This window comes from Planococcus wigleyi (assembly GCF_014836985.1).
GTDB lineage: Bacteria > Bacillota > Bacilli > Bacillales_A > Planococcaceae > Planococcus > Planococcus notacanthi.
Window position 1 is genome coordinate 171,050 of record NZ_JACSPU010000003.1, and the last position, 57,671, is coordinate 228,720.

Sequence of the window (57,671 nt, forward strand, 5' to 3'; positions counted from 1 at the left end):
GAAGATTTCGAGTCCTTTTTTAATGATTTATTATTATCAAGAGAGTTTGGATAATTTATAGATAATAAAATCAACGGTATTTAATACAGAAAGAGGGGTAACATTGGCTAAAAAAGATAACTTACAGTTTGGAAGTTGGCATATCGGCGGAACGGGTCTTATTTTAAACGGCATTTTGAATTTAGATGAAGAAACTGGCGAATTAGACTTATTTAGTGATGAACCCCTATCTCTTCCTTATAATACTGATGTTGTTTATGGTAAGACTTATCAGGGAGCAGCATTTACTTTATATGGATGCAGCATTCAAGGAGGTAGAACTTCTTCTTTTGTTCATGATTATGAATCGAAATATACGTATAAAATTTCTTGTAACTATATTTTAGAAGGAGCAAATTTTACTGCTGAACAAGAAATTTTAGTGAAGGAAGTCTATTTTAGTGTTACGAATTTAAACAAATGGGCATTTCAAAATGCTGTAGATATAAAATTAGATGATTCATCCGAATATATAATAACTACTAATCCAATAGATGACATAACCCATAAGAATGAAGAATTTGAATTTACTATTAGATATATTACGCTGGCTGACTATAACTATCGCTTTACGAGTTCGTTAAAAATTTCCACAAACGTTCAGTTAATCCTTAAATTTAAAAATCCGACAAGTTTAAAAAGAGCTCATATTCTTATCTATAAAGTTAGAGATTTCTTTTCGCTGTGTATTAATTCAAACACGTATATTGATTATATTTCTGCAGCTCCACATTATATAACACCTCAACAAGTTGAAATGCCTATAAAAGTTTATGGACAAGCAATAGAATTTGGCAAGAATGAGAAGGTTGAGGAGTTAAAAAATTATCACTCCTACATCAGCTTAGAACACATAAAAAAAGATTTTAATACATGCATGAAAAATTGGTTCGAAAAAAGTGAAAAATTGAAACCTGTAATAGATTTGTATTTATCCCTAAACTATCATCGTACATCATATGAACGTCATTTTCTTAATCTAGTTCAAGCGCTAGAGGCTTACCATAGATTAACGAGAAAGAATCAGGTGTTGCCCAAAGATGAGCATGTTAAAAAAATGGAAAGTATTATTGCTAATGTACCAGAGGAACATCAAGAATGGGTGAAAGGAAAACTAGCTTTTTCCGATGAACCTAGTTTGCATGAAAGACTTGAAGAGTTATTAACACCTACTGGTAAGTCGGACTCACCAGATTATGAGGCTAAGTATCATCATTTATTCAGACTTAGAAATAAAAAGAAAATTGAAATCATCAGAGATATTAAAAATACTAGAAATTATAACACTCATTTTGATGAAAGACTTTTGAAAAAATCGCTTAAAGGTGAAGAACTGTATCAATTAATTTTATTGCTAAGTTTAATGATGGAATACTATTTGCTGATGGAGTTAGAGATTGAAGAAAATATTATAGTCGATTTGACTTGGAAAAAAGCAGGAGAAATTTCTACACGTAATTCATTAATAGAAGCTACTCGAGATAGTAATATTACATTTTAGAAATCATTGTGCACTGTAGTAACTTTGTAGTGGACTTATGTTGAGTAGAAATTAGATATGAGTAAGTTACAAGGTCATTTATTTTTAGTAATTATTCTATTTAAAAAATCTTCATAAAGGAAGAAGTAGAAAAAATCAAAATAAGCAATGCGTTCGAAAAAGTATAAATGCATAAAGAGGGCGTTCGTAAAGAGTTTGATCACCTTTACGAACGTCCTTTTTAGCGTTTTTGGGATGGTTTTGGAGTGTTCGTAAAAGTGTACTTTTACGAACGCTTTATTTTTAATAAATGACTATTTTAAATCTAGTTTTAGTAACTTGAATTTTATATATAAGAAGAAAGTATTGAAGTGTAGCTGTTTGACCATGTACCTAAGTACATGGTTTATACTTTCTCTGAGGTGAAGAAAGTTGAGCTATCGAATCAGTGAACTTGCAACCCTATGTGAAGTGAATAAGGAAACCATCCGGTACTATGAACGAAAAGAGCTATTGCAAGAACCGGCCCGGAATAATTCGGGGTATCGGATTTATTCAAAGGAAACGGTCAAACGGGTAGGATTTATCAGGCGACTGCAGGAACTGGGATTTTCGTTGAATGAGATTTATAAATTGTTAGGGGTGGTCGACAAAGACGATGTGCGCTGTGAAGATATGTTCGATTTTGTTTCCAGAAAAGAAGTGGAAGTCCGAAAGCAGATTGAGGATTTAAAGCGTGCGGAACGGATGCTGAGCGAGTTGAAAGAGCGGTGTCCAAATGAAAAAGAGCTGCATGAATGCCCGATTATTGATGTTTTGATGGAGGAGGAGTAGAACATGAATAAATATCGAGTGGATGTCCAAGGGATGACCTGCACAGGATGCGAAGAACACATTGCAGTCGCGCTTGAAGCGATTGGCGCAAAAGAAATCCAAGCTGATTTTCGAAAAGGTGAAGCTATATTTGAACTGCCGGAAGACATGGAGGTTGAAAAGGCAAAAAAAGCAATTGCTGATGCCAAGTATCAGCCGGGAAAAGCAGAAGAAGTTCAAAAACCAAAAGCGATGCAACCGGATGAAGAAGGCGAGTATGACTACATCATCATCGGTTCCGGGGGCGCTGCCTTTTCTTCCGCCATCGAAGCTGTAAAACACGGGGCGAAAGTGGCGATGATCGAACGGGGAACGGTAGGCGGTACCTGTGTGAACATCGGCTGTGTTCCTTCCAAAACCTTATTACGGGCGGGAGAAATCAATCACTTGGCCAGGAATAACCCGTTTATCGGGCTGCATACCTCTGCGAATGAAGTGGATTTGGCTCCGCTGGTCAAACAGAAAGAGGAATTGGTAACGGATCTCCGGAACAAGAAATATGTCGATTTGATTGAAGACTACGGTTTTGAGTTGATCAAAGGGGAAGCCAGGTTTATAGATGAACATACTATTGAAGTGGATGGCCTGAAGCTATCTGCCAAACGGTTTCTGATTGCGACGGGGGCAGCTCCTGCTGTGCCAGCCATTTCGGGTCTGGAAGAAGTGGATTACCTGACCAGCACGACCTTATTGGAGTTAAAGAAAGTGCCGAAGCGCCTGACAATCATCGGTTCCGGCTATATTGGTGTGGAACTGGGCCAGCTATTTCACCACCTCGGATCCGAAGTCACGCTGATGCAAAGAAGTTCGCGTTTGTTCAAGGAATACGATCCGGAAATCTCGGAAGCCCTTACGAAAGCGTTGACCGCGCAAGGCATTCGGTTAGTGACCGATGCCTCGTATGAGCGGATTGAACAGGTCGGAGAGGTGAAAAAAGTTTACATCGAGGTGGACGGCCAGAGGCGGATCATTGAATCCGAACAACTGCTGATTGCAGCCGGCCGAACACCCAATACGGAAAGCTTGAACCTGCAGGCGGCGGGTGTTGAAACAGGGCGCCTTGGGGAAATTCGGATTGATGATTATGCCAAGACCTCCAATGAACGGATTTATGCAGCAGGTGATGTTACGCTCGGCCCTCAGTTTGTCTATGTCGCGGCTTATCAAGGGCGAGTGGCTGCTGGAAATGCGGTCGGTGGGCAGAAGGCAAAACTGGATTTGGCCATTGTGCCGGGTGTTACGTTTTCAGCGCCGGCGGTTGCCACCGTCGGTTTGACGGAGCAACAGGCAAAAGAAAGCGGCTATGACGTCATTACTTCCGTCTTGTCGTTGGAGGCCGTTCCGCGAGCGCAAGTGAACCGGGAAACGACCGGGGTATTCAAACTGGTGGCAGATGCGAAAACACGCAAGCTGCTGGGCGGGCATATCGTAGCGGAAAATGCTGGAGATGTTATCTATGCGGTGACGCTTGCTGTGAAATTCGGTTTGACCATTGAAAATCTTAGCGACACCCTTGCGCCGTATTTGACCATGGCGGAAGGGGTGAAATTGGCTGCTCTCACGTTCGACAAGGACGTTTCTCAACTGTCTTGCTGTGCCGGTTAAAAAGGGGTATACATTCATTATCTTAAACAAGTGAATTCTAATGGAAAATAGTATTCCCTAGTTGATATGGTTATGGTTAAGTAGATTGAAATCAGAAAAGAATCTATTTGCCAATAGAACTCAAAGGTTGAAGGGAGTATTGAAGTTGATTTATACGATTTTCTTATTTGTCATCGCAGGAATAGCTGAAATTGGTGGAGGGTATTTAATTTGGTTATGGCTGCGAGAAGGGAAGCCTGTATATTTAGGGATTTTTGGCGGCATCGCATTAGCCTTATACGGAATCATCGCGACTTTCCAATCGTTCTCTTCATTTGGCCGTATTTATGCTGCCTATGGAGGAGTTTTCATTATACTTTCCGTTTTATGGGGATGGGGAATTGATAAAAAGACCCCGGATCTCTATGACTGGATCGGGGCAGGTGTTTGTTTAGTTGGTGTTTCTGTGATGTTATGGGCTCCACGTGGATAATAAAATCTAATTGGTTTGCATACCAGCAATTAATAGGAGCTACATATTTCAATAAAGAAGGAACGGAATATTTATTCTAGCATCTGTCTCATTCTTAAGGTAAAAGCTTATACTAATACATATAGAGCTACCAGAAAAAAGACGCTTGAAAATCGAGCAATTTATGGCTTAAAAGCTCTGTATGCCCTTAATGTGCCAATCACGGTTGAAAATTGTCCCGTTTCTTCAATTGCAGCGAATCCGGTTTCTTTTAGGAGACTTGGAATAATGCCTTTGACATGAGGGGAAGTGGTCTCGAATCCGTCTAACAACTGGACGGGGAAAAATGCAACACGCATTAAACCGTTTTGCGGCTTCTCAAAATCAATAATATGGAATTGGCCGCCCGGTTTGAGTGTCCGGCGAACTTCCTCAAAAGTTTCCTTCTTCTTCTCCAGCGTCAAATGATGAATGAATAAACTGGTAAAGACATGATGAAACAGGTTACTAGAAAAGGGAAGCCGGTCAGAAAATCCTTCCTTGAAGCTAATGCCGTTAGTTTGATTTCTGTTGATTTTTTCTTTCGCAATTGCCACTATTTCCGGGTCTGCATCGACTCCAATCACTTGAACATGGGAGTGTGATTGCCGTATTAAGAGGACCAAGGTTCCTGTGCCGCAAGCCAGATCCATTACCACTTCCCCAGGTTGAAGGACTGCTTGATTGACCAAATGCATTTTAAGCTTTTTTTCCTGCATCCCCCATTGGATTAACGGATCATAGAACCGGGTCATCCAGCGGTATTTGAGTGCCGGGATATACGCTTTGTTTTTATCTGCCTTCATGAAGTTCGCATCCTTTCAATTAAGTGGATTTTTGTTCCGAATAAATCCGGTTTGAAAAAATAGGGAAATCGCCAACTTATTTGATTTATCATCACTTCAGAAAGTCAGAGATACTCTTCTAAAATCCATACCCTTTATCTTGAGGAGTAATAAAAGAATGTTTCAGATTCGTCATACTATGTAGTTCAGAAAAGAGCTTTCCATTTGGCTGGAAAGCTCTTTTCGTTACTCTTTTACGCGCATCAGCCGTAAGCTGTTGAGCGCGACCAGAAGGGTAGCACCCATGTCTGACATAATGGCGATCCACAGGGTCAGCCAGCCCGGAATGACCAACAGCAACGCAATCACTTTGATGCCGATTGCGAATGCAATGTTCGCTTTGATGATGTTCAGGGATTTCCGGCTCAACTTCACCGTGAACGGCAGTTTGCTCAAATCATCGCCCATCAAGACCACATCAGCGGTCTCCATCGCGGTATCGGTTCCAGCACCGCCCATGGCAATTCCGACAGTAGAAGCAGCGAGTGCCGGAGCATCGTTCACGCCGTCTCCAATCATCGCGACGTTGCCGTATTCAGCTCGTAAACGTTTGATGAAATTCAATTTATCCTCCGGCATCAGTTCGGCCTGGATTTCGGTGACGCCGATTTGCTGGCCAATGGCCTGACCGGTACCTTTGTTGTCACCGGTCAGCATGATTGTCTTCTTGATGCCCATTTGATGCAGCTTCTGGATGACTTCCTTGCTGGATTCACGGACTTCATCTGCCACGGCAATGACCGCCAGGATATTTTGTTCCGTTCCGATGATCATCGCCGTCTTGCCCTGATTTTGAAGAGTTGTAACGTTTTGTTCCAAGTTCTTATCGGCACTTGCAGCGCCCAGCTCATTGAAGAGAATCGGGCTGCCGATGTAGTACGTAATCCCTTCGACAGTTCCCTTAATCCCTTTGCCGGTAATGGAAGAGAAGTCCTCGACCAAGACCGAAGAATAAGAAATGTTTTCTGCGTCCGCTTTTTTCATAATGGCCGAAGCAAGAGGGTGCTGTGAGCGATACTCCAGCGCTGTGACGATGGAAAGCAGTTCTTTTTCATTGAGATCCTTGTTCAATACCTCAAAGTCCGTGACGACGGGAACCCCTTTGGTCAGGGTGCCGGTCTTGTCAAACGCAATCGCTTTGATGGCGCCCATTTCTTCCAGGTACACGCCGCCTTTTACCAGAACGCCTTTTTTCGCTGCGTTGCCGATGGCGGAAACAATCGAAATTGGAGTCGAAATGACCAATGCACACGGACAACCTACGACTAGCACAGCCAGCCCTTGGTAGACCCAGGTTTCCCAGCTGGCGTCAAACAAGAGGGGAGGGACAATGGCCACGAGTGCGGCAACGGCCATGATGATCGGTGTATAATATTTGGCGAATTTATCGACAAACGCCTGTGAAGGAGCGCGTTCGCCTTGCGCTTCCTCGACCAGGTGAATGATTTTCGCAATGGTCGTGTCTTCGACCAGTTTGGTGATTTTAACTTCCAGCAGACCTTCTTCATTCAGCGTGCCGGCGAAGACTTCATCATCCACCGTTTTGGCGACGGGCACGGATTCACCGGTAATCGTTGCCTGATTGACTGCCGAGTAGCCGTTGACCACCATACCGTCCATCGCAATCTTTTGCCCGGGTTTGACGATCATGATATCCCCGACGGCAATGTCGTCCACCGAAATCAACTGTTCTTGTCCATTTCGACGAACCAGTGCCTCTTTCGGGGCAATGTCCATCAACGAACGGATGGATTGTCGGGCCCGGTCCATGGAAAAGCGTTCCAATGCTTCACTGATGGCGAAGAGAATCACCACGATGGACGCTTCCGCCCATTCGCCGATAAAAGCGGCCCCGATGACGGCAACCGTCATGAGTGTCTTCATATCGAAATCCAGGCGTATCAAGTTCTGGAAGCCGACTTTAAAGAGCGAGTATCCGCCAATGACGATGGCTGCCACGAACAGGAGGGATGTCATCAGGTTTTCTTCCCCGTTGACGAACTGGGAAATGTACCCGAAGACGATCAACAGGGTGGAGTAGAGCAAGACGCTGTACTTTTGGTAGAACGGCACTTTCTTCTCCTTTGCAGTCGTCGTTTTATCGGTTTCCGTTTTCGGACCGGCTGGCCGGCCTGTGATTTCAGGAGCGACCTTCAAATTTTCAAAGGCACCGGCTTTCTCCAATTCTTCAACCGAGGCCGTCCCGTAAACGGAAATTTTCGAAGCGCCGAAATTCACTTTCGCATCCTGGACACCGGGAATCTGCTTGACGTTGTTCTCAAACTTCCCGGCACAGTTGGCGCACGTAAAGCCTTCCACCCGGAAGACATTTTTTTCTTCGACTGCCACGTTCACTTCGGGAGCCGTCTGGCGTTTCGGTTTTTCCGGTGCCACTTTCAAGTTTTCAAATGCACCGGCTTTTTCCAATTCTTCAACCGAGGCCGTCCCGTAAACGGAAATTTTCGAAGCCCCAAAATTCACTTTCGCATCCTGGACACCGGAAATCTGCTTAACATTCTTCTCAAATTTCCCGGCACAGTTGGCACACGTAAAGCCTTCCACCCGGTAAACCGTTTTGTCTTCTGTTTCCTTTGTTTTTTCAACCAACTTCAACAACCTCCTTCTGATGGAGGAAGGCCACTTGCACCAAGTGTTTCACATGCGCGTCATCCAACGAATAATAGACCAATTTGCCTTCTTTGCGGTATTTCGCCAACCCCATATTTTTTAACAGGCGCAGGTGGTAGGAGGCGGTTGCGGTGGAAGAGCCGATGATATTCGCAACGTCGCACACACAAAGTTTGTCCTCCAGCGATAAGGCATAGGCGATCTTGATACGCGTATCATCCGACAACGCCTTGAAGATCTTCGCCACTTCCAATGGATTCTGTTCTGCCAGCTGTTGCTGGACTCGTTCCACCTTTTCTTCATCTATACAGACCACATCACAAATCTCTTTTGCCAATTTCTTTCACTCCTTTTTCTGACTCGCTGTTTTACAGCAGTCTTTCTTTTCTATAGAAAACAAAACTCGAAAACCATATCAGCTCACTAAACTCCAAAGGAAACGGAATGTCCCGTTCTCCACCATGATCAAGATGCCCAGTCCGATAAAGACGACCGGCACAATCCAGCGTTCCCATTTCTCGATTGTTTCCGAGATTGATTTAACGGAGGCCAAACGGTAGCTGAGGTAACACAAAACAGCTGTCATAATGGCAAAGACAACAAGCATCACAACGGTCTCACTCAAATTTAAGGTTGAAAAATAGGGTATGTAGACACCGATGTTGTCACCGCCAGCCGCCAGTGTAATGACTGTGACGGTTACAAAAAAACGATTGGATTTTCCGGAAGACAAGCGGGACAGGATATCCTCTTCGTCGTTCTCCTCTTCCTCTTCCTCTTTAAACCACACTTTGATTCCCAGATAAATTGGAATCAGTCCGAGCAGCCCGACCCAATGTTCCGGAACGAAGGTAAGACCGGATGCAGCCAATAGACTGACGCCAACCAATAGGGCTGTCCCCAAATACTGACCGACGACAATGGATTTTAATTGGCCGGATTTTTTGGTCTGTGAAAACAGAATCAATAAAATGATGACGTAATCAATACTTGTCGCAATATAAGCTGCAACAGCGGAAAAAATTGTCGTAATCAGCACCACCAACTCCTTTGTGAATACTAGAACCAACTAATATCCTTCTAATAGTTAAACATTCAAACGAACGTTTGATTAATGCAAGTGTACAAAGATTTCGCTAGATTGTCAATGATACATTCAAATGATTGTTTTAATATTTGAGTATGCTTGTTAGAATGAACGAAGTAATAGATTTTGCGATTATGAATAAGTGACGAATTTTAAAAAACACCTGTAATCTATGGCAAATCAGTAGTGATAGGAAAACAAGTTGAATATTAATTTAGCCATTGAGTAAGCACGACCACATGAACGATTGGCCACTTATTAATGTTATGCATATTTTGATGTTTCCGGGGAATAGATGACTAAAGGACAGATGATTCTGCTGTGCATTTAGAATCCACGTAATTTTTCTAAAATCGAAACTAAAACAGGAGTCAGGGAAAGGGGACGTATCATGGCAAAAGCTCATAAATCCACCAAGAATATCAAGTTGGCTTTCATGATCAACCTTCTATTTTCAATAGGAGAACTCATTGGCGGCTTTTTAATTAACAGTGTCGCAATCATGTCTGATGCTATTCATGATCTAGGAGACGCTATTGCTTTAGGGATTTCTTGGTTTCTACAAAACTTTTCAAATAAAGAAGGGGATGAGAAGTTTTCGTTCGGCTATAAACGTTTTTCCCTTTTGGGCGCATTAATCAATGCAGCTGTTTTGATTGCTGGCTCTATTTATATTTTTACTCAGGCTATCCCTTTGCTGTTTAATCCGGAACATTCCAATGCCCAAGGGATGATTTGGTTTGCCATTGTAGGCGTTCTTTTAAATGGTTATGCAGCTTTCAAGTTACATAAAGGAAAATCAGTAAATGAAGGAGTCCTGTCCTGGCATATGCTCGAAGATGTTTTAGGATGGGTGGCAGTACTGATTGTCGGCATTGTTCTGCTGTTCAAGGATATTCATATCCTCGACCCGATTTTATCCCTGGCAATTGCCCTGTTTATTTTAGTGAACGTTGTGCGCAATCTTACTAAAACCATGAAAATTCTGTTAGAAGGCGTGCCCGAAGGAATTGATATAGAAGAAATACAGGCGAAAATCGAGAAAATTCCAGGGGTATTGTCTGTCGGGGATTTAAATATTTGGTCGATCGACGGAGAAGAGAATGCACTGAATCTACATCTTTCTGTTGAGGGAGATAACCTTGCGGATTCAGCCGCTATAAAAGAAAAAGTAAGAAAGGCTACTTCCGACCTGAGGATTGTCCATTCCGCCATTGAATTGGAATGGAAAGACCGCTAATAACCTTCCTTTTAGTGCGTATGATTTCTAAGGGAACTCTCAATAGCTTTCTAGGAGTTGCTTAAGTAAAAGAGAGAAAAGGGCAAATTTAAAAGCCTCTTTTCTCTCTTTTGGTCTGTATAAGTTTGTAAAAAAGTACTTTTACAAACACTTTATAGTAATCCTATTTTAAAAAAGTCTGGACCAGATTATCTAGATCTTAACAAACGAAGCCCATTGAGAATTACAACCAATGTACTTCCTTCATGAATAATGACGCTGATTGCTATATCCGTTAATCCTAATAAGGTAACGATAATTAGAAATGCTACAACTGTCATTGAGAAAATAATATTTTGCCAAATAACACGATTCATTTTTAAGGAAATCTGATGAGCTTTTACTAATTTGGATAAATCGTTTTTCATTAAAACTAGATCAGATACATCTACTGCAACATCCGTACCATCTCCCATAGCAATTCCGACATCTGCTTTCACAAGAGCAGGTGCGTCATTTACACCATCGCCCACCATAGCGGTTATGCCATAGTTTTCTTTTTGTTGATCTATAATATTAGATTTGTCTTCCGGCATAACATTAGCGATAACTTCATCCAGTCCTAACTGTTCAGCAACCGCCTTCCCGGTCATTTCAGAATCACCAGTAATTAAAGTAGTGTGTATACCTAGTTTTTTAAAATACTCAATAGTTTCTTTCGCATGTTCACTTGGAATATCCATTAGCCCAATCAGACCAATCACTTCTTCATCTTCTGCTACATATACGACTGTCTTACCTTCTGACGCCCATTCACTATTTAAATGAATATATTCATCTGAAACACCGTCAAAAGAAGTCGGCTTTCCTATTCGATAATTTTTACCTTTGTAATCTCCTGTCAATCCTCTACCAATCTGATTTTCTACTTCAATAGCTAGTTTATTTTTTTGTTCAAACTTTCTTAGAATAGCATCTGCTAAGGGGTGGTTGGATTCCTTTTCAAGAGCCACTACGATATCAATAATATTTTCTTCGTTTACAGAATTAGTAAAATAATAATTGGTTACTTCAGGTTTTCCTTTCGTTAAGGTTCCCGTTTTATCAAAGGCAATTGCTTGAATCCCGGCTAATTGAGACAAATATGAACTTCCTTTTGAAAGTACGCCTCTTTTAGCTAGGTTTGAAGTGGCTGACAAAGTTACGGATACGGTAGCTGCAGCTAGAGCACACGGTGAAGCTGCGACTAGAAGAACTAATCCTCTATAAGTACTTTGTGACCAAGTCCAATCCAAAATCATAGGAGTGAGTATAATGAAGAGCGGTATTGCCATTAAAACAACTGTAACGTATTTCGGTTCAAATTTCTGGATAATACTGGCGGCTTTTGTTTGATTATTTTGATTTTGATTGACTAGTTGTAAGATTTTTGAAAAGACAGTATCTTTATTTTCTTTTGAGACTTCCATTGTGAAAGTTCCTGTTCCATTAATCGTACTCCCAAAAACCACGTCTCCTTTTGATTTTTCTTTAGGGATACTTTCTCCATTGATAGAAGATTCATCAATGGAGATATTTCCAGATAAAATGACTCCGTCAATGGGTACTTGATCTCCATTCAATACTTGGAGCCGATCTCCCACTTTTAATTCATTAACATCAACAATCTTTGTATTGCCATCAGAAATGATCAATCTGGCAGTCGTTGGATTCAGTTTAAGTAATTTTGTGATTTCTCGTTTGCTTCTACCTTCAGCATAATCTTCTAAAAAATGCGCACCAGAAAATATGAGAATCAGCAACGTTCCTTCCCAAAAATTCCCTATCAGTGAAGCACCAAGTGCAGCTAATCCCATTAAAATGTGGGAATTAGGTGTAAATTTATTTTTGGCTTTTGTATTTTCAACTGTTTCTCCAATTCCTTCAAGAAGAATGACATGATAGCCCGCACTAATTGTTGCAATTGAAAATAAAATGTTCTTAGTAATTGTATACTCTCCATTTAAAAATAAAGCAATAAGCGCTAGGGCTAAACCAATGAAGTACAAAATAATGGGCATCTTTCCGTGATCATGGTCATGGTTATGTGTTTCATGAGATTGTTGTTCTTTAACTGTCTCCATTTCTATCACCTCTTTAAATGTAGTCTCTTTGGTTTTCGTACACTTATTGTTTGTGTCCATAAATTTTGTGGACTTATTCCCTCTAAACTAAAAAAAGTGGCGTGTAATATCATCTATATAAGTTGAATTAATGTTTACTAATCTAACGCACAACCGATCAATCGTTTCTTTTTTCGGCGCATGACGTCCTGAAGAAACGCACTGATAGCCAGAATAATTTTCTGGACGTTGCCAAAGAATACATTGTTAATGACTGTTTCCTTTAACTATTTCCAGACACCTTACATTAACATTATGTTCAATATGGGACTACACGGAGGCAAAAAGACCATTTGAGGGCGACATCGATTTTCTTCCAAGAATGGCTGAATCAATTTGGCGTGGTGAATCCTAGCGTTGTCTAGAATCATGACAATTTTACCCGTTGATTAAATCGCTCAGATTCTCGAGAGGAAACGTAGAAAAGCATGGGCATTATACTATTCTTCTTCGATGCAGAAAATTGCACCGGTCTCATAATCCGCCGTACCAATCAGCTTCACGCCCTTATGCTGGCCATAGGTGGGAATGAGTCGCTGTTTTCCTTTGAGGAACCAGGTACCGGTCTTGGTAATCACGAATCATCTTCAAATACAGGTGATCAATCTCACCGTCTATCAATTTTTTTAAATGTTGGAAAGGTCTCTTAAACTAAAGTGTCTGGCTTTTTGGGATCCGATTTTTGAAGTGTATAAGTCGGTCGTGTATAACTTAATCCCATTGAATGCAGGAGATTGGAAGCATCTTTTTGTAATCGGTTATGATCATGTGCCATTTTTTTTACTCCTTTCAACGCATAGGATGTCCAGCTGTGAATCTTGTAATTAAACGTTTTTCAATGATGGATCGCGTGTTCAATGGCCTGCTTTAAAAGATTCATGACATGATTATCGTCTTCCGAATAGTAGAGTGTGGTTCCAGCTCTACGATATTTCACTAATCGCAACTGTTTCAGAAAACGCAGTTGATGCGACACCGTGGATTGCCCCAAATTCAACTTTTCTGCCAGGTCATTGACGGAGTATTCACCGGAACACAGCAGATTCAAAATGCGAATTCGAGTAGGGTCACTTAATGCTTTAAATGTTTGGGAGACGACAAAGAGGGTTTCTTCATCTAACCGGCTACTCGTGACGGAAACTTCTTTTTTTTCAAAATCCATACTCATCTTCTAAAGACCTCCAAAGATATATTTTAACCTTATAATAAATATATGAGCATATGTTCATATATTGATTATAAGGTTTTCTTTTATTAATTGTCAAGTATATTCCCAGAGTATTCTTTTTAGCTTAAAATTATCGAATTGCACCCGTATAACCAGCTGAATCTCATTGGAAAAGCCAAATCTCTATAACGAAATGTATCTTTCTGCCCAGGTGTTCCGATTAAAATGACAAAATAAAATAAAAATTAAATATAATGTCAGATGTGTATTCAAGTAGAAACAGTTTAAAGTATATTGTAGGTATAAAATAGGAGGTATTATGAGTTGAAAAAATGGATAATAATGCTTTTAATGATTTTGCTAGTCTCGATATACACGCCAAAAAGTTATGCAAATACAAATCTCACTTTCGTAGACGTAGCTAATCATCGAGCTCAAGCTGAAATCTCGTATCTCGTGACTCGTGGTTTTGTCCACGGGGTAACGGCAACAACTTTTGTGCCTAACCGACAGGTAACCCGAGGTGAAGCAGCCGCTATGCTCGGCAGAGCACTAGGGTTAAGTGGAGTTAAAAGAAATACCAAATTCTCTGACGTAAGAGTAGGCAACTTCGCTTCAGGGTATGTGGATGAATTAGTTCGGAAAGGGATAATATCAGGTTATCCCGATGGCTCGTTTCAACCATATAAAGTTCTATCTCGTGGAGAGATGGCTCTTCTGATAAATAGGAGTTTTAATTTGGGTGGAATCAGTATCTCTACTTCGGTGGACAACTTAATGCGAAAAGGAATTGCACAAGGCTTTCCTGATGGCAGTTTTCGAACGGACGAGACCATCATTCGAGCAGACTTTGCAATTTTTTTGGCAAGAAGCTTAAATGAAAATTTCAGAGTTAAACCGGAGGGTGTTTCATTTAGCAAGACAATGTATGTTAATACAGGTGCTGATGCTTTAAATATGCGTTCTGGTCCCAGCACTTCGGATAAAGTAATAAGCAGTTTGAAACATGGAACAACCGTTAATGTCGCTTCATCAAAAAATGGCTGGTCACATGTTCAGGTGAATGGTGTTATTGGTTACGTCAGTACAAATTATCTTGTAGCTTTAAAGCCAACTGTTCCAGCGCCAGTTTCCACTTCCCTAGGAACGAGTGATTTGAAAGTTATTATAGATCCCGGTCATGGAGGGACAGATCCGGGATCCGTCGCTAATGGTTTTCAAGAAAAGATGATTACTCTAAATGTCGGAAAACACATGAAAAATTATTTTGATCAAACACCGATTGCTACTACAATGACACGCAGTACCGACGTTTTCATTGAGTTAAGTGACCGTGCTAAGGCAGCAGCAAAAAATGATGGAGATGTTTTTGTTAGCATTCATACCAATAAATTTAATGGCGAAGTAAACGGACAAGAAACCTTTTACTATGCGAAAACAACAGCGACAAATCCGAACGTCCAAGAGTCACGTGCGCTTTCCATTTATCTGCAGGCACGCATGCAAGAAGCGTGGAAGTTGACCAATCGTCAAGTTAAAGTAGGGAATTTAGCCGTGCTGCGTGAAAACACAGTTCCTGCCTCCCTAACTGAAATAGGATTTATCGATAATTCGAAGGATCTTCAATTTATAAAATCGGAGTTGGAGCGTCAAAGAATGGGGAAAGCGTTATTTCTCGGTACACTGGACTATTTTTACCATTATGAAAAACGAACTGATGTATTGCCATACTACAAAAAAGCTGGAGCTTCGCTCAGCAAAAAGCTGCATTGAGCTACAACTATTTTTAAGTACTGCTTCTGTAATGAAGGAAAAGATTGAATATCTTGTATTTGAATAATTTTCAGCATTTTTCGCCAACTCTTTTTAATGGAGAAGGATGAGTTTTATATGAATTTACCGTTTGTCCTGTTCGGATTCGAAAGAAATTCTGTCATTAAGTTTTTTTAAAACTGTTTTTAGTTTCAGCAAGTTGTTTAACTAGTTGTTGGTGGTAAAACACTTTTGACCAAAGGTAAATAGCCAGTCCAATAAGCAAAATGGGCATTTGCCATCCCGTTTTATCATTCAAAACAAAATCATAAAGGGCCCAAACAAAGAGAGCCACACTATAAAAGAGGAATCCGTATGTTGAGGATCTCTCTTTTTTTTGTTTTCTTTTGTTCTCTTTTTTCGTTGCTGTCATCTTTTTCCTCCCTCACTTCTTCTGTTTAGGTATTTTTACTAACTGAACTTATCTCGTCAGGTAACTCTAACTCTAATGGATTTAGGCGATTAATCAACTAAGTAATAAGGCAATTCTATGAAAAAAGATATGTGCATTGGTACTGAACTGGATGGGGAATCAACCATGAAGCAAACATCTTTCTTCACAGTTTCGACGAAACTAAGCTAGAGATACTTGATTTTTGATAATATTGCATAGTAGCGATGCCTGCTGTTTGATAAACTAGACCGGACGTAAGGAAATCGATGAGTTTTACCGAAGGAGGAAGTTGGATTGAAAGCAAAGTGGTTTTTAGCAATTATAACTGGAATTTTATTAGTGAGCTTAGTAACTCCAGCAGCAGCAAAAGAAAAGAATTCACTGCAAGATGAAATCATATACGACCTGTTAGTCGATCGTTACTTCAATAAAGTTATACAGAATGACTATGAAGTGGATTCCCGGGATATAACCGCATTCAATGGTGGCGATTTTAAAGGATTGGCAAGCGAAATGCAGTACATCAAAGATATGGGATTTACAATGGTATCGATTGGGCCGGTATTTGCGACGGATACGTATGACGGAAAAGAAGTAATCGATTATCAACAATTTGAACGTCATTTTGGTACGGAGGAGGAGTTTCAAGAGGCCATTGATAAAATCCATGAGTTGGATATGAAAGTAATAATCGATATTCCAACTCAACGGGTCAGCAAAGAACACGTATGGAACAAAGAGAATCCGGAGTGGTTCTCTGAAAATGAAGATGGAACGATGGCACTGGATACAACAAATCCGGAAGCTCAAAGAAAATTAATTGATTGGTTCAGTGAATTTGTCGAAGAATATGAAATAGATGGAATTCGCCTACAAACCGCAGATCAATTGGATGAAGATTTTATTAGTCAATTTTCAGAAACCATGAAAAGTATTCGGGATGTCTATATCATAAGCGACTTAGAAATGGGACCTCAATCCGGACTGGATGCGGTTGTAAAGCCTGGTATAGAAGAGGATTTGCGAAGCAGTTATAAAAATTTCGATCCCCTTTCAACAACTTCTCCGGACTTTGAAGAGACGGCTGAGGGCCAATTAACTCGAGTGGATTCTCTTTTAAGCAATCGCTTTACATCTGATATAGTGGCAGTGAGAGGGTTTCCCCCAACGAGATGGAACTTATTGATGTTTCAGTTATTGACCATGCCCGGAATCCCGATTGTTCAATACGGCTCCGAGATTGCTATGAACGGAAGTGCCCCCCCTGAATCTCACTCTATTCTAAATATGGGGGTAGACGAAGAACTGATTGACCACATTACAAGTTTGACTTCGCTTCGAAATCAGTCGGAAGCACTTCGGACAGGAGAAACGGAAGTCTTGCATGAAAAGGATGGATGGCTTGTCTATAAACGGTCTAATAAGGAAGAGTCATGGATTATCGCTATTAATAATTCCTCCTCAACAAAGAGTTTGACGATACCAGCCGAAGTGATTGGTGACGACAAAGAAATGCGGGGATTATTTGAAAATGACGTGGTTCGTCAGAATGATGACGGTGATTACCAAATTACATTGGATCGTGAGTTAGGGGAAGCCTTCAATGTCATCGAACGAAAGGGATTTAATAAAGCCTATATTGCTGCCTTAATTCTTCTTTATACGTTGTTTATAAGTTTTCTTGTGTTGGCTTGGCGTAGAGGACGGAAACGGAACTTAGCTAAAGCAAATAAATCAAAGAATAGTGATGTTGAAGAATTCCCAAAGCCTAACCATGGGTAAAGCGAATTTCACATGTCAACGCCCAAAATTTGTTATAAGAGTAATGATAGTAAATAAGCATACAAGTAAGCAATCCGACTTATATTTATGAGTTGGATTTTTCTATCCCCTAATATTTTCAAGTAAAAATGTTAAATTGTTATTATTTTATACCAAAATGAAATGTGACTGTAACAAAGCAAACCGTATAGGGTGTTACAATAACAGAGCCGGAATTTGTAGGGAACTAAAAATAGTTAAACTAAACTGGGTTTTTAAACTCATGAAGTTAACTGATAGCTACTTCCTGAATGACTTTAACGGATGTACACGCATATTTTAAGTTTTTCTAAATAGAACGATATAGAGAGAAATGAATTGGGATTTGAAAGGGGAAACGAAACATGATATCGAAATGGATGTTGACTGGTTTGACTTCTGTATTGGCTTTATCACTGCTGGTACCAACAGCAAGTGCTGATACACTAAGTGAACTAGAGCAAAAGAAACAGCAAGTTGAACAGAGGCAAGGCGAATTAAACTCTGGAATCAACGAAAAGTCGAATGAAATATCTAAAAATAAGTCCACATTGGAAGAAATCATGGCACAAATTCAGGTACTTGATGCTAAAATTCAAGAAACTGGAGCGAAAATCGCTAGCGTTGAAGGCACTATTGCACAAACAAAAGAGGAAATTGAAGAATTAAAGGCTTCAATTGTTGAACTTGAGCAAAAAATTGCTGAACGTACGGAATTACTACAAGAACGGGCACGTGCCATCCAATTAAGTGGAGGCTCGGTGGATTACATAGATGTATTACTTGGCGCAAACAGCTTTGTTGATTTCATCGACCGTTTTTCAGCCGTGAATACGTTAATCGAAGCAGACCGTAACATCATGCGTGAACAGGCGGCAGACAAAGAATTGCTGGCTGAGCAAAAAGCACAAGTTGAAACAAAACTTGCTGAGCAAGAAGAACGTCGCGCAGAGTTAGAAACTCTTAAATCTTCACTTGATGGGCAAAAAGCGGAGCAAGCAGGTCTTGGGAGAGAATTACAAGCTGAACAAGAACGTTTAGCAAGTGAGAAATCCAATTTAGAGGGTCAGCGTGCTGAAGCTCTGGACATCAGTGCGGAACTGGAAACACAAATTGTGAATGAACAGAAGCGTCTTGCAGAAGTGGCAAGAAAAGCTGAAGAAGAACGTCAGCGCAAGTTGGCAGCAGAACGAAAAGCTGCGGCTGAACAGGCGGCGGCTGAACAACAAGCAGCTGAAGAAGCAGCTGCCGCGAGACAAGCTGAAGAAGAACGAAAAGCTGCGGCTGAGAGCAGTACAAAATCAGCAGCTGTAAAAACACCGAGCGTGGAAAAATCCGTAGAAGCGAATGCACCAGCCAGTGAGTATGAAGCTCCTGCAGCAGCTTCGGGGTCTCCGTTTATCCGACCAGCAGCAGGCAGAAACACCTCTAATTTTGGATGGCGTGATATTGGAGATGGACCTGAATTTACCGCAGGCATGGACATTGCTAATGTTCCAGGTACACAGGTAATGGCAGCAGCCAACGGCTACGTTTCAAGTGCTGGTACGATGGGCGGACTAGGTAATGCCGTTGTCATTACACATTCAGTCAATGGGCAAACGATGACGACGGTATATGGCCATTTGAACTCGATTGACGTTTCTACTGGTCAGGCAGTATCTCAGGGACAACGAATTGGTGGCATGGGGAATACCGGGCGTTCGACCGGACCACATCTACATTTCGAAACACATATCGGCATCTGGAACGGTTCAAGTTCCAATGCAGTTGATCCACGAAATTATATTGGATCTTAACAAAAACAGCCGACATCCCAAGAGATGTCGGCTGTTTCTTTATTTCATTTTCTCTTTAAGTTATCTTCTTAATATTTATTCTTCATCAGTCGAAGAGAGTTCAATACGACAATTAATGTGGTGCTCATGTCAGCGAAGATAGCCATCCAAAGAGTGAGCAACCCTGGGATGATTAAAAGCAACGCCAGTATTTTCAATCCTAGTGCAAAGGCACCGTTTCGAAAAAAAGGGTCAAATGATTTTCTCACTTTTTCCAACTGTTCATATAGAGGCTTCACCGGCAACTGAGATTTTCGAAGCGCCGCAATTCAACTGAACATCTTGAACAGAAAGAATGTTCCGAATGTTTTTCTCGAATTTTGCCGTACAGATTACGCATTTGATAACCATTCGTTTCTTTGCTCATTTGTATCGATCCTCTTTGGCGTGCTCCAACGCAATGCGTACCAGTTGCTTTACGTGATCATCTGTCAGTGAGTAAAAGACCAATTTCCCTCTTTTTTCATATTTCGCTAAGCCCATATTTCGTAAATAGCGAAGATGATGAGAGGCTGTGGCCGTTGTAGTCTCGAGAATATTGGCGACATCACATACACATAGTTCCTTTTCCAGCGTTAACGCATAGGTGATCTTTAAGCGCGTTGCATCCGAAAGTGCTTTGAAAAGCAATTCAACTCCACTGATTCCAACGAGCTTGGGCTGAATTCGCTCAATCACTTCTTCGTCATAGCAAAAGGTTTGGCAAGTATCTTGTTTTGTTCCAACTTTAACTTTGATTTTTATTTCATCCATGGTTCCACCTCATTCAAATGTTCGTTTGATTATGTCCAGTGTAGGAAAAATTCGAAACTTTGTCAATCTTATATTCAAACGATTGTTTAAATGTTGTTGTTCGCCTGTTAGAATGAATGGGGAATAAAAAGAAAAAGTGCTGTAAAAGCATCAGTTTTACAAGAAAAAAGTTACGAGTAAAGAGGTGAAGTCTAGTGAAAAAAGTGGTCTTATTCCTATTATTTTTCTTATCTCTAACATCATCAGCCGTCTTTGCGCACACCGCATTGGAAAGTGCTAACCCTGCAGAGGGAGATGTAGTCACCGAGGAATTGCAAGAAATGGTATTGGAATTCAATACCGACTTGGAACAAGGAAGCTCTTTTACGGTGGAAGATGAAAGAGGACAGGAAGTTCCAATAGGTGTTGAAATTGGTGGACAGTCCATGACAGGGACGTTAGGGGCGGCAATAGCAAACGGCACCTATACGGTCAACTGGAAGATCATCGGAGCTGATGGCCATCCCATTGAAGGAACTTATGCCTTTACCCTAAAAGTCAGTGAGGACTTAATCTCTTCAGGGATAACAGAAGAAGCTACGCCGTCCACTGAGGACGAACTGGCAGACCAAGGGGAAACGGAAGAACCTCTAAATGAAAATCTAGCGGCTCCTCAGGAAACGACTAATGCACCTTATGTGATGGTGATTGTGTTGATGATACTGGCAGTGATTGCTGTTGGCACGTTGATGTGGGTGTCGAATAAAAGGGGAAATAAATGATTTGGATTTATGTAACAGAGACTCTGCTGTATCTATGCTTTTCCCTGTTGATCGGTACATTGGTGATTCAACTGGTTCCGTCTCACCTAAAGCCCCACTTGAAAATCAACAAACGTGTGTTGCAAGTGGCCATTCTGGGAATCGCCTTCTTGTCTGCGGCACCGGTCATTCGATTAATTCTGTTTCTCTATGAAGATATCGGTCTTTTAGTAACAACTCAAAATGTCATAGGAGAATTCGAAGTTGGGCAAGCCTGGACCGTAACTGTTTTTATTTCGGTATTTTTCTACCTTTTTGTGTCGCTTGTTCCAGTCTTTAAAAGAAAAGCATTTATAGGCATTGCGCTTGTTTTTTCCTTTATTCTGCTTTTGGCGGTGGGATGGGCAAGCCATGCAGCTTCCCTGACCGACTGGAGTGGCTTTGTTGTTCATACGCTGCATTTTACAGCTGTCGCGGTTTGGGTAGGCTTGTTGTTGGTGGTGAGTTGGTTTTCGACTACTGCACAAAACTGGCTGTCCTTTTTAAAATGGTATACACCGGTAGCCCTCAGTTGTTTGGCGATTGTCGTCGGTTCAGGAATTTTTATCATGACATTGGCGGTGGATGTAACGGAATATCAAGATGCTTGGATGATGCCCTACGGCCAGGCAATCTTGCTGAAGCATTTACTGGTACTCCCTGTTTTGTTGTTCGCTTGGATTAATGGGGTCTGGATGAGAAGAAAACTCCAACGTGGAGAAGACATAAATCCGGTTCCTTGGTCAAGGGCAGAAAGCGTCGTCTTGCTGTTGATTTTTGCGGCAACTGCCGTATTGGGCCAGCAAGAGCCTCCTCATTCCATTGAAGCCTACTTGAAGGGAAGTGGTGCCTCCGATCTCTTCCGTTACTTTTATTCGGGGCAGATCGATCCCGCGATGCACCTGCAAGTTGATTTCACTCTTCTGGGCTCGTTGTTCTTTGGGGTAGCTGTCATTTTTGGTTTTCTTGTTCTCTACTGCTTTAAGCAGAAGGCACCTTCATTCGTTTCCTTATTAATGAGCCTATTTAGTGTGTTGGCATTGTATGTAGGATTGATGATGAGTATTTCTTAAATAAACCTATACAGAAAAGAGGAAGATTATGAATAACAATCAGAAAAAAGCTAAGCCATCCGGCTTGAAGTTTGCGGTTCTCTTAACATCTTTAGCAGTTGTGATTTTGGTTGCGATTGTGGTTTTGACTAATCAACAAGAAGCGCCAGCAGTGGAAACGGCACAAATCGATCTCAGCGGACAGCCGATTTTAGGCGAAGAAGAAGCTCCAGTTACAGTCGTCGAATTTGGAGACTTCAAATGTCCTTCTTGCAAAGCGTGGGGAGAAACGGTTTATCCGCAACTCGTTCAGGATTACGTGGACACAGGAGAGGCGAAGTTTTCCTATATCAACGTTCTTTTCCATGGAGAGGAATCTACGTTAGCTTCTCTAGCGGCAGAATCCGTTTATCAGCAAAGTCCGGAAGTTTATTGGGATTTCCACAAAGCTCTATTTGCGGCACAGCCAGAAGTAAACCATGACGGGGCCTGGATCACTCCTGAAAAAGTTCTGGAAGTGGCAGCAGTTTATCCATCAATCGATCAAACGAAATTGAAAGAAGATATGGAAAAGCAAGCCACAATGGATGCTGTGGAAGTTGACACAGCGTTAGTGGAAGAAGCTGGAGTTGCCCAAACACCGACGATTGTTATCAATGGGCAGACATTAGAAGATCCGTTTGACTATGAAGCGATTAAAGAGCTGATTGAACAAGAATTGATGGGTGAGGAGTAATGGAGAAAGAAAGAATACAATCCAGCCAAAATGCGATTTTGTTATACGGTGCCTGGTTTGTGGCATTGATTGCGACACTTGGCAGTCTGTACTTCAGTGAAATCAAAGGATTCATTCCTTGTGAACTTTGTTGGTATCAACGAATCGCGATGTATCCACTGGTCTTGATTTTAGGAATTGCCACATTCCGGAACGATGCAAAGGTATTTATTTACGTCTTGCCTTTATCGCTTTTGGGAGGAAGTATTTCGATTCTCCATTACCTGGAACAAAAAGTACCTGGCTTCGGGGGGATTAAACCCTGTGTTAGTGGTGTTCCCTGCAGCTCTGAGTATATCAACTGGTTTGGATTTGTGACAATTCCTTTCCTCGCGCTGATTGCCTTCATCTTGATTTCAGTAGCCATGGTGGTCTTAGTGGTCAAAAACAAGAAGGATTGACCTTCGATTTTTCAGCGTTACCTATCGATTCCGCAAGAAGTCCGTTTAAATCATAAGCAGGTATGACTGGTTCATGCTGTAAATTTTTATAAGGAGATGACCATGTGGCAGAAGTCAGTTTACTTCTAGCGTTTGGTGCAGGACTGTTATCATTTCTTTCTCCCTGCTCCCTGCCGCTGTATCCAGCTTTTCTCTCGTACATTACCGGTGTTTCAGTGAATGACTTGAAAACCGAAAAAGGCGTGATGAGGCGCAATGCGTTGATTCACACCATTCTCTTTTTAATCGGCTTTTCCATCATTTTTTTGGCATTAGGATTATCCACTTCATTTATCGGATCGTTCTTCTTGGAAAACCAAGCTCTTTTACGGCAATTAGGTGCGATTTTGATGGTATTTTTCGGTTTGGTACTTACAGGTATTTTGAAGTTTGATTTTTTGTTGTCAGATAAAAAAGTCCATTTCCAAAAAAGACCCTCTGGATATGCCGGTTCTGTTTTGATTGGTATTGGATTTGCGGCAGGGTGGACGCCTTGTACGGGACCGATTTTGGCAGGGGTCATTGCACTTGGCGTAGCCGATCCGGATAGAGGGCTCCTCTATATGCTGTTTTATGTGTTAGGCTTTGCGATTCCCTTCCTTTTGATGTCCCTGTTCATTGAGAAAATGAGCTTTCTAAAGAAAAAGAGTGCGCTTTTCATGTCAATTGGCGGCGCATTGATGATTCTGATGGGTGTTTTATTGTATTTTGATATGATGACAGAAATTATTGCTTTCCTTTCTCAATTCACAGGAGGATTTACAGGATTCTAACTGATTAGATAGAAATGAGGGTTTTTACATGACAGTTAAAAAGAAAAAGCGGTCTTATGTACGGGCGGCTATCTTACTGGTGATGGCAGGAGCCATCGTTTTTACGATTTACAACAGCTTTGCAGGTGAAAAAAGTGAACTATTGCAAGTGGGAGATGAAGCTCCGGACTTTGCCTTAGTGGATCTTGAAGGTAAAGAACATCAATTATCGGATTACCAAGGTCAAGGCGTGTTTGTGAACTTCTGGGGGACTTGGTGCAAACCGTGTGAGAAAGAATTTCCGCTGATGGAAAAACAATATCAAGTGTACAAGGACCAAGGCGTTCAAATCTTAGCCGTCAATATTGCTCAGTCCGATTATGAAGTGAGACAATTTGCGGAACAACGGGATTTAACCTTTCCGATTGTGATTGATAAAACCAAAAGTGTAATGGAAGCTTACAACATTCGTCCCTTGCCGACTACACTGCTGGTCAATCCTGAAGGGAAGATCACGAAAATCATTACCGGGGAGATGTCTGAAGAGGACATTGCCAGCTACATGGAAGAAATCAAACCCGAATAAGGAGATTTTTTAGATGGAAAACGTACAATGCCAATGTGGCCATACGAATCCTCCTGGCACGAAGCTTTGTGAGTCGTGCGGGCGCTCTTTGACTGAAAAAGATCAAAACAGCAAGCTAGTGGATATGCGTTATGAGGGCACAGCCAGACGTTCCCAAACCTATAATAAATCCATCATCGATAAAATTTGGAACTTCTTTTCAAGTGTCAAAGTAGGAGTCAGCATTATTGTCGTCCTGTTGGTAGCTGCAGCCATTGGCACGATCCTGCCCCAGCAAGCTTTTGTTCCAGCGAGTACCGAAGCAACGATCCAAGCTTATTATGCCGATACGTACGGCAGTGTTGGACGCGTCTATCATGCGCTTGGGTTCCATGACTTATACAGCTCCTATTGGTTTATCGCATTGGTCGGGATGTTGGCCATTTCGTTGGTAATTGCCAGCTTGGACCGTTTCGTCCCGCTTTATAAGTCGTTAAAGAACCAACGGGTTTTGCGCCATCCAAGCTTTATGGACAAGCAGCGCATTTATGGCAGCGGCCCTGGGGCTGAAGATGCACTGGAAAAAGCAGAAACGAAATTAAAAGAGTTGAAATACACTGTCCGGACAGAAAAAAATGGACTATTGGCTGAAAAAGGCCGTTTTTCCCGATGGGGCCCCTACGTCAATCACATCGGTCTGATTATTTTCCTTTTCGGCGTCATGCTGCGGATGATGCCCGGATTTTATGTCGATGAAACGCTTTGGCTGCGCGAAGGCGAAACCAGAGCGATTCCTGAAGTGCCGGGCTATTACCTGGAAAACAAAAACTTTAAATTGGAAACGTATACGGGCGAAGGAGAAGACGCGAAGTTCGGGGAAGCAATCGATCGGGTGGGAACGGTCGTGAAGAACTACCAAACAGATATCGTTCTTTATCAAGAGCCGGAAGATAGCCTGCCCGGTGCAACCGATAACTTGGAAGTCGTTCAAGAATACCCGATCCGTGTCAACCAGCCGTTGAAATTTGATGGCTATGCCGTGTATCAAATGGATTATAAACTGAATGAATTAAAGGCAATGACATTCGCGTTGACGAACAAAGAAACGGAAGAATCATTGGGGGAATTGACAATCGACTTGATTAATCCGGATGCACTGTACGAATTGGAGACTGGATCAACAGTAGAACTGCTTGGTTATTACCCAGATTTCTCTGGTTTTGAAGATGGAGAACCGCAAACTGCGACCCCTTTGCCAAACAATCCCGGTTTCCTGGTGGAACTGACTGCCCCAGAAACACCGGAAGGGGAAACAAGCTTTATCACCATCCAGAATACGGTGGAACCACTCGGTGAAAATCAATACAAATTAACCTTTCAGAATGCGGATACGCGTAATGTCTCCGGTTTAACGGTTCGCAAAGACAGCACCTTGCCGATTCTTGGCCTTGGCGGTTTGATCTTCATGATTGGTGTCGCGCAGGGGATGTACTTTAACCACCGCCGTTTCTGGATTCAGCAGAAGGCTGATGGCACGATCCTGCTTGCTGGCCATACCAATAAAAACTGGTTCGGCTTGAAGAAAGACCTGGATCGAGTGGTTGACTCTGCTAAATTGCCTGCTTACACAGATCAGCAGGATGAAATCGATAAAAAAGAGAAAGCGGAAAAGGAAGGTGAGTCTTCGTCATGACATTAACCGAGATTAGCTCGAATTTACTGTACGCTGCGTTCTTTGCTTACCTGATTGCCACTTTCGTTTTTGGTGGAGCTGTTAAAGGCAATAAGAAAGGAACGTTCAACTCGGAACAACGCTGGGGAAAAGTAGCGATTACGATCACCGTGATTGGCTTTCTTGCAAACCTCGGCTATTTCTTCACCCGGTGGATCGTATCGGGACATGCACCTCTCAGCAATATGTTTGAATTTACGACAGCGTTCGGCATGACGCTTGTAGGAGGATTCATCATTCTTTATTTCCTCTATAAAACACCCGTTTTAGGAATGGTTGTATTGCCGGTGGCCTTGTTGATTATTGCGTATGCAAGCATGTTCCCGAGTGAAGTCAGCCCGCTTATCCCGGCGCTTCAAACAAACTGGTTGGCGATTCACGTCAGCACGGTTGTCATTGCGGAAGGGATCTTGGCCATGAGTGCGGCAGCGGGGTTGATTTACTTGCTCAAAGTGGTGGATTTGTCAAAAAAGTCAAAGCAGCGATTTTGGCTGGAAGGAATTCTGTATTTTTTGGTGCTAGTCGTAGGTTTTGTTATTTCAAGTTCTTACTTCACCCTAACAAATTATGAAAACACCTTTCAGTATGTGAACAAAGATGATCAGGAAGCCACGATTATTTATAACATGCCCCCTATTTTCGGTATGAATGAATCGGTTCCAGTAACAGAGGATGCCATGACACCACTAGTCGAAACCCCAGCGTTAGTAGATGCTAGTAAACTGACGACTGTCACGTGGTCTTTGTTAGTTGGAACTGTTCTATATGTCCTAATTAGATTGATTACCCGCCGGAGAATATCGCAACTTATTCAACCACTAATGAAAAATGTCAATCTTCAACTGATGGATGAAATTAATTACCGTGCAGTGATTATCGGCTTTCCATTATTTACTCTGGGCGCGCTGGTCTTTGCCATGATTTGGGCCCAAATCACCTGGTCCCGTTTCTGGGGGTGGGACCCGAAAGAAGTCTGGGCGTTGGTTACTTGGTTATTCTATGCGGCCTATCTGCATTTACGTCTCGGTAAAGGCTGGCAAGGTGAAAAATCAGCCTGGTTGGGGGTAATCGGTTTCGCGATTATCATGTTCAATTTAATAGTTGTCAACTTGATCATTGCGGGACTACATTCATACGCGTAAAAAAAGGCGCCTCTAGGGCGCTTTTTTTACTGTTAGCTTTAATTTATGAACGACTCTGGAAGTGACTCAACCAAATTTCGTTGGCTTATGGGCAACTTATCAAAACACCTTCATTCGCTGCTTTATTGTGCGATTTTTTCTTTTGTTTCAGAAACTCTAACCAAAACTAGCTACAACACAGAAAACTGAGGTGGAAATATGTTCAGGAAATTAGTGATTTTATTATTCGTCGTATTTTTCATGATGCTGATTATTTTTACAGCTATCATGTTTTTGAAAAATGAAGTCGAGGTCTATTCGGACAAAGAAGTGACGTTGGCGATTGAAAAGCCTATGTTCATCAACTTAAGTGAACCGGTAGCTACAGAAAAAGGCAGCGATATGACAGTTGTCTATGACATGTCTTTGCTTGGCCTGAATGTCGGAACTTACACATTGGTCGAACGGACACTGGAAAATGGGACATCGCTCATTTTTGAAGAAATTGAAAATACCGGATGGATTCCATATGCTCTATCCTTGAATATCAAAAATCTGGCCGAGGTCGACTTCAAGTCATGGAACCCGGAAGCTGTGGCAAGCCTGGACGAAAAAATTTATGGTCCCGATCCGACAACAAATCCGTATGGAGTCTTCACTAAAGGAAATACAGAAATTTTGCAGGGGAATGTCTTCGTTTCACGTAACCTGCAGCTGGGCAATGGGGACTGGGTACAAGAGCTTCGCCACGAAATCCCTGAATTTACTTTAGAGGAAGGTGTTTTAGCTAAAAATTACTGGCTGCCGCCAAAACATCAGAGCCAAACCTGGATGATGATCGGGCAAGAACCATTGTTCGAAACGGAAGAAGCAGAAGATGGGTGGATCACTTTTTCGCTTGAAAACCGTCTAGCCCAGTTAAACTGGCTGACGCCTGAAGGGCCATTGGTCAAACTGCAGTTGACCGATGATCCTCGTACACAACTGGCTTATGGCTATACAACCGAACGGACAGCAAACGTAAGTTTCAACGAATGGAATGAAAACTCGCCTTCTCTGTTCTTTGAATCCATGATGTTGAATTCAGAAAACGACTTGCAGCGATAATCGATAAATTCGTTGAAATTGATACTTTGCTTTAGCAAGTTTCCAATTATGTACGGATGTTACCGCTAAGCCCATAACGACATTTAATTTCCATTCATTGGGATAGCTATCAAGGTTCCAAGCAGCACCGTCACATAGATATTCCCTTTTATAATTGAAAATCCAGATCGATTTGCAAAAACCATTAGTTTTCTTATTTGCTAGACGAGTAAAAGTTTACATATGAGGGATTATCGGTAGCTATCATAAATTTTATATATATTAAAAAACCCAGAAATCCTAGTATAAAAGGTTTCTGGGTTCTTTAAAATTAGACGCAAAATTAAGTTCGAAATTGATGCAAGTTATCTCTTAAAGTGACAATTACAATATTTTGTTCATATCAACTTTTGAAGTAAAATTTCAGCTCCCTTAGGGCTTAAGATAAGTCCAGGAGCATATTCTTTGTTTTCGTCTAAAACTTCACCTGTAATCATACAAGCTCGTGAAGCTTGGTGTTTTTTTAACAAAACAAAATCGCCGTCTACAAATATCTCCATCGGATCTCCTTCATTCAAGTTCATGGTTCTTCTTAATTCTATCGGAAAAACGAGACGGCCTAATGGATCTATTTTTCTTACAACACCGGTGCTTTTCATTTCAATGCTCCAATCTGGATTAAATTTACATAAGAACAATTATAAACCATAGCGTAAATTCATAACAGTCTTTTATTTTTTGTTGTTGGGTTTTCGGTTTTGATTTTTCATCGAAGTAAAGCGCTAAGAACTGACAGTTTCTTAATTTTGGCTGAATGAGATCATAGCAAGATGCCATAAATAATTCAGGTATACAGTACAGAAGTTGTACAAACTATGAACCGATTTTTAATCAGTCTTAAATCAGTTTCAATCACTACTTGGTATGAATTTGTGTAGGAGTTCCTTGTGGTTTTATACAAAAATAAATACTAATTACACAAACTACAAGTGATTTTGTGAACTGAAGTTAAAATGATAAAAGAGTATATCCCGAAATCGGAGAATTTTTCGTTTTCACCTAGAATTTCAATTGTTAAAAAGATTTAGGGTGGGGTAAAACCAACTTCTGATCAAAAATGTCGAATGCTGAATTATAGAACAGAAAAAGGACGAATTGCGTTTGAAAGCTGTTCGTCCTTGTGCTCATGTCCATTATTGTCTTTCTTTATTAACCTGTTTTAATCGATTTTCTGTCATACGCGTTAATACCTGTTCATTATCTTTATTGGACAGGTTTGTATAGAGAGAAGTGGTTTCGATATTGCTGTGGCCCAACTGATCCCGCAAGAGGACGATGCTTCCACCGTTGCGGATGAAGTCCGCCGCAAAACTATGTCGGAGCTTGTGCGGGCTCATGCCTTCTCCTTGGGCAAAGGCAGCGGTGTACTTGGTCACCAAGTTCTCAATCGCCCGCCGAGATAGGGGACGAACTGTCCCACCATAAAGAGTCACAAACAGGAAAGGGACATCATTTGAACCAGGATAGCGGCTTTCTCGAATATCTAGGTAGGCTTTTAAGTGTTGAATGGCCTGATCCATGACGCGAACCGTGTCTTCCTTCGAACCTTTCCGTTTGATATCAATGAGTTGTTTCTTCAAGTTGATTTTCTTCACCAAAATGCGAGCCGTTTCGCCGAGACGGATGCCGCTGCCTAGGAAAAGGGAGAGAATGGCCAAATCCCGTTCCTTGTCCCGATTGAATCGGTGACGTGCAAGTCCACTTGCTAGAGTCGCTTCATATGCATGTTCGATGAACTGCAGGAAATCGTGGATTTCATGCTCATTTAGGATAACAGAACTGATTTTCTGGGCACGACGGCTAGCCGTCTCTCTTTTCGTGTGCAACACGATTTTGCTCATGACATTTCGATAAAAGTACGATTCCCCGTCTTCATCCTCGGTCTCTTTCGTCAGGTAGTTAAAGAGCGATTTTAACGCGTTAACGGAAAGGGCCACAACCGCCTGGCCACGTTTCTTCACAGATTCTTTCTCATGCGGAATGGATTCTTCCTTCAGATATTCCAGGTACAGCTCTACGTTTTCTTTTTTTAATTCCGCTAATACGGAGTAGGGAATGGAGGGGGTATCCTTGGCATCTGTCAACCCTTCACGAAGCAGCCATTGGAAAAAATGCTGATAGCGATAAAGATACTGCAGCAAGGTATCAGGTGAAAGACCAGCCCGCTTTTTGGAGCGGACATACTCGATAACATAGAAGGGCATATCTTTCAGCTGGTTTTCAATCCGCTGGAGGATTTGCAATTCTTCGGGTGTCAACGCCATATCATGATGGCCTCCTTTTAATAATAAAATTCTATATGTTCGCAAAATGCAATTTAAGCGAACATATAGAGATAGAAAGTGCTTTTTCTAGAAAAATAAAAAGTTGATGAGATAACTGCTATAGAATCGCTTTCAAATACGTAGTTAAACTTTCTTCCACGCACTGCGCAATCAACTCGACGAATGGTCGATTGTTACCTTGTACGCTCGCTGTTTCCAACACTTCGTAATAGGTTAAGCGCTGTGCGTTCTCCGCTTTGACGATAGCGGGAGGGAAGCCATGACCCATCAGGATCAAGTTCATCAACAATCTTGCAGTCCGGCCATTGCCATCCGCGAATGGGTGAATATACACGAATTTAAAGTGGAATAATGCAGCCAGCTCTACCGGATGCAGTCGATCTTTCTCTTGCTGATACCAGGCGAAGAGCTCCTGCATGTCATTCGCTACTTGCAGGAAATGTGGCGGTTCATGCTGGCTACCGGAAATTCTCACGTTGATGGAGCGATACCTGCCCGCATTTTCATCGTCGATATTCTTTAAAATCAAGTGATGAATTGTTTTTAGCGTCCGCTCATCCAACGGTTCGGTTTGATTGACCTGATCCTCGATGAAACTGATCGCTTCAGCATGGTTAATAACTTCAAAATGCTCCTGTAGCCGCTTGCCGCCAATTGTTAAGCCATCCTCCATGACAACCTTTGTCTCAATTAACGACAAAGTGTTTCCTTCGATGGCATTCGAATTATACGTCCATTCCACACGATACACGTCGCGGAGGTTCTTTACTGCTGCAGTCGGAAGAGGTCTGTGTTGATCTAATTGTGTTTTTAATTCATCGACGCGATTAAATTGGCTCATTTTGTAACACCTGCTTTTTAGAAGATTTACGGAATCACTGCTTGATTCCAGTAGAATCGAAGCTAAATACCTTAATAATCTTTATTTTATCACACGCCTACTCTATATGTTCGTTAAATTAAGATTTTGCGAACATATAAAATCAAAGAAAGGAAGCTAACTCATGCTGATGAGTTAACTCCCTCTTAGATATGCTTCCATCTAAATATACTTACTCTCGATAAAAATCAAGCAGTTGTAATTGCGTTTACTGCTAAAATGGCATCTGCAATTTGTTCCGGTGTAAGTTCCGGATTCATGTTATGCGATGTTTCTCCTGCCACGGTGGCCAGTTCTCCAATTTTAAGTAAATCTTCATAGGGCGCATTTTCTAAATGAAGATCTTTCAGAGTTGTTGGCAACTCAATTTCTTTAAAGAAGTCTGCATAACGTAAGATATCAGATTCTGCGTATCCTTCTAGTACTAACTGAGTCAAGACACCATAGGCTACTTTTTGGCCATGAGTCAACTTGTGGATTTCTCCTTCAAGTGCAGTAAAGCCATTATGGATAGCATGTGCTGACGCTAATCCGCCATTCTCGAATCCTAGTCCTGATAATAAGGTGTTCGCTTCGATAATTGCTTCGACTTGCGGTGTGACAAGCCCTTGTTTCGCAGCTCTGTATGCAGCAATACCTTGATCGAACAGCACTTCTTCAGCCTTTTCCGCAATAGCCTGTCCAGCAAGAGTTGCCTTCCCGCCAGCCATGGTATTTGAATTTCGTTTCAATGAAGCTCGGGTTTCAACAAACGTGGCCATCGCATCTCCCATACCTGAAGCCAAAAGAAACACCGGCGCATTGACGATTACTTTTGAGTCGACCAAAACCAAATCCGGATTTTTGGTATAGAATTTATATCCTTCAAATACTCCATCGTCAGAATAAATTACGGATAGCGCACTGGTTGGTGCATCTGTAGATGCAGTTGTAGGAGCAACCACGACAGCAATTCCAAGCGCATCCCCAACGGCTTTTGCCGTATCTATTGTTTTTCCACCGCCTAACCCGATGACAACATCAGCTTTTTTGTCTTTCCCTATCTTAGTCAGACGCTCAATTTCTGTATTGGAAGCTTCTCCGGTAAATTCTTCATAAATATAAGAAGTATTGGATGCTTGGAAGCTTTCCTCAACTGTACTTCCAGTTATTCCCCAAACCGTACTATCGGATAAAACAAAGGGCGTTACTCCAATTTTAGCAACTTCTTCACCAAGCAGACTTAGAACACCAGCACCTTGAATATATTTTTTTGGTGAAATAAAAATTTTCTTTTGCATTAATAATTGCTCCCTTCTCTTGAAAAAATCGTTTTTACTTTAAATAGTGACGTATTGGATTCTTTTCCTGCAACTTCTAAATTCCAGGTATCTTCCAGTTAAACTTAACGCTTTCCACGACTTGTTGTCAACGAAGCCGGCTTTTGCCATTTTGATAAAATCTATCGAAAAGAATTCTCTTATTCAACAAAATTTAAAAGGGCAATTTAAAATAGAATAGCACTCTAGAAGTCATTTAGAATTTATGAAAATATCTTTCGGTTCTAGTTAATTCCTGGCTTTGTATATGAACAACTTGCCGTGCTCTAATCCATAACCATAAAAAATGATGCTTTATCAAGCAAAAGAAAAAGGATGATATTAACCTGCCCTCCTTCCGATAAGCCCTCATATGTTAACTATAAAACTGTATTTAATTATCCAAAATCTTCAAACCTCCTTTTGACTTTAACCTAATACAAAAATGTGCCCTCCAAGGTTAAAGAAAATTCAACTTTTGGGAGGCAGCAATTTTCATGTACGACAATTAATCACTGTGTTAAACAGCTCTATTTCTTAGTTTCAATGTCATCGCATTGATTGCCACGATAACAGTGGACACGGACATCAGAACCGCTCCTGCTGCAGGAGCCAACGTAACCCCAATGGAGGCTAGAACACCCGCCGCTATGGGAATGGCAATAAAGTTATAACCGGCTCCCCACACGAGGTTTTGTTTCATTTTACTGGTTGTTTTGTTGGCCAATTCGATAAAGGATTCAATATCCCCTGGATCCGATTGCGTCAAAATCACATCAGCGGAATCGATGGCGACTTGAGTTCCGGCTCCGACTGCTATTCCGACATCTGCTATTGCAAGGGATGGTGCATCGTTTACGCCATCGCCGACCATGATGACAGTCTGCCCTTTGTTTTTCAGTGATTCCACTAAATCATATTTATCCTGCGGAGATTGATTGGCTTTATATTCAATGCCCAGTTCCTCAGCCACCCCTTGGGCAGCCGTTTCATTGTCACCCGTGGCCATAATCGGTTGTATACCGTTACGCTTCAATGCCTGTATCAGCGTTTTACTCGCTTCTTTTAATTCATCACCTAAGGCGACCGTTCCGATCGGTTTCCCGTCTTCAATTAGGACACTTAATGTGGCCCCTTTCGGAACATCCACCGCTACATCCCTTCCAAATGCCTTTTGGCTGATCAATCCATATTTGCGGCCATTGGCGCTTCCTTCCACGCCAGCACCCGACAGGACATCAATCGAATCAAAGCGGACAGGTAGAATCCCCTGTTTTCCAGCATAATGAACGATCGATTGGGCGATTGGATGGCTCGATCCGCCCTCAATCCCTGCCATAAGTGCCACGATTTCAGCTTCGGTATATCGGCTACCTCGTGTTTCCATACTCAATACTTTAAATTCCCCAGTAGTCAAGGTGCCTGTTTTGTCCAGTATCATCACATCGGACTTAGTTGCCAGCTCTAACGCTTCCCGATCTTTCACCAGCAATCCGCGGCTTGCACCCAAACTGGTGCTTCGTGCAATAACTAGCGGTATGGCGAGGCCGAGAGCATGCGGACAAGCGATAACCAACGTCGTGACCGTAAAGAGAACTGCGGTTCGGAAATCTGCTATAAATAGCCAAACTACAAACGCGATGACAGCTGCCGCAATAGCGATATAAAATAGCCATCCCGCTACTTTTTGGGCCAAATTTTCAGCTCTTGAAGGCTGATCTTGAGCCTGTTTAATCAAGGTTTGAACTTGAGAAATGAAAGACCGGTCGCCTGTTTCCTGTACTTCCAGGTACAAAACCCCTTCTCCGTTTGTAGAACCGCCGATTACTTTGTCTCCAACTCCTTTTACAACAGGCTTAGATTCTCCTGTTAATAAGGCTTCATTGATACGGGAATCTCCTCGTTTGATGATGCCATCAGCCGGAACGTTTTCGCCAGCCTGAACACGTACAAGATCTCCGACTTTTAAATCGGCTACCGGACGCGTCTCAATGGCATCGTCTTCCACTACTACATGTGCATCTTTCGGCATAAGTTCAGCGAGTGATTGTTGTGCATCCCCAGCTTCTCCCACCGCTTTCATTTCAATCCAGTGGCCAAGGAGCATGATTAACAGCAAGGAAGCAAATTCAAAGAAAAAGTCCATAACGTGCTCACCTGTCACATAACGTGCCAGCACTGCATAAATGCTATATAAGTAAGAAACGGACAGTCCCAAAGAAATAAGGGCCATCATGCCTGGCGCTTTTTCCTTAAATTCAGCGATTGCCCCTTGATAGAAGGGTTTTCCGCCATAAATCAGCAATATAGTCGCTAATACCGCGACAACAATGTCCGAGTAAGGGAAGGTGAATTGAAAGGGAAGCCGAACGTCCATCATCGGCGATAATAACAAAATGACAATGCCCAAGGGCAGCGACTTCAGAAAAATTTCTTTGAAGTTTCCGTGGTGGTGATGTTCATGTCCACTGTGATCATGGCTACTATGATTGTGATGGGCATGATCATCATGAATTTTGGAAGGATTGCTGTCGTTATGAATGCCTTCTTCCACTTGATCTTCATGGTAAGAATGCCCAACATGTTCAGAATGGTCCATCTTATGGTCATCTGCCTGTTCATCGTGATGATGGTGTTGGTCTTTTTCATTTTTAGTCATTAAGTACGCCTCCTTCAAAATAGTTACTTCCTTATGCCATTTATACTTTACTTCCGTTATTAATGACGAGAATAATCTATCTGTTCAATGACCCCGTTATAGCCGTTCTGCCCGTTTTTTGTTTGAACGTTTTAAGGTCCAACTGGAGACGACAATACTGACTTCAAACATAATGAAGAGCAAAATGATAGTTAGAATATCAAACATGAAATTTCGTTAAACTTTTAGTTTCTCTTAGCATTCCTTGAGCCGTCTCCCCCTTGTCTTCATTACTTTGAAAGAAAAAGGCCAAAAGCAATGCACCTTCGCTTTAGGCCTTCCTTTTATGATTTCCTTCTATATATACCTTTACTTTTCCAATTTCACTCGTTGCAGACGAAGCGAGTTCAAAACGACCGACACGGAACTGAAGGCCATTGCGGCCCCGGCAACCCAAGGCGCGAGCAGGCCGATGGCGGCAATCGGGATGCCCACTGTATTGTAAGCGAAAGCCCAGAACAGGTTCTGTTTGATGTTGCGCATCGTTTTGCGGCTCATGATGATTGCATCCGCAATGCTGTTCAAGTCGCCGCGGATCAGTGTAATATCCGCTGCTTCCATCGCCACATCTGTACCCGTGCCGATCGCCATGCCGATATCGGATACGGCCAATGCCGGTGCGTCGTTGATGCCGTCACCGACCATCGCCACTTTCTTGCCTTGCTGCTGCAGTTTCTTCACTTCATCCGCTTTGCCTTCCGGTAGCACTTCCGAAATCACCGCATCGCCACCGACTTCTTTGCCGATCGCCTGCGCGGCCCGCTCGTTGTCGCCCGTCATCATGATGACTTTAATGCTCAGCTGATGTAGACTATCTACAGCCTATCTTGAGACGTGTGACTAGATGTTTTGCACATGCAAAACCACCTCCGATTTCAGTGCTTATTTCGAGTGCACCCTTTCGAAGGTTTTTTATATTAGCCTATTACTTCAGGCAGTCTAATCTTTAATGAACTATTTTCAGTTATTTTCGTCCGTCTCACTTACTTCGACAGATATAATGAGAGTCAGAATCGCGGTAACGATAAGAACAAGAGACATAACCAATAACATAGGAATCTCCTCCAAAATGATTTATTGTCTTACTTAATTTTGAAATCTTTTCACATTGCACATAGTTACCGTCAAATATCGTACCGATTACTAGATGAGCAGCAAAGCATCCAGGTCCAGTACACGGATTCGGCGCTGGTCTTCCTGCTCGATCCATCCCTCGTCTTCGAACTTGGCAAGTTTCCGGCTGATGGTTTCAGGAGTCGTTCCGAGAAAAGAAGCAAGATCTTTTCTGGACATCGGCAAATGGTACTCCGTTGATTTGTTCTCTTCCACCTGCTGAGCCAGATAAAGCCCAATCCGTGTTTCCACGTCTTCTGTCGCAAAGCTGGTCATCTGGCTTTCCGCCTGGCCAAGCCGGTTGGAAAATTCACTTAGGATTTTCAATGAAATATTTGGATACCGCTGCAGAAATTCCTGAAGATCGCCGCGCTGGATGCTGCAAATGTCGGTCTTTTCCATCGCTTCCGCATAATCATCATGAATCGATTCCTTAAACAATGCGAGTTCACCGGTGAAATCGCCTGGCTGCAGAATCCGGATCAATTGCTCTTTGCCGTTTTCCGACAGACGGTAAACTTTCACTTTCCCTTGATGGACGATATACAGGGAATCCGAGGCATCGCCGGCACTGTGCAGCAGCTCCCCTTTCTTCAAGGAGATAGAACGCGTCGTTTTGGCGACTTCCTCCATTTCTTCGTTTTGAAGATGATTAAAGATCGGAACGATGGAAACACATAATTGATGTGCTCCCTTGTTTCCTTTTGTATGCCGGCATGCTTCCTGATACTTCATACTTTCCCTCCTAGTTAGGCAACTTTCCTTGAATACACAGAATAACCCAGTTTCACAATCAGTTCTTCGATCTGCTGATCCGAAATTTGCGCTTCATCAAACTCGACTCTTACTTTTCCGGAATGGAACAGAACTTTGCCATCCTTTACACCAGCCTGTCTCCCCAAAGCATTCTCGATTTTTTTGATGCAGGACGGACAACTGAATGGCTCCATTTGAAATACCGCTTTTCTCATATTGCTCTCCTCCTTATATTCATCTTCATTATAAGGGGTGCCTGTTTCTTTAACCTTGATGGCCGTCAAGGATGATAGTAGTTTAAAGAAATTAACCCTTAAAAGGATTAAAAAATAAAATTTAGTGAATAATACAAAAGAGGATATAGTCTAATTAGACTAAAAACTTATACGATATGCAAGCATACCCAAATCATCTATTCGTAAAAGTGAATGAGAAATGTTCCATATTGGTTTTGCATTGACAGGCATCAAGAAATCCAATTTTTTATTCGCGTATACTGTCTTAACAGATTTATTTTCAATATTCCTGCAATTCCATTCTATTGGTATTTTGCGGCATTATCCAATTTTGAGTTTTACTCGAAAAATTTAAGTTGGTTTCATTCCTTAATGAAGCAACTTGAATAGAACTGAAGCTGCTCTCTGCTTCATCCGGAAAAGAAAGGAGGAAATCAAAATGAAGGAAGCTTCCAAAAAGAAAGACCGCGAAGACGCTCAGGAAACTTCATTGCGAGGCACTTTTACTTCCGTTCTGATCATCGCGGTATTCATGCTTGTGTCCTGGTTCAGCGTTTTCTTTTTATTCCTGGAGCGCAACTGAAACGGGGCAACTATTATAGAAATTTGAGAGGAGATTCGACGTATGCATATCCATCGTTATGAAAAACTCTGGCTGATTATCGGTTCACTCATTTTAGCCGTTTTCCTCGGGATTTTAGCATTTCAAACTTTTTTCCTGGAAATGGGGCCGCCGAGCCATGCGGAAATGATCGATCCGCAAACGGTCCGCGAGTCTGAGATTTTTGCGGACACTGAGCTGAAGGAAATCGGCGATAACGAATACGAAATTGCCATTATCGCGGAAATGTTTGCGTTCCAGCCGGGTGATTTGGAAATTCCGGCAGGCGCGACAGTCCATTTCACTTTGGCATCACCTGACGTCACCCACGGCTTTAAAATTACAGACACGAACGTCAATGTCATGGTCGTTCCCGGCCATATTTCGAAAGTCAGCCATACATTCGACGAGCCAGGGGAATACCTGATCCTATGCAATGAATATTGCGGCCTCGGGCACGAGTTCATGGCGAACACCATCACCGTCAAATAAAGAAGAAAGAAGGGGAAGAAATGGCTCACATCAATGAAACACCGATTCTGCATAAAGGGACGGCCGTTAACGAAGATGCCGCTGCCGGCATTACGGGACGGGATATCCGACTATCGGCCGCGAATTTATTCATCGCATTTATTGCATTATTAATCGGCGGATTTGCCGGTCTATTGCAGGGCCTGGTCCGCAGCGGTTTTTTTGAACTCCCTTCGTGGATCAGTTATTATGCACTGCTGACTGCCCACGGCGTCATGTTCATCCTGGTATTAAGTTCTTTTTTCAGCATCGGCTACCTGTATGCCGGAACTTCACGGGTGCTTGGCGGACTGGCCAATAAAACCATCGCTTTCGGATGGGCAGGCTTTGCTCTCATGACAACCGGCACGCTGATCGCTGCGTTTCTTATTGTTACCGGAAACGCCAATGTGCTTTATACGTTTTACACTCCGATGCAGGCGCATCCCTGGTTTTATATCGGGCTTGCGCTTATTGTCGTCGGCATCCTGTTAAATTGCATCGGCATGTTCATCACCTATCAGAGCTGGCGCAAACGAAATCCCGGAAAACTAACGCCGCTTTTCGCCTTTTTCGCAAATGCCGTTTTCGTCCTTTGGGTTTTCGCTTCCCTGTTCATCGCTGTTTTTGTCATAGCGATGGTCATTCCGTGGGCATTCGGATGGGTTGCAACCATTGATCCGATGATGGGCCGCACCTTATTTTGGGCTTTCGGCCATACGCTCGTGAATATTTGGATGCTGACATCCATTTCAGCCTGGTATGTGGCGATGCCAAAAATCATCGGCGGAAAAGTATTCAGTGATTCACTGGCGCGTGTCGCTGTGGTCATTCTTGTGGTGGCCAATGTACCCGGCGGCTTCCACCACCAGATCCTTGATCCGGGCTTGTCCGTCAATGTGAAATTTCTGCACGTGATTCAAACATTCATGATCATTTTCCCTTCCCTCATGACCGCCTTTGCGATGCTCGCCACTATGGAACGGACCGGAAGAGCAAAAGGCGTTACGAGTTTGCTCGGCTGGTGGAAAACGCTGCCTTGGTCTGATGCCCGTTTCTTCGCATTGATTGTCGCCATGTTTGCCTATATCCCAGCGGGGCTCGGCGGAATTATCAACGCCAGCAACCAAATTAACCAGGTTGTCCATAATTCCATCTGGGTCACCGGCCATTTGCATTTAACCGTTGGCACTACAGTCATACTGACATTTTTTGGGATTTCCTATTGGCTGATCCCTTATTTATCCGGCAGAAAAATGACGCCGACAATCAACCGGCTGGCCGTTGCCCAAACGGTCATTTGGGCGAGCGGCATGCTGCTCATGTCGGGTGCCATGCACATTAACGGGCTGCTCGGAAGCCCCCGCCGGACGGCCAATACGTCCTACAATGGCCACAGCGCCGCTGCGGACTGGGCGATGTACGAAATGTTGATGGCGATGGGCGGAGTGATCCTGGTCGTCGGCATCATTCTGCTGGTTTATATCTGGGCACAGCTCGCCTTTTTCGCGCCAAAAGGAAAGACAGACTTTCCGATCGGAGAAGATTACAGCCCTTCAGATGCATCACCGCTGTTCATGGACCGCTGGTCGATTTGGGTGGCACTGGCGACAGTATCAGTGGCCATTGCTTATATCATCCCGCTGATCGACTTTGCTTCGGGCCATAATCCGGGATCGCCGCCGTTCTTGATGCCTTAGCTCAGCAGAAAAGTTACAGATATAGATAAAAGAGGATGTTCCCAAGTCAGTTCTTCAGCAGACTCGGGGCATCCTCTTTTTCTTTCTTACAATAATCCGATCCATTTCCAGTAGGTCGCGCTGAAAAGCAATATCAGCAAGTAACCGATGATGGTCAGCGGCACACCTGATTTCAAAAAGTCCTTCACTGTGAAAGCCCCTGTTCCGTAGGCCAGCATGTTTTGCGGCGCACTGACCGGAAGCAGGAATCCAAACGAAATGACGAATTGCTGGATTAAGACAAAACCGATTTCATTGCCATCGAGCTGCAGAGTCGTGGCCAAAGCGATAAAGATAGGGATCAACGCAGATGACAAGCTCGTTGCACTCGCAAAACCAAGGTGAATGAGAATATTAAATAAAGAAAGCAAGGCGATCGTCGCAAGAAGCGGCATATTTTCCAATCCCATCGCCCCAAATACTTTATCGGACAACCATTGGGCCGCTTCCGTACTCAACAAAGTGGAGCCGAGCGCAATTCCGACAGCGAAAACGATAATCGTACCCCATGGAATCATTTTTTCTACCGTCTTCCAGTCAAAGACACCCACTTTTGGAGCCAGTAAAATAGCGATTGCTACGATGGTGACCGTTGTTGTATCAAAGGGATGCAAGATTTCTTCTGTCGACCACAAAAGCAATAATGCCAAAGATACGACAATCAACCGGATTTCAGCCGGCTTAAGAGGCCCCAATTCATTCAAGTCTTTCTGAATCAACTCGGTGCCGCCTTCCACTACTTTCGTCTCTGGCTTGATCAGTTTAATCATGACAAAATACAGCACAACCGACATGATGATGGACCATGGCGCCGCATAAAGGAACCAGGCGCTCCATGACACAGTCTCTCCAAACTCATTTTCCATGAAACCAAGCGCTACCAGGTTCTGTGCAGCACCTGTTTTGATGCCGACATTCCAGATGGATACCGATTGGACCGCAGTGATGACCAATAGCGCTGCGAGTCGGCTGTTGACAGGCAATCCGAATGCCGCGACCATACCAAGCAGAATCGGTACGACTGCGCCGGCACGGGCTGTGGCACTCGGCACAAAGAATGCAAGTACAATTGAAACAATGATGGCACCAAAAACGATAGCGCCCGTTTTTGTACCGACTTTCGATAAAATCCACAACGCCAAGCGCTTATGCAAATTCGTCGCTTGCATGGCAGCTGCCAAGAACAAGGCTGCAGCGACAAGCGCCACTGCCGAATTACTGAAACCCGCCAATGCCAGACTGAGTGCATCTCCCGTACCGAGTAGCTCCCCTGGATTTTCGGGATTTGGGGAAAGACCCAACAACAGAGCCATAAGCCCGATAATCATGGCGGCACTGACTGGATACGAAACCGCTTCTGTCATCCATAAAACGACCGCAAATGCTAAAATGGCAAGTGTTCTTTGCCCCACCACTGATAAATCTCCCGGCGTTGGCAATAAAAAAATGATAATTAAAATGGCAAAAGCCAAAAAAATATAGACCGGTCTTAAATTGCGTTTCGGTTTTTCTTCCGCTGTTTTTTCCACCATGAAAACCACCCTTTCTTGAAGTATATTCACAACCATTGCTTACCCTGTCGAGATCAGAGTGAAACGGTGATGACTCTTGTTCAGAGCTTCAGATAAATACATTAAAAAAACCATCGTACAATAGAAACGAATGTGTCTCTATCGTATGATGGTTTACTGATTTAGAGAGACTATATTTCTGCAACGCGTTTTATTTTCTCCTACTCTTCATCTTCCCCTTCTAAAGCATCGTTGCCCAGATAAGCCTGCAGCATCCAAATGTTTTTATCGAGGCTGGCTTTGTATCCGGTCAGCATATCCACCGTTACATCGTCTTTCTCTTTCGCCGCAAGATGGATGGCTTTGACTGTTACATCCCGAATGACCCGGTAATCATCCACTAATATGCCAAGCATATCTTGGGAAGAAAGCGGCTCAATATAAGGTGTTTCACTAATAAATGCATGTTCCAGATATTCACCGAGAGTCGAATACGGTTTCTCGCCAATGGCAATCAAGCGTTCTCCGAAAGCATCATAGTATTCGTTGGCTTCGTCATAAAGTTCATTGAATTTCTCATGCAGCGGAAAGAATTCTGGTCCTTTCAAGTACCAATGGAATTGGTGAAGTTTCACGAATAAGACATTTTGATTGGCGATTAAATGATTGACCATAAAAGCTGCAGTTGCATGATGGTGTTCGTGGTTAGTATGTTCAGTCATGATAAGATTCCTCCTAAATGTTTTGGTTTTAACTCCGGATTTTACGCAATAGCTGTAGAAAGGAAAGGGAGAAAGTAGCGGATTCCTCCCTTCTCTTCATTTTCACCTATATTTTTTACACTTGAACGGGTTCCAATTCTTTTTCCCGCTGCTGCATCTGTTTCCGGTTGAAGCCCATCAGTCTCATGGCGTTCAAGATGACAATCAGGACACTAGCTTCGTGGATGAACATGCCGGACGCCAGATGAACGGAGCCCATTAATACACCGGCGAGCAAGACAGCGACAATGCCGACTGCGAAGAACGTGTTTTGCTTCATGTTGCGGATGGTCGCTTTGGACAGGGAGTAAGCGTGTGAGAATTGCATTAGCTTATCGGCCATCAGGACGACATCCGCCGTTTCCATTGAAATGTCCGTGCCGCCTTCACCCATCGCGAGTCCGATATCGGCTGTGGCAATTGCCGGCGCATCGTTGACGCCGTCCCCTGCCATTGCCACGACATGTCCCTGCTGTTTCAGTTGTTTCACAAACGCTACTTTGTCTTCCGGCAACAGTTCGGCATGGAATTCGTCTAGCCCTAATTCGGTAGCCACGAGTTCAGCGGTGTGCTGGTTGTCGCCCGTCAGCATAACGATTTTCTTGATACCATTTTTTCTCATCTGAGCAAGTGCAGGCGCTGCGTCTTCACGAATCTGGTCGGCAATCGAGAAGATGCCAGCGACTTCTCCGTCCACCGCCGCGAAGATCGCTGTGTTTCCCGCTTTCTCGCGATTTACCGCATACGCTTCCACTTCCGCCGGAATGGCGATATTTTCTGCGTTCATGAGCTTGCGGTTCCCGATGGTCAAAATTCGACCTTCCACTGTAGCCGTCAGGCCGTTGCCTTTGATCACATTGACGGCTTCCGGTTCCTGGTCGAGAGCCATGTCACGACTCTTCGCTTCTTTGACGATTGTTTGACCAAGATGATGTTCAGACACCGTTTCCGCCTGCGCCACCAATCGAAGCAGATCCTGTTCTTCGTGCGAATTGAAGACCTCGATATTCGTCACTTCCGGTTTCCCTTTCGTCAACGTACCGGTTTTATCAAAGACCAGTGTATCGACTTTTGAGAAGCGGTCCATCACTTCGCCGCCTTTAACCAGCACGCCGTTTTTCGCGCCATTGCCGATGCCCGCAACACTTGATACCGGTGCACCGATGATTAACGCGCCAGGACAAGCGATGACAAGGAAGGTGATCGAGAGATGAAGGTCTCTTGTCAGGACATAGACCAGAACAGAAAGAACGACAACCGCAGGGGTATAGATATTCGCAAATTTATTCAGAAATTTTTCTGTTTTTGATTTTGATTCCTGCGCTTCTTCCACCAGTTCAATGATTTTCGCGAATGTTGTGTCATCTCCAACCTTTTCAGCAATTATTTCAAGATAACCCGTGTCCATGATAGTACTGCTGAATACGCTGTCTCCTGTTTTTTTGGAAGCAGGAACGGATTCCCCTGTGATAGCCGCTTCGTTCAGTGAAGCTTGTCCAGTGACAATCTTACCGTCCACCGGCACTTTTCCGCCCGTCCGGATGATGACACGATCCCCTTCGACGACTTCTTCCACCGGCACGGTCACACTGACGCCATCACGGATGATGGTCGCTTCCTGCGGTGCCATATCCACCAGGCTTTTTAGAGAAGAACGTGTTTTTTCCAGTGTGCGGGCTTCCAGATAATCCCCGAACAAGAACAGGAACGTTACGACTGCTGATTCCACGTATTCCCCGATAAAAAGCGCACCGATGACGGCGATTGTTACCAGCATTTCAATACTGAACGCTTTCATCATTAACGCCTGGAACGCTTTGACCGCGATCGGAATCCCGGCAATGACCGTCGCGGTGATCAATGTGAACTGCCGCAGGTCATGGTGACCCGTGAAGTTCAAGACCAGCGCCAGGACCAGTAAGAAACCGGCTAGAAAAGTGATGCTTTTTTTGTGTTTATGAATGAACCCAATCATTTTGTTCCACTCCTCTTTCTTTCGACTGTTATTTTCTTTACACCCTTATCTTAAGTGGTTTCGAGACAGAATAACTTGACCTTCATCAAGCCCTGAAGCTTTTTTGCGTTTTCTTTTTCTGTTTGTTTTCTTTCTTCCATTTCTATAACTACCGCGAAGCTTACTCCGTTCAAAAAATTGATGGCCGTCAAGGAACTGGATGGATGGGCGTCCTATACTTAAGGTAGAAAAAACAAAGGAGAGATTGACATGACCACAGTAAAATTCCAATTGGAACCGCTCACTTGCCCTTCCTGCATCAAAAAAATTGAAGGAAAAGTAGGGAAAATAGATGGTGTCAAGGAAGTGAAAGTGCTGTTCAACTCCAGTAAAGTGAAAGCTGTCTACGACGCGGACAAAGTAGCGCCGGAAGAATTGAGAACAGTCATTGAGAAATTGGGTTATCCGGTAGTTGCTTAACGACGGCTGCCGACAGCTGCAGATTTGATGGCGAAATAAAAAAATACGAGCTCCTTTGGCAAAGGAAGCTCGTATTTTTGTATTTGGCAAAGATATAAAAATGTATTTGCTGAATATTACATATTTATTAAACCTTAGGGCAATTTGCTATTAAAATCCGTTCGTAAAAGTACACTTTTACGAACTGAAAGGGCCCAAGTCCATTGAATTATCTTGTTCTTCATCTACTCTGAGTGCAGCATTTCTTCATTTCTACCTATTTGGAACAAAACTGAACTTGGCTCCTTTCGCTCCACACGAATAAGCGCCGTTTCAATCAAGCAACCAGACGCTCACCAACTCATCCATCGGCAATCGGTGTATACCAGAAGGATCTTGGTAGATGATGGAACGGCTACGCCCATCCAACTCTTGGATAATACCGAGATGGTAATGAAACTTTTTTTCTTTCCACGATTTCAGTTTCACCTGGCATTTTCGTTGAGTGGCCAATACAAGCTCTTCCTGTAATAGCTGAAGGTCAGTTTCATTTAATTCCGGTTCTGCATCGTGTTGGTCCTCTTCGTACCAAGCACGAATCATTTCAACGTGTTCTGTCAACATCATTCCTTGCCACTTGATCACTCCCCGGTCTTTGATTGCGCCTTGTACTTTCAAGTGTTTGTTCACTTTCATGTTGACCACCTCCTAATTATAATAAGAACATATGTTCTTATTATACCGCTAAAGTCCATTGAATAATCCATTGAAGAAAACAAAAAAGCCCCTCATCCGAAGAAAGATGAGGGGCTCAACTGATTAAGTTCTTTCATTTTTCGATTAAAATTGATTCTATCATTTTTGTGTATCAGTCTCTTCTAGTTTAAACGGTCTCTTCTTTTTAGAAATTAGGCATTTAACTACCGAAGAAAAAGCCGGTCCACTGACTTTCTTTTTTTAAAAAACTCGTTTGACATTCGGGTGTTCCTATCAGCTCCTAGCAGAGCATCAATAACTATATTTCCCTTTTTCAGCTGGTTTTTTTCGGATATGTTTCGTCTTTTGTAAGTAATTGGTTCGGAGCAACTTGTGCAACGGATCCTGTGGTTTGCTTTGAATGGTGTAGGACACAAAAGCGGCATCAATCAGCGGTAGATTTCGCGCTTCTCGCTCTTCGTTTAGTTGCAAAGCAACTTTTTGAATACTACCCGTATAGGCATACAATTTAATGATTTCCTTCTTTAGCGTGTTTGCATGATACACTTCGGCAAGTGACACATAGTCCTGTAAATATTCAATCTCCTCTTTCGCGCGGCTGACGGTTGGTAGATGCTTCATGTCGTTCCCCATTCTCCCAAAATCGGTTTTTTCTTAGTATAGCGGAAGCCTTTCAAAAGAAGTAGTTGAGAACTGAATTTTCTTGCTATTTATCGATGAAATAAGGAAAGAATAATGAGCTATCACCTCTTTTTTAATTTCTTTCTATTGATTTCCAATCGTTTCGATTCGTAAGGTATTTTTCGTTGACGGCTGCCCCAACTGACTTTTTTTCAATCATGCTAAATTCATCGATGGACAAACTTCTCTTGGCAGACTCATCAGCTCATCTGGAACGCTCGATTTCTTCTTTGCCTGGCGCCTTGGCCTTGTGCTGCATTTCTTTCGCTATCTCCGGTGAATTAACATCAACCTCGGCGCCCAAGGTTTTAGCAGCCCCTTTTATTAAAGCGAGTTCCTCGGCATCAAACTGATTTTCCTTTAGGAGGTTTTGAATCGGCTCCTTTAGCGTGTCTCCAAGGTTATAGCGGGTGTCATCTCCTCTAACGAGTTTCCCGAAATCAAGAACGTCTTCTTTCGTCAACGTGTTTTGTTCCTTCATGATGATCAAATCCCCAATTTCTTCTTTAACAATTAAGTCATGCAGATCCATTTTCAAGTCCGTCGTCGGAATATCATATTCATATTTAGCGGTAGGATTGAACGTGTAAGTTCTAATATCTGGACGGATTTCATCGTCCTTTTCGATTGTAATAAAATCGCCCAATGAATTCAGTTTAGCGGAATGATAATAGGCATCCTCAATATCCATTCCTTCATCCGTCATGCGAATCAATTCCTCTGGTGAAGCGCTATAAATATCAACATCAACCAATTCGTGGTTTGATGCGAGTCCATATGCCCACATTGTCAGTTCGTGTTCTTTTCCGGTTACACTGTTGGTCATCACGAATTTCCCGACATCGTCAACATCTTTCCTTCCGTCAATCATCTCTCCAGAAGTAATTTTAAGTGAATGGTTTCGTTCGATTGCTTTTTCTTGCGTCATGTTTTTCCTCACCTTTCGATTTCGAGTGTTGTTTTGGGAAGCTTTTTGCTCTTGTCTGCTGCAGGAGTCTCTTCTTTATGGATCTCCGTCCTCAAGCGGGCGGCGAATGACTGGATGTAGGCATCATCTTGCTTCAACAACTCATCGTGGTAGCCGGTTTCCAATGTGGCGAACGTCTCCTTGTCCACCAGCTGTTCCTTCTCCAATTGATGGAGTGGATGAATGTACTCGCCCTTTTCGTATTGGGAACTGATGACGAGCGTAAGGCCGGTGTCTTGGGGGATGGCTACCGTATAGGCTGTGCGCTCTTGACTGTATTGATCAAAGTCGAGGTTGTTCACCTCCCCAAACGGCTTAAATTGGCTGCTGACGCCGTGGATGAACATCGCCGGTTCGTCGTTGGCCAATTCGTTTCCGGCAGAAGCTTCATGCGCTTTTAACGCCTGGTCCGTAAGGTTGTGCGACAGGTCATCCGCTTTGCTTTGCTGCAGCGCCATTTCTTTTACCTGGTCAAAATACGAATCGATTTCACCAATAAACTCGCTGGCCGTGCTTTGGACTTCCTTCAGCAGCCGCTCCTTCTCCTTCAATTCAGCCCCCTGTGTCCAGTTGGCCAAATAGGAAAGCGTGAAGTCTTCTGTATCGATGCCGTACCGATTGGCGACCACATAGGAAACCATTTCCGCCTGAAATTCCTTTTCATTCGTCGTCAGCTCCTTGGACCGTTCCGGCGTGTGCATCTTGGCGTGTGCCAGTTCATGGATCAGGACCGAAACGTTTTCAAATTCCGTATTCCGCGGATTCAACGCAATGATTTTTTCACTCGGAGCCGCAGCTCCTTTGGCCGTCCCGAGTTCGAATGGCGCCTCGTCGACAATGGTGAAATCCAATTTCCCAGCGACTTTGTTCAACGCGGCCATCATTTCCCTGCTGCTTTCCAACGTGCCATCCCGGTGGTACTTCCCGAAGATTTCGGAGACGGACAGATTCAATTCACGCGCATTCGTCTGCGTATATTCAAAGACATGGCCAATCTTGAAGAACGTTTTCTTGGTTGTGTCCAGCTGTTTTTTATCAATCAATTCACGGTCCTGTTTACTGGCGGAAGAGACCGGCACATCAATGCCGTTCTTCTTATAAAACTGGACCGGCGTCGGGACCAGAATCTTGATGCCCTTCTCGCCCTTCTGGACAGCCGCTCCTTTGCTTTTCCAAAAATGAAAGGAGCCGACTGCCTCGGCTCCCATGAATTGCTTATCGATCAATGCCATATTGCGCTGTGAGTAGTTGTGGAAGTTGGCCATGAAGGCTAAGTGTTCCTGCATGGCCTTTTCCGAAACAAAGTACGATTCAATCTGCTGATCCATTCCGGCAGTCAGCTCTTCAATCTCCTTCATCTTCTCTTCCGGAGTTTTCTTTTTCCCTTTGAACGCCATTCAATCCCTCACCTTTCCATTTCCATTGCTTTCTTCGGCTCCTTTTGTCTTACCGGAGTCTTCGCTTCCACCAAATCAATGTTCCAGTCTTTGTTCTTCGGCTTGTCGACTTCAAAGCTTGTCAGGTAATTGGACCAGCGCTCCACGAATTGTTCGCCGGCTGCATCGTTGTCGACCGCAAAGATAACCTGCTCCACTGCCGTTCCGCGTTCCTTGCAGTCCTTAATCAAGTCCCGAATGCCAGCAGTGGCGGATTGGTCTTTGAGCCCGGACATGGACAGCAAACGGATGTTTTCGGGCCGTTTCAACTCGAAATAACTGAGTGCGTCAATCGGGCTTTCGAACAGCGCAATCTTGTTCGGCGTGCCGATGTCCACCCGGAATCCGCCATCTTCTTTGCTGTTGGCCATGATTTGTTTGAAGGAGCCGCGCTTGTTGTCCATCTTCACGGTGCCTTGCCGATCGCCTCCGACGATCTTGCCGGCAGAATCCTTCCATTTAAAAACCCCGTTCTTTAATTTATCCTCGGCCAACAAATCTTTTCGGATTAGTGCGGCAACAATTTTCGGGTCCAGCTTCCGTTCCTCAATCAAATACCTCGAAATGTTTTCCTGTTTCGGAACTTCTTGATGGAGCGGGTATTCGAATTCTTTTGATGTGTGCCGCTCGGATTCTCTAGAAAAAGTCTTGGAAAGATCTTGCGCGTTCACATCCCGGACCGCCTCCTGGAATGTCATATCGTGATACTCACGGGCGAAGCTGATGGCCCCATAGCCGCCTTTGCTTCGGCTGTTCCAGTACCAATGTCCGGTGTCTTTGATGACAAGGGAATCGTGTTCCGGATGCCGGTAATAATGTCCCTGCCGCTCCAAGGTCTCCCCTTTCGCGTGCAAATAATCCAGTACATGAACGTCATTGGCTTTTCGAACTTCTTCTTTGTCCACTCGATCTCCCACCCCAATCACTCCTTTTGATTACTAGAAAAAAGATCACTCTTCTTCGAATTCTTCAGCCGCTCCAATCAGTTCCGTTAACTCCATTTCCGGAAACTCTTCACGCACGGCTGACTCATCCATGTTCAAAATCAGTTCGTTTGTATCGGAATCAACCGGCACCAGAAAGACATTTTCCGTCACCATTTGGAACAGCACTTCGCGGTCCGTTTCCTTCAATTCAATTTCAATGTCTTCACCGTTTACCGAAACCAAAACATCTTCTTCTCCGACTTCCTTGATCAAACCCAATGTGTAATTGTGGCTAAATACGGCCATTGTCATCCACTCCCTTTTCTATTGATTGTCTTTCCGCTGTTTCTGTTCAGTGATCCGCGACTCAATCAACTCATCGACCTGCTTCAAGAACGGAGGCGCGTTCATGTCCGTCGTCATGATGTGGTCGATGTTCTGGAGCTGCAGAAGTCCCTGGACCAGTTCAATGAGTTTCTGTGTGTTGCGGTCGGTGTTGTTGGTGCCTAAACGAATCTTGTTTACTTCTTTTGCAACGCCCGCTTCAATCATTTCTTGAACAGAGTTCGTTACGTTATGCGAAATGGCTTGCGACATTAAATGCATATTCGCTTTTTCAGAAGTGAGTTGTTTGTGTTCCTTAATAATCAGCTCCAATGCCAGTGAAGCACTTTCCAGTGGCAAGTTTTGGGCGGCTGCGTAATCTTTCAGGTATTGATCGGATTCTGTATCAATCCGATAGCGGAATTGTTTTTTATTGTGTGTGTAGGGCGCTACCATACTTCCACCTTCTTTCTATTTTTCAGTGCAGACAATCATCTTTCGTATTCCTGCTCCTGCTGCAGTTCTTCGTAAGCCTTTTGGTTTTTGCTTGTTTCCAACTCATCTTTGGCATAACGATTGACCAGATAGACCGCCTTGTTGAGATCACGCTGGACAATAAACCTGCTCGGCTTTTTGCCGTTTTTTCTGGAAAACTCTTTTTGTTTTCCGTTGTATTCGCTCACTTCTTTGAGGATGGTGTTGCCCATGCGCGTATACAAATCCGTCATCTTCGTTTCGCGGTAACGCTCTGAATGGGCCGAGTTGCCATACATCCGTTTATGAATCTCCACTTCCTTCTCCAGCTGCTTGTGGAAGTCTTTGAATTCTTCTTTGAAGTTCTTTTCGATGTAGAGCGTGGTGAGCTTGTCTATCTCCGGCCGGACTGTTTGGATGGCGTTTATGTTGTAGCGCCACAACCGTTTGTCTTCCGGCAGCTGCTTGTGGATCTTCTTGAATTGCCGGACCAAGTCGCGGTTCATGACCTGGTTCTTCAGACTGTTGAGTGGATCGTCCCGCTTGGAGGCAATGACTCGCTCCCGGATGAACAGGTTGAGTTTTTCGTTGTGCTTGGAGCGATCGGTAATCTTGTTGGCCACTTTCGATTTCATGGAATCAATGGAAGCCTGTTTCCGTTTACCGCGCTCCTTAAAATCTTTTGTCTGCACGATGGCGACATGGACGTGAATGTTATCCGTGTTGTAATGGATGGCGCCGGTCCAGATGGCCGAATCGATCATGCCCTCCTTCTTCAGCATGTCCTGGACTGCAGAACGGGTTGCGTCTTGGATTTGTTTGTTGTCGATGTTCTTGTCTTCCAACACGCCGCTTTTTTTCAGCCAGTCGTTATCGAACGAGATGACGTCCTGCCATAAGATGCTGCCGCTTTCCTGCGCCTTTTTGAATTCTTCCTTGAAGTAAACCTTGTCCGAATCATTCAAGCTGTCCTTGCTGAACGTAAAGAGCCCGGTGGACTTCTCTTCGTTGCTCATGTAGTCCTGGTACTTTTCAAATTCATTTACGTTGTCATGCGTTTCTGCACGGTCCATGTAATTCAGGTATTCATTAAATGACGTTCCGCCATCATTGCCGGCAATAAATTTCGACTTGATGACAACAGCTGGTCTATTCGTCATCGGCCATCAACTCCCGAAGGACGCCGACCAATTCATCGAGACTGTCAGCCGTCTTCTCCATGAACAACGTATTGACTTGAAGTTGCTTTTCGAAACTCTCGTCCGCGTTCGAAATCATTTCCAACAACGTCGCCTTTTCGATAAATTCCTTCAGGTAAACTTGACGGGACACCTTCTTTTTCTTGGCCCAATCGTCAATCTTTTTGACGGCATGGGGATCAACATCCCGAATAATAAGATCCATGTCAAAACCTCCTTCGTTAAGTTCATATTGGAATACGGAAGTAGTCCAATACTGGGTGGGGGAAGAGAAGAGCATAAGGGAAATCTGCTATCACTTTCAGTGCTAGACCAGGCGGAGCCTGGGTTTGAGGTGATATCACGAAAATAGGTGATATGCCTCCACGTGGAGGCACGTAAAACACCCGTTTGTCTCCACGTGGAGACACATAAAAATCACTGTCAAATGTTCAAATCGTATTGTTTTTGTTTCAGCCGCTCCACCTTTGCGCGGATATTTTGGATGTCATCGGCCATCGTGGCTTTCTCTTTTTCGTAGTCTTCTATGTTCTTCTCCAGTTGGAAAACATCGTTGTTTGTTTCGACTTGTTCATCCACTGTTTGATAGAGAAGGTCCACTTGGAGCTGCTCGATTTCTTTCCGAATCTCGGCAATCACGTCGTCCATCATGCCGCGTTTGTCTTCCAGTTCTTTGATGTTCTGTTCTGCTTCTGCAATCAATTCGCCGGTGATTTCCAGTGCGTATTCCGTAAAGTTCCGATCAGGTATCGCCTCTTCATTGACGACTCGTTGATCCGTGTAGATGGTGGAAATGACTTTGTTTTGTTCTTCCTCCGCTTCATCTTCAACGAACAAATCATCGTAACTCTTTTCGCCTTTGTTGAACCGGAGGGCCATCTGGTTGAAATCTTTCGGAACGTTTTGAATGTGGATGATGTAGATGCCGCTTTCGTCATAAACAATTTCCGTCGGCAGTTCGGCAGCTAATCGCTCCCGACTGACTGCCGTGAAATCCAGCTTCGTCATGTAGTCTTCGATGCCATTGGTGACCAGTGTGACCTCCATCATGTTCTGTTCCGGATCGTATACCCAATCCTTAATCGTGAAATTTCCGTTCGCCTTCAAATCAAATTCGGCGTTCAATTCGGTTTGATTGAGCGGAATGTCTTCGGCCATGAACAGCTTCGAAGTTCCGAAAAACCCGAAGCCGAGAATGAACAGAAAGGCCAGTGTGATATACAGCGTCGACATGTTGAGTTTTAAATTTTTCTTTTTCTTTTTCGCCATCTAGATCCCTCCGTATTCATTTTCCAACGGTTTGATTTCCGCCACTTTCAAGAGATTCCCTTCTACTGTGAACGATAATTTTGCATACATTTCCTTGTCCTCTTCGTAGCCGGAAGAACGGATTTCTTCGCTGTAGGTGTAATGCACAATGGCTTCGTTTTCATTCTGGCCATCGGCGAAAACATTCACTTCGTTTATTTCAATCGCTATTTTCTGCTGCTCTTGATCCATTCCGTCAGCAGGGTATAACGTTTCATACAGGCTCTCCGTCATGTAATTAAGCGCCAATTTCTTTCGGGTGGCATACGACTCGGGATCACTTTCAAAGGCGTATTCAATAAAGCGCTGAGCCGTGTTGATGATTTCATCCGGTTCCGCTCCATCCTCTGAAGCTGCTTGTTCTGCCTCTTCAGCCTCGACTGGAGCGGTGCCTTTTTTCGCCTCTAATTCTTCCTGAAGCGATGCAATTGCCTCCTCTTTTTCTACTAACTCACTTTCGTATTGCTGCTCCGTTTCCTTTTCTTGATTAAGGGCTCCGTTGTCTGCGGAGTCCTTTGAAATGATGCTGTAAACATTAAACACCAGTGAGATTATTAGAATAAAACAGATGAGAATGGGCCATGAATTCGATGTAAATTTCATACGTTATGCCTCCTTAAATAAGAAAGGAGCGGGATCCATATAGCCGCCCCACATCTGGGTTTTGATTTCAAAGTGTAAATGTGAACCGAAAGAACGTCCTGTATTGCCACACATCCCGACTTGATTGCCACCCTCTACCTTTTGGTTTACCTGGACACTGATGCGGCTTAAATGGGCATAGGTGGTGAATGAATTGGGCGCATGTTGAATGGTGACGACATTCCCATAACCGCCATACGTGCTGGCATAAACGATGGTGCCATCTTTTACCGAATGGATGGAATCAGCCTCGCTGCAGCCTAAGTCAATGCCGTCATGGTGTTCCGGACCCGCTCCAATGTTCCTCCAGCCATAGTTCGAAGTGACGCGCATTTCATTGCTGACAGGGGCGGCTAAGTCTCCCGCAATCATTGCCGAGTTCCCGGTACTGGCAGACGGCAAATACTTCAGTACGGCTTCCACATACCCGATATCCCCGTAACACGCACTGTGCTGAATCGCTTCCGGGCGGCTGCATGTATAGAGGCCGGTGTGCGCCAATTTCTGATACTGCAATTGCGAGAAGGAAATGGCCAGTTCCTTTGTATAGGAACCTCCATTCTTCAATACATAGTCGATGAAGCCACTCCCGAAGTTGTAGCTTTGCAGCGTCAGCTTGATATCCTTCTTGGCGCTTTCAAAGACGGAAACGAAGTGCTTCACGCCGTAAGCAATGCTTTCATCCGGATTCGTGATGCAGCCGATTGAACCGCATTTCGATTCGCTGGCCTGCATGGGATCATTCCCTTTCCCGCCGGATTCCTGCATCATCAGAGCCAACAATAACTCGGTCTGCCCTTCCATCCCGTACTTGGCCAGCTCGCTTGAAATGGCATCCCGGTATTGCGCAACCTCCGGCGAAACGGACGCCGGACCTGTGCCCATGCCGTCTCCCGAAGACCCATCATCCGGACTGGAGAACATCGAGAAGATCCCTGCTGTGAAAATCAAGACAATCACGATGGCCAAAGCGGAACCGGCGATGATCACTTTGGCCTGCAGGCCAATGGGATTGTATTTCAACAGCGCTAATTTCAGCGCGGTCTTGGCCAGTTGCGCCTTTGAACGGGGCTGCGGCATTTTACGCACCTCCACCGAACATCGCCAGCTCCCGTTTCGATACATCGACAGAGAAGACAATGTTCTTGTCTCCGGAAATCGAGAGCACGACCTTTCCGGTTTCGAGATGTGGAATGACGCGTGTCTCCGAATCGGTCAGCTGCCCTGTGAATACATTCTGGATGGCCGATAAGGATTGGGCGTCTTGCTGACCAATGAATTTGTATTGCGTCAAATCGAATAGGGCTTTGACATTTTCCGCATACTCGTTATTGGAACCATCCGGCACAAAATCGGAAATGAGGTGCGAGGCGAAGAACAGCCCGCCGAAATACTTCCGCGCTTCCCGCATGAACTTGTTCAAATACAGCACCGCCGGCTGGGAAACTTCCCGCGTGTTGATGAGGTGATGCCCTTCATCGATCAGGACCAGGAACTTCGATGCGTCTTCAAAGGCGAGCTTTCCTTTGTTGTAGGCATTGAACTGCGGCGCCCCTTCGGAAATCATGCTGTCCCACAACATGTTCAGGATGCTGAAAATCTGCGCCTGATAGATTTCCGATTTCAAGTTGGTCAAATTCCGGAGTGGAAACGACACGATGCCTTCCTCATCAAAACTCTCAATGGAAGACGTACCGTCGAAGATGCTGCCGTAGTTGTCGACCAAGTTCGTCAGGGACAGTTCGATATTCGACAGCCGCAACTCTCGCTCCTGGGCTAAGTTCTCATGGCGGATTTGCTGCTCAAAGTCGTGGTACAGTTCCGCTCTTACCAGAGAAAGGAGGTCCGAGAACGTCGGGTATTCACTCGCTTGGAATTTAGTAATCGGGATGATTTCATCCGGATCTCTTGACCACAACTTCCGTTCGACATAGAGCTTGCGAAGCAGAATTTCAAACTCCGTACTTTCGGTCGCATTGGCCTGCGGATTGATGAAGTTGTAGAAGACACTCATTTTGGATAGGTGCTGCGTAAAGGATTGCGTTTCGTTGGTGGAGCCGTCTTCCTCATGCGTCACCGTCTTGAATACCTGGAGCGGGTTGATGATCCCGCGCGAGCCATCCAGCGCAATCTCTTTGCCGCCCATCTCTTCGACCAGGCTTCTGAATTCGCCGGTCACGTCCAGGATGCGGACTTTGTTGCCTTTGCTGGCTTGATCCATCACCGTCTTCTTTAGCAGCGTGGATTTACCGGAGCCCATCTTCCCGACCATCAACGCGTTATAGGACTTGCGGTTTTTGTCTTTATGGAACAGGTCGAAGACGACGCTGCCGTTGGTCTCGGTGGTGCCGTAATAGGTGCCGTGCTCGTCCGTCAGGCTGGTGTAATGGAACGGATAGCCGCCGGCAACAGACAAGGCTTGGATCTCCTTGCCTTTCCGTTTGTTGATGAACTGCAGCTGGTTGTCGTAGCTGGCGAAGATGCCGGACCACAAATAATCCTGCTCATTCAATAAAACCGAACCTCTAAAATTCAGGCTTTCCAGTTCATCCAATACCTGACGAACGCGCTGTTCCAGCTCCTCGAAGGTCTTGGATTTCACATAAGCCCGGAGGTGGATGCGTTTCATGATTTCACCTTTGGTGATCTGCTTGTAGACGCCATCGAGCTCTTCGTAACTGGCTCTGGCATCGATGCGGTCGACGTTGTCTTTCGCTGTTTGGTAGCGGGTATTCTGTTCCGCCATGGATTTGTTGATGGACTCGATGATTTCTTTCTTGTCGGCTGTGGCCACGTCCAGTGTGACGACCGCGTGTTCAATCCGCATCAGTTCCTCCAGCCAGAAGTCGCTGACCAAGGATTGGTACTTATAGACATGAATGCAGGAGATGTAGCCGTCCCCTGTCTTCACGTAGCCGCTTTCGAATTTGATGCCGCCCTGTGGTTGAATCTTCGACAGCAGGTAAGGATTGAAGCCCCTTTCCGCCTTTACTTCTTCGTCATTTCGAGGCTTGATCAAAGTGCTTAAGAAATTCAGCATGTTGTGTCCTCCTATACTTCGGATAGTGGTTTCGAGTTTAAATTCGCCAGCTGATACAGGATGCTCAGCTTCTTATCGAGCGCTAGTTCAACGAGCGGGTTGCTGCGTGCCATTAACTTTCGGGCATGAACCTTGTTCTCCAGCATGGCTTTCTCATCATTGCTGTAGAGGAACAGGAAGAATTCGCGGTCTGTGCGGTTGTTTTCTAGAAACTCCAGGTCTTTCAATTTCTTTTCCAAGTGCGGCAGGTAATAGGGATTCTGATTCCGCCGAATGTCGCGCAGGACATGCCGTTTCGGAATCTCTAGATTGACGGGGGTATTGAGCGGGACCACTTTAACCGAGGGCAGGTACGCTTGGAAAAAGTGGGCCAGTGAATAGATATCGTTGTCTTTGTCCGTCTCATTCAATGAATAGATGTCCTTGCTGGTAATTTGTAGGATTTCCATGAATTCACCGTCCCGCATTTCAAAGAATTCGGAATCGGTGATGTCCACGATGGGCGCAATGTCCGCGAACGAGGACAGGACTTTCTTTTTCGTGCTGTGCGTTTTCCGCTCTGCCGCAATGTCCCGCTCATCCAGCAAGGCGGTTCGGCTTT

General features: G+C 43.7%; 55 protein-coding genes and 1 pseudogene (2 of these 56 running past the window's edge). 22 read left to right on the forward strand and 34 right to left on the reverse strand.

The window, feature by feature from the left end:
• The 5 genes from H9630_RS09505 to H9630_RS09525 form a co-directional block, all read left to right on the forward strand.
• Window positions 1–54 carry the end of a HEPN domain-containing protein gene (locus tag H9630_RS09505; RefSeq protein WP_191715280.1) on the forward strand. 915 nt of this gene lie to the left of the window's left edge, so 54 of the gene's 969 nt are visible here — the last part of the coding sequence; its start codon lies beyond the left edge, outside the window; its stop codon occupies window positions 52–54.
• A gap of 49 nt (window positions 55–103) precedes the next feature.
• The gene (locus H9630_RS09510) at window positions 104–1,540 is read left to right on the forward strand and encodes an ApeA N-terminal domain 1-containing protein (protein WP_191715281.1); all 1,437 of its coding nucleotides are present in this window, start codon (window positions 104–106) and stop codon (window positions 1,538–1,540) included.
• A gap of 411 nt (window positions 1,541–1,951) precedes the next feature.
• Complete coding sequence (gene merR, locus H9630_RS09515; protein ID WP_191715282.1) at window positions 1,952–2,353, forward strand: Hg(II)-responsive transcriptional regulator; 402 nt, start codon at window positions 1,952–1,954, stop codon at window positions 2,351–2,353.
• A gap of 3 nt (window positions 2,354–2,356) precedes the next feature.
• Window positions 2,357–3,997: a mercury(II) reductase gene (gene merA / locus H9630_RS09520; protein WP_191715283.1), complete on the forward strand. Its 1,641-nt coding sequence runs from the start codon at window positions 2,357–2,359 to the stop codon at window positions 3,995–3,997.
• A gap of 145 nt (window positions 3,998–4,142) precedes the next feature.
• Window positions 4,143–4,469 (forward strand): YnfA family protein, encoded by a 327-nt coding sequence (locus H9630_RS09525; protein ID WP_191715284.1) that lies wholly within the window; start codon window positions 4,143–4,145, stop codon window positions 4,467–4,469.
• A gap of 161 nt (window positions 4,470–4,630) precedes the next feature.
• On the opposite strand, the gene H9630_RS09530 is transcribed toward H9630_RS09525, so the two are convergent.
• The 4 genes from H9630_RS09530 to H9630_RS09545 all read right to left on the reverse strand — a co-directional run bounded on the left by H9630_RS09530 (window position 4,631) and on the right by H9630_RS09545 (window position 8,996).
• A complete protein-coding gene (locus tag H9630_RS09530; protein WP_191715285.1) occupies window positions 4,631–5,293 on the reverse strand; it encodes a class I SAM-dependent methyltransferase in 663 nt (220 codons plus the stop codon).
• A 225-nt stretch (window positions 5,294–5,518) separates the two neighbouring features.
• On the reverse strand, window positions 5,519–7,939 hold the full coding sequence (locus tag H9630_RS09535; RefSeq protein WP_191715286.1) for a heavy metal translocating P-type ATPase: 2,421 nt from the start codon (window positions 7,937–7,939) through the stop codon (window positions 5,519–5,521).
• Complete coding sequence (locus H9630_RS09540; protein WP_404825533.1) at window positions 7,932–8,285, reverse strand: ArsR/SmtB family transcription factor; 354 nt, start codon at window positions 8,283–8,285, stop codon at window positions 7,932–7,934. The genes H9630_RS09535 and H9630_RS09540 overlap by 8 nt, the downstream gene beginning before the upstream one ends.
• A gap of 90 nt (window positions 8,286–8,375) precedes the next feature.
• A complete protein-coding gene (locus H9630_RS09545; protein WP_101803174.1) occupies window positions 8,376–8,996 on the reverse strand; it encodes a CadD family cadmium resistance transporter in 621 nt (206 codons plus the stop codon).
• Between the two features lie 442 nt (window positions 8,997–9,438).
• Here H9630_RS09545 and H9630_RS09550 point away from each other — a divergent pair, with 442 nt between their 5' ends.
• Window positions 9,439–10,287, forward strand: a complete 849-nt coding sequence (locus tag H9630_RS09550) for a cation diffusion facilitator family transporter (RefSeq protein ID WP_101191820.1) — start codon at window positions 9,439–9,441, stop codon at window positions 10,285–10,287.
• Between the two features lie 188 nt (window positions 10,288–10,475).
• Here the strand turns inward: H9630_RS09550 and H9630_RS09555 are convergent, their stop codons facing one another.
• From H9630_RS09555 to H9630_RS09565, 3 genes are all read right to left on the reverse strand, one after another.
• Entirely contained in the window at window positions 10,476–12,389 is a 1,914-nt protein-coding gene (locus H9630_RS09555; RefSeq protein WP_191715287.1) for a heavy metal translocating P-type ATPase, read from the reverse strand.
• 281 nt (window positions 12,390–12,670) lie between these two features.
• Window positions 12,671–12,799, reverse strand: a complete 129-nt coding sequence (locus H9630_RS18950) for a transposase (protein WP_101191818.1) — start codon at window positions 12,797–12,799, stop codon at window positions 12,671–12,673.
• Between the two features lie 464 nt (window positions 12,800–13,263).
• On the reverse strand, window positions 13,264–13,590 hold the full coding sequence (locus tag H9630_RS09565; protein ID WP_101805639.1) for an ArsR/SmtB family transcription factor: 327 nt from the start codon (window positions 13,588–13,590) through the stop codon (window positions 13,264–13,266).
• Window positions 13,591–13,920: 330 nt separating this feature from the next.
• Between H9630_RS09565 and H9630_RS09570 the strand changes: the two genes are divergently transcribed.
• Window positions 13,921–15,369 carry an N-acetylmuramoyl-L-alanine amidase gene (locus H9630_RS09570; protein ID WP_225218476.1) on the forward strand — a complete coding sequence of 483 codons (1,449 nt, stop codon included), beginning with the start codon at window positions 13,921–13,923 and terminating at the stop codon, window positions 15,367–15,369.
• 163 nt (window positions 15,370–15,532) lie between these two features.
• On the opposite strand, the gene H9630_RS09575 is transcribed toward H9630_RS09570, so the two are convergent.
• The gene (locus tag H9630_RS09575; RefSeq protein ID WP_225218477.1) at window positions 15,533–15,781 is read right to left on the reverse strand and encodes a hypothetical protein; all 249 of its coding nucleotides are present in this window, start codon (window positions 15,779–15,781) and stop codon (window positions 15,533–15,535) included.
• Window positions 15,782–16,096: 315 nt separating this feature from the next.
• Between H9630_RS09575 and H9630_RS09580 the strand changes: the two genes are divergently transcribed.
• Together H9630_RS09580 and H9630_RS09585 are read left to right on the forward strand one after the other, a co-directional pair.
• Window positions 16,097–17,584 (forward strand): alpha-amylase family glycosyl hydrolase, encoded by a 1,488-nt coding sequence (locus tag H9630_RS09580; protein ID WP_101191817.1) that lies wholly within the window; start codon window positions 16,097–16,099, stop codon window positions 17,582–17,584.
• Between the two features lie 383 nt (window positions 17,585–17,967).
• Window positions 17,968–19,401: a murein hydrolase activator EnvC family protein gene (locus tag H9630_RS09585; RefSeq protein ID WP_101191816.1), complete on the forward strand. Its 1,434-nt coding sequence runs from the start codon at window positions 17,968–17,970 to the stop codon at window positions 19,399–19,401.
• A gap of 402 nt (window positions 19,402–19,803) precedes the next feature.
• Here H9630_RS09585 and H9630_RS09590 read toward each other — a convergent pair whose 3' ends face one another.
• Window positions 19,804–20,193 carry an ArsR/SmtB family transcription factor gene (locus tag H9630_RS09590; RefSeq protein WP_101805597.1) on the reverse strand — a complete coding sequence of 130 codons (390 nt, stop codon included), beginning with the start codon at window positions 20,191–20,193 and terminating at the stop codon, window positions 19,804–19,806.
• A 194-nt stretch (window positions 20,194–20,387) separates the two neighbouring features.
• Between H9630_RS09590 and H9630_RS09595 the strand changes: the two genes are divergently transcribed.
• The 9 genes from H9630_RS09595 (at window position 20,388) to H9630_RS09635 (ending at window position 28,516) form a co-directional block, all read left to right on the forward strand.
• Window positions 20,388–20,954: a copper resistance CopC family protein gene (locus H9630_RS09595; protein WP_101191814.1), complete on the forward strand. Its 567-nt coding sequence runs from the start codon at window positions 20,388–20,390 to the stop codon at window positions 20,952–20,954.
• Window positions 20,951–22,045 carry a copper resistance D family protein gene (locus tag H9630_RS09600; protein WP_101191813.1) on the forward strand — a complete coding sequence of 365 codons (1,095 nt, stop codon included), beginning with the start codon at window positions 20,951–20,953 and terminating at the stop codon, window positions 22,043–22,045. The genes H9630_RS09595 and H9630_RS09600 overlap by 4 nt, the downstream gene beginning before the upstream one ends.
• 28 nt (window positions 22,046–22,073) lie before the next feature.
• Window positions 22,074–22,760 carry a DsbA family protein gene (locus H9630_RS09605; protein ID WP_149456927.1) on the forward strand — a complete coding sequence of 229 codons (687 nt, stop codon included), beginning with the start codon at window positions 22,074–22,076 and terminating at the stop codon, window positions 22,758–22,760.
• Window positions 22,760–23,200 (forward strand): disulfide oxidoreductase, encoded by a 441-nt coding sequence (locus tag H9630_RS09610; protein ID WP_101191811.1) that lies wholly within the window; start codon window positions 22,760–22,762, stop codon window positions 23,198–23,200. Before H9630_RS09605 ends, H9630_RS09610 begins: the two co-directional genes overlap by 1 nt.
• A gap of 104 nt (window positions 23,201–23,304) precedes the next feature.
• Window positions 23,305–24,012 (forward strand): cytochrome c biogenesis CcdA family protein, encoded by a 708-nt coding sequence (locus H9630_RS09615; protein ID WP_101191810.1) that lies wholly within the window; start codon window positions 23,305–23,307, stop codon window positions 24,010–24,012.
• Window positions 24,013–24,040: 28 nt separating this feature from the next.
• Complete coding sequence (resA, locus tag H9630_RS09620) at window positions 24,041–24,577, forward strand: thiol-disulfide oxidoreductase ResA (RefSeq protein ID WP_101191809.1); 537 nt, start codon at window positions 24,041–24,043, stop codon at window positions 24,575–24,577.
• Between the two features lie 13 nt (window positions 24,578–24,590).
• Window positions 24,591–26,249 carry a cytochrome c biogenesis protein ResB gene (locus tag H9630_RS09625; protein ID WP_191715288.1) on the forward strand — a complete coding sequence of 553 codons (1,659 nt, stop codon included), beginning with the start codon at window positions 24,591–24,593 and terminating at the stop codon, window positions 26,247–26,249.
• The gene (ccsB, locus tag H9630_RS09630) at window positions 26,246–27,430 is read left to right on the forward strand and encodes a c-type cytochrome biogenesis protein CcsB (protein ID WP_191715289.1); all 1,185 of its coding nucleotides are present in this window, start codon (window positions 26,246–26,248) and stop codon (window positions 27,428–27,430) included. Before H9630_RS09625 ends, ccsB begins: the two co-directional genes overlap by 4 nt.
• 198 nt (window positions 27,431–27,628) lie before the next feature.
• Window positions 27,629–28,516 carry a hypothetical protein gene (locus H9630_RS09635; protein WP_101805595.1) on the forward strand — a complete coding sequence of 296 codons (888 nt, stop codon included), beginning with the start codon at window positions 27,629–27,631 and terminating at the stop codon, window positions 28,514–28,516.
• A gap of 377 nt (window positions 28,517–28,893) precedes the next feature.
• Here H9630_RS09635 and H9630_RS09640 read toward each other — a convergent pair whose 3' ends face one another.
• The 8 genes and pseudogenes from H9630_RS09640 to H9630_RS09675 all read right to left on the reverse strand — a co-directional run bounded on the left by H9630_RS09640 (window position 28,894) and on the right by H9630_RS09675 (window position 37,800).
• Window positions 28,894–29,154 (reverse strand): AbrB/MazE/SpoVT family DNA-binding domain-containing protein, encoded by a 261-nt coding sequence (locus H9630_RS09640; RefSeq protein ID WP_191715290.1) that lies wholly within the window; start codon window positions 29,152–29,154, stop codon window positions 28,894–28,896.
• A gap of 534 nt (window positions 29,155–29,688) precedes the next feature.
• Window positions 29,689–30,819 (reverse strand): tyrosine recombinase XerS, encoded by a 1,131-nt coding sequence (xerS, locus tag H9630_RS09645; protein ID WP_191715291.1) that lies wholly within the window; start codon window positions 30,817–30,819, stop codon window positions 29,689–29,691.
• A gap of 118 nt (window positions 30,820–30,937) precedes the next feature.
• A complete protein-coding gene (locus H9630_RS09650) occupies window positions 30,938–31,681 on the reverse strand; it encodes a Fic family protein (protein WP_191715292.1) in 744 nt (247 codons plus the stop codon).
• Between the two features lie 227 nt (window positions 31,682–31,908).
• Complete coding sequence (locus H9630_RS09655) at window positions 31,909–33,000, reverse strand: glycerol dehydrogenase (protein WP_101801507.1); 1,092 nt, start codon at window positions 32,998–33,000, stop codon at window positions 31,909–31,911.
• A gap of 538 nt (window positions 33,001–33,538) precedes the next feature.
• On the reverse strand, window positions 33,539–35,677 hold the full coding sequence (locus tag H9630_RS09660; protein ID WP_191715293.1) for a heavy metal translocating P-type ATPase: 2,139 nt from the start codon (window positions 35,675–35,677) through the stop codon (window positions 33,539–33,541).
• Between the two features lie 348 nt (window positions 35,678–36,025).
• Window positions 36,026–36,526, reverse strand: a pseudogene (locus tag H9630_RS09665) (HAD-IC family P-type ATPase); the annotation flags it as partial.
• A gap of 333 nt (window positions 36,527–36,859) precedes the next feature.
• Window positions 36,860–37,564, reverse strand: a complete 705-nt coding sequence (locus H9630_RS09670) for a Crp/Fnr family transcriptional regulator (protein WP_112233089.1) — start codon at window positions 37,562–37,564, stop codon at window positions 36,860–36,862.
• Window positions 37,565–37,578: 14 nt separating this feature from the next.
• Window positions 37,579–37,800, reverse strand: coding sequence for a heavy-metal-associated domain-containing protein (locus H9630_RS09675; protein ID WP_112233090.1), 222 nt, complete (start codon window positions 37,798–37,800; stop codon window positions 37,579–37,581).
• Window positions 37,801–38,260: 460 nt separating this feature from the next.
• Here H9630_RS09675 and H9630_RS09680 point away from each other — a divergent pair, with 460 nt between their 5' ends.
• The 3 genes from H9630_RS09680 to H9630_RS09690 are packed head-to-tail and all read left to right on the forward strand — an operon-like array spanning window position 38,261 to window position 40,632.
• On the forward strand, window positions 38,261–38,404 hold the full coding sequence (locus H9630_RS09680) for a cytochrome c oxidase subunit 2A (protein ID WP_112233091.1): 144 nt from the start codon (window positions 38,261–38,263) through the stop codon (window positions 38,402–38,404).
• Between the two features lie 42 nt (window positions 38,405–38,446).
• A complete protein-coding gene (locus H9630_RS09685) occupies window positions 38,447–38,914 on the forward strand; it encodes a cytochrome c oxidase subunit II (RefSeq protein WP_112233092.1) in 468 nt (155 codons plus the stop codon).
• Window positions 38,915–38,934: 20 nt separating this feature from the next.
• Window positions 38,935–40,632, forward strand: coding sequence for a cbb3-type cytochrome c oxidase subunit I (locus tag H9630_RS09690; RefSeq protein WP_112233093.1), 1,698 nt, complete (start codon window positions 38,935–38,937; stop codon window positions 40,630–40,632).
• Between the two features lie 86 nt (window positions 40,633–40,718).
• Here the strand turns inward: H9630_RS09690 and H9630_RS09695 are convergent, their stop codons facing one another.
• The 3 genes from H9630_RS09695 to H9630_RS09705 form a co-directional block, all read right to left on the reverse strand.
• Complete coding sequence (locus H9630_RS09695; protein ID WP_191715294.1) at window positions 40,719–42,203, reverse strand: DASS family sodium-coupled anion symporter; 1,485 nt, start codon at window positions 42,201–42,203, stop codon at window positions 40,719–40,721.
• A 200-nt stretch (window positions 42,204–42,403) separates the two neighbouring features.
• A complete protein-coding gene (locus H9630_RS09700; RefSeq protein ID WP_225218478.1) occupies window positions 42,404–42,904 on the reverse strand; it encodes a Dps family protein in 501 nt (166 codons plus the stop codon).
• A gap of 115 nt (window positions 42,905–43,019) precedes the next feature.
• Complete coding sequence (locus H9630_RS09705) at window positions 43,020–44,918, reverse strand: heavy metal translocating P-type ATPase (RefSeq protein ID WP_191715295.1); 1,899 nt, start codon at window positions 44,916–44,918, stop codon at window positions 43,020–43,022.
• A 249-nt stretch (window positions 44,919–45,167) separates the two neighbouring features.
• Here H9630_RS09705 and H9630_RS09710 point away from each other — a divergent pair, with 249 nt between their 5' ends.
• Window positions 45,168–45,377: a heavy-metal-associated domain-containing protein gene (locus tag H9630_RS09710; RefSeq protein ID WP_191715296.1), complete on the forward strand. Its 210-nt coding sequence runs from the start codon at window positions 45,168–45,170 to the stop codon at window positions 45,375–45,377.
• Between the two features lie 312 nt (window positions 45,378–45,689).
• Here H9630_RS09710 and H9630_RS09715 read toward each other — a convergent pair whose 3' ends face one another.
• The 14 genes from H9630_RS09715 to H9630_RS09780 all read right to left on the reverse strand — a co-directional run.
• Window positions 45,690–46,052, reverse strand: a complete 363-nt coding sequence (locus tag H9630_RS09715) for a YolD-like family protein (protein WP_191715297.1) — start codon at window positions 46,050–46,052, stop codon at window positions 45,690–45,692.
• Window positions 46,053–46,364: 312 nt separating this feature from the next.
• Window positions 46,365–46,694 (reverse strand): hypothetical protein, encoded by a 330-nt coding sequence (locus H9630_RS09720; protein WP_191715298.1) that lies wholly within the window; start codon window positions 46,692–46,694, stop codon window positions 46,365–46,367.
• A gap of 265 nt (window positions 46,695–46,959) precedes the next feature.
• Window positions 46,960–47,682 (reverse strand): hypothetical protein, encoded by a 723-nt coding sequence (locus H9630_RS09725; protein WP_191715299.1) that lies wholly within the window; start codon window positions 47,680–47,682, stop codon window positions 46,960–46,962.
• 8 nt (window positions 47,683–47,690) lie between these two features.
• Window positions 47,691–49,118 carry an ArdC-like ssDNA-binding domain-containing protein gene (locus H9630_RS09730; protein ID WP_191715300.1) on the reverse strand — a complete coding sequence of 476 codons (1,428 nt, stop codon included), beginning with the start codon at window positions 49,116–49,118 and terminating at the stop codon, window positions 47,691–47,693.
• An 8-nt stretch (window positions 49,119–49,126) separates the two neighbouring features.
• Complete coding sequence (locus H9630_RS09735; protein ID WP_191715301.1) at window positions 49,127–50,074, reverse strand: DUF3991 domain-containing protein; 948 nt, start codon at window positions 50,072–50,074, stop codon at window positions 49,127–49,129.
• 33 nt (window positions 50,075–50,107) lie between these two features.
• A complete protein-coding gene (locus H9630_RS09740) occupies window positions 50,108–50,389 on the reverse strand; it encodes a hypothetical protein (RefSeq protein ID WP_191715302.1) in 282 nt (93 codons plus the stop codon).
• 18 nt (window positions 50,390–50,407) lie between these two features.
• Window positions 50,408–50,863, reverse strand: a complete 456-nt coding sequence (locus tag H9630_RS09745) for a hypothetical protein (RefSeq protein ID WP_191715303.1) — start codon at window positions 50,861–50,863, stop codon at window positions 50,408–50,410.
• A 35-nt stretch (window positions 50,864–50,898) separates the two neighbouring features.
• Window positions 50,899–52,041 carry a MobP2 family relaxase gene (gene mobP2 / locus H9630_RS09750; protein ID WP_191715304.1) on the reverse strand — a complete coding sequence of 381 codons (1,143 nt, stop codon included), beginning with the start codon at window positions 52,039–52,041 and terminating at the stop codon, window positions 50,899–50,901.
• Complete coding sequence (locus tag H9630_RS09755) at window positions 52,031–52,285, reverse strand: hypothetical protein (protein WP_191715305.1); 255 nt, start codon at window positions 52,283–52,285, stop codon at window positions 52,031–52,033. Before H9630_RS09755 ends, mobP2 begins: the two co-directional genes overlap by 11 nt.
• A 218-nt stretch (window positions 52,286–52,503) precedes the next feature.
• Window positions 52,504–53,349: a hypothetical protein gene (locus H9630_RS09760; RefSeq protein ID WP_191715306.1), complete on the reverse strand. Its 846-nt coding sequence runs from the start codon at window positions 53,347–53,349 to the stop codon at window positions 52,504–52,506.
• Window positions 53,350–53,991 (reverse strand): hypothetical protein, encoded by a 642-nt coding sequence (locus H9630_RS09765; protein ID WP_191715307.1) that lies wholly within the window; start codon window positions 53,989–53,991, stop codon window positions 53,350–53,352.
• Window positions 53,992–53,994: 3 nt separating this feature from the next.
• Window positions 53,995–55,110 carry a lysozyme family protein gene (locus H9630_RS09770; protein WP_225218479.1) on the reverse strand — a complete coding sequence of 372 codons (1,116 nt, stop codon included), beginning with the start codon at window positions 55,108–55,110 and terminating at the stop codon, window positions 53,995–53,997.
• Between the two features lies 1 nt (window position 55,111).
• Window positions 55,112–57,070: a VirB4 family type IV secretion system protein gene (locus tag H9630_RS09775; protein WP_191715308.1), complete on the reverse strand. Its 1,959-nt coding sequence runs from the start codon at window positions 57,068–57,070 to the stop codon at window positions 55,112–55,114.
• An 11-nt stretch (window positions 57,071–57,081) separates the two neighbouring features.
• Window positions 57,082–57,671, reverse strand: partial view of a hypothetical protein gene (locus tag H9630_RS09780; protein ID WP_191715309.1) — the 3' portion only. Its footprint extends 40 nt past the window's final position; the window shows 590 of its 630 coding nt (coding positions 41–630); its start codon lies off the right edge, out of view; its stop codon occupies window positions 57,082–57,084.

Coding starts and splice junctions, on each gene's coding strand:
- H9630_RS09680 (WP_112233091.1), top strand. CDS start 38,261: ATGAAGGAAGCTTCCAAAAAGAAAGACCGCGAAGACGCTCAGGAAACT.
- H9630_RS09740 (WP_191715302.1), bottom strand. CDS start 50,389: ATGGCCGTATTTAGCCACAATTACACATTGGGTTTGATCAAGGAAGTC.
- mobP2 (WP_191715304.1), bottom strand. CDS start 52,041: ATGACGAATAGACCAGCTGTTGTCATCAAGTCGAAATTTATTGCCGGC.
- H9630_RS09635 (WP_101805595.1), top strand. CDS start 27,629: ATGTTCAGGAAATTAGTGATTTTATTATTCGTCGTATTTTTCATGATG.
- H9630_RS09720 (WP_191715298.1), bottom strand. CDS start 46,694: ATGAAGCATCTACCAACCGTCAGCCGCGCGAAAGAGGAGATTGAATAT.
- H9630_RS09755 (WP_191715305.1), bottom strand. CDS start 52,285: ATGGATCTTATTATTCGGGATGTTGATCCCCATGCCGTCAAAAAGATT.
- H9630_RS09590 (WP_101805597.1), bottom strand. CDS start 20,193: ATGGATGAAATAAAAATCAAAGTTAAAGTTGGAACAAAACAAGATACT.
- H9630_RS09715 (WP_191715297.1), bottom strand. CDS start 46,052: ATGAAAGTGAACAAACACTTGAAAGTACAAGGCGCAATCAAAGACCGG.
- H9630_RS09705 (WP_191715295.1), bottom strand. CDS start 44,918: ATGATTGGGTTCATTCATAAACACAAAAAAAGCATCACTTTTCTAGCC.
- H9630_RS18950 (WP_101191818.1), bottom strand. CDS start 12,799: ATGATTCTAGACAACGCTAGGATTCACCACGCCAAATTGATTCAGCCA.
- H9630_RS09685 (WP_112233092.1), top strand. CDS start 38,447: ATGCATATCCATCGTTATGAAAAACTCTGGCTGATTATCGGTTCACTC.
- H9630_RS09575 (WP_225218477.1), bottom strand. CDS start 15,781: ATGACAGCAACGAAAAAAGAGAACAAAAGAAAACAAAAAAAAGAGAGA.
- H9630_RS09600 (WP_101191813.1), top strand. CDS start 20,951: ATGATTTGGATTTATGTAACAGAGACTCTGCTGTATCTATGCTTTTCC.
- merA (WP_191715283.1), top strand. CDS start 2,357: ATGAATAAATATCGAGTGGATGTCCAAGGGATGACCTGCACAGGATGC.
- H9630_RS09555 (WP_191715287.1), bottom strand. CDS start 12,389: ATGGAGACAGTTAAAGAACAACAATCTCATGAAACACATAACCATGAC.
- H9630_RS09710 (WP_191715296.1), top strand. CDS start 45,168: ATGACCACAGTAAAATTCCAATTGGAACCGCTCACTTGCCCTTCCTGC.
- H9630_RS09690 (WP_112233093.1), top strand. CDS start 38,935: ATGGCTCACATCAATGAAACACCGATTCTGCATAAAGGGACGGCCGTT.
- H9630_RS09530 (WP_191715285.1), bottom strand. CDS start 5,293: ATGAAGGCAGATAAAAACAAAGCGTATATCCCGGCACTCAAATACCGC.
- H9630_RS09660 (WP_191715293.1), bottom strand. CDS start 35,677: ATGACTAAAAATGAAAAAGACCAACACCATCATCACGATGAACAGGCA.
- H9630_RS09605 (WP_149456927.1), top strand. CDS start 22,074: ATGAATAACAATCAGAAAAAAGCTAAGCCATCCGGCTTGAAGTTTGCG.
- H9630_RS09565 (WP_101805639.1), bottom strand. CDS start 13,590: ATGGATTTTGAAAAAAAAGAAGTTTCCGTCACGAGTAGCCGGTTAGAT.
- H9630_RS09695 (WP_191715294.1), bottom strand. CDS start 42,203: ATGGTGGAAAAAACAGCGGAAGAAAAACCGAAACGCAATTTAAGACCG.
- H9630_RS09725 (WP_191715299.1), bottom strand. CDS start 47,682: ATGACGCAAGAAAAAGCAATCGAACGAAACCATTCACTTAAAATTACT.
- H9630_RS09765 (WP_191715307.1), bottom strand. CDS start 53,991: ATGAAATTTACATCGAATTCATGGCCCATTCTCATCTGTTTTATTCTA.
- H9630_RS09640 (WP_191715290.1), bottom strand. CDS start 29,154: ATGAAAAGCACCGGTGTTGTAAGAAAAATAGATCCATTAGGCCGTCTC.
- ccsB (WP_191715289.1), top strand. CDS start 26,246: ATGACATTAACCGAGATTAGCTCGAATTTACTGTACGCTGCGTTCTTT.
- xerS (WP_191715291.1), bottom strand. CDS start 30,819: ATGGCGTTGACACCCGAAGAATTGCAAATCCTCCAGCGGATTGAAAAC.
- resA (WP_101191809.1), top strand. CDS start 24,041: ATGACAGTTAAAAAGAAAAAGCGGTCTTATGTACGGGCGGCTATCTTA.
- H9630_RS09650 (WP_191715292.1), bottom strand. CDS start 31,681: ATGAGCCAATTTAATCGCGTCGATGAATTAAAAACACAATTAGATCAA.
- H9630_RS09670 (WP_112233089.1), bottom strand. CDS start 37,564: ATGAAGTATCAGGAAGCATGCCGGCATACAAAAGGAAACAAGGGAGCA.
- H9630_RS09730 (WP_191715300.1), bottom strand. CDS start 49,118: ATGGCGTTCAAAGGGAAAAAGAAAACTCCGGAAGAGAAGATGAAGGAG.
- H9630_RS09585 (WP_101191816.1), top strand. CDS start 17,968: ATGATATCGAAATGGATGTTGACTGGTTTGACTTCTGTATTGGCTTTA.
- H9630_RS09550 (WP_101191820.1), top strand. CDS start 9,439: ATGGCAAAAGCTCATAAATCCACCAAGAATATCAAGTTGGCTTTCATG.
- H9630_RS09770 (WP_225218479.1), bottom strand. CDS start 55,110: ATGCCGCAGCCCCGTTCAAAGGCGCAACTGGCCAAGACCGCGCTGAAA.
- H9630_RS09760 (WP_191715306.1), bottom strand. CDS start 53,349: ATGGCGAAAAAGAAAAAGAAAAATTTAAAACTCAACATGTCGACGCTG.
- H9630_RS09610 (WP_101191811.1), top strand. CDS start 22,760: ATGGAGAAAGAAAGAATACAATCCAGCCAAAATGCGATTTTGTTATAC.
- H9630_RS09700 (WP_225218478.1), bottom strand. CDS start 42,904: ATGACTGAACATACTAACCACGAACACCATCATGCAACTGCAGCTTTT.
- H9630_RS09775 (WP_191715308.1), bottom strand. CDS start 57,070: ATGCTGAATTTCTTAAGCACTTTGATCAAGCCTCGAAATGACGAAGAA.
- H9630_RS09675 (WP_112233090.1), bottom strand. CDS start 37,800: ATGAGAAAAGCGGTATTTCAAATGGAGCCATTCAGTTGTCCGTCCTGC.
- H9630_RS09625 (WP_191715288.1), top strand. CDS start 24,591: ATGGAAAACGTACAATGCCAATGTGGCCATACGAATCCTCCTGGCACG.
- H9630_RS09655 (WP_101801507.1), bottom strand. CDS start 33,000: ATGCAAAAGAAAATTTTTATTTCACCAAAAAAATATATTCAAGGTGCT.
- H9630_RS09745 (WP_191715303.1), bottom strand. CDS start 50,863: ATGGTAGCGCCCTACACACACAATAAAAAACAATTCCGCTATCGGATT.